Raw genomic sequence first — 57671 nt, 5'->3', positions numbered from 1 at the left:
GGAACAACGAACCTGCTGTGCGACAAGCTCATTTCCGGATCAGCGACAGCGCAGCGGTTCGATTTCCGCGATTATCCGGCGTTCTGTTGCCGGCAGGGCACAATGTAGTGATGTACCTACATGGGAACGTTATCAATTCGCTTATCAAGATCCCCGTTAGCATGTCTCTTTACGGCGGAAAACATCCCGCACTTGTCAGGTGATTCGCGAATTTCCTGATTCGATCAGATGTCATCCGACGCTGGCTTTTCATGTCGGCAACTGGGAAATTCGGTACATTGGCGGCTTAGCTATCCATTTCATGGATAGCAGAACGCGATTCCTATAAATGCCGTTTATACCAGGAATCGCTGTGCTGCGCGCTAACCCATTGCTGTATCATGATAATCATGAGATTTGGCACAATTGACAGCGTGCCTCGCCCGCCCCGCGCCGGAATGTGGCACAATAGGGTGTCCCATATCTCTCGTCGCCTCTCCCCGCGGCCCGCATCGCCTTCCCCTTAAGCGCATCAGACCTTGAGATATCTACTCGCCTCGCCGTCCCGCCTGATACGCCCGACGCACATGCGCGGGCATGCGCCGAGCCAGCATGAGGCTCGCCACGCCGGGACAATTGCCGGCATTGGCGAGCCCCAGCGCGAAAATCCGCTCATAATCCTGCGGCTCATAGGTCCGGCAAAAGGACGCGGCCGACCGAGCGACACGGACCGCCAGGACAGCGCGGCCGGCTGCCGTCTCAAGCGGCAGATCGCGATAGCCAAGCGCCAGATCCGGCACCTGCCGATCGACTTTCCCGTGACCCACGCACGCCGTCAGAAGCAATAGCGAGGAAAGAGTAAGATATTTCATCGTCCGTCCTTTGTTTTGGGCAAGCCGGGGGCGTCGCGCGAAACGCGCCAAAATGAGTGCGAAACGGGTGAGTGAGCCGCTATCGGCCGGGGCGGGCTATCGCTTCCTATTCATAGCGCAGGGCATCGATCGGTCGTGCGCGTGCCGCCGCGAGCACATTCGCCAGCACAGCGGAAATCGCGAAGACCGCCGTTGCCAGGACAACCGCGCCGAGCAGCCATAGCGGCACATCGACCCGCGACGCGAACTGCTCGAGCCAATGGCGCATGAAGACGGTGCTCAGCACGATCCCGATCGCGCAGGCCACCAGGAACGGCTTGAGGAACTGCCACAGGAGCAACTGGACGATTGCGCCAGTCGACGCACCCATTGCGCGGCGGACGCCAATCTCCTTGGTGCGGCGATCCGCGGTGAACGCCGACAGCGCGAACAGCCCCATCGCGGCGATGACCAGCGCGACGAGCGCACAGGCGCCGGTCACCCAGCCCTGCACGATCGCGGTCCGGTAGCGGTGATGCTCAAGCTGCGCGAGCAGTTGCGCGTCGAGCGGAGCGCCGTCGCCAACCTCGCGCCAGAGCCGGTCGAGGCGGCGGCGGACATCGGGAAGCGCTTCGGGGCGGGTTTCGACGGCCAGGATGCCCGCCTCGGGCGACCCCACATTATAGATTAGCTCGCCGGCCGGGCTCAGCACGCTTGCCGCGATATCGGGCACGACGCCGATGACCGTGTGGGGAACGGGTCGCGGATTGGCGCCGACCTCCAGCGCGATCCCGATCGGCTGACCGATCACGGCGCGCGGCGACGCGAAACCGAAATTCCGGGCAGCGGCTTGGTTGAGAACGACTTCCCGCTTCGCGTCTCCGCTTCCATGGTCAGGCGAAAAGACGCGCCCGGCGAGCGGCTTTACGCCGAACGCGCCGAAGAAATGCGCATCGACATCGACGAATCCCGGCGTGAAGCGCTGTCCGTTGCGGTTGATCGCAGTAACCGCGCCTTGCGGCCCCATGTTGAGCGCGCCCACCGATGCGCAGGTGGCGTCGCGAACCCCGGGCAGCTCGCGCGCCGCTTGCGGGAAGCCGGAGCGGCAATTGGCCGCAACCGTGAGAATGGGTCCGCGATCGGCGCCGAGCGCGCTGGCGATGGCCAGCTGCGTCTGGCGATAGAGGGTGATCGTCGCCACCAGCAGGCCGGTCAGGATTGCGAACTGGACGACCACCATCACCCGCCCGATCCACGCCGTGCCCCCGAATCCCGAGGAACCACCACGCAGCGCCACCGACGGCGCGAACGACGACAGGACGAGCGCCGGATACAGGCCGGACGCCAGCCCTACGGCCAGCCAGACGACCAGCACCGGCAGGAGGAACCACGGTTCGCGCGTCAAATCGAACGACAGCGACAGGCCGAGCACACCGTTGACCGCGGGCAGCACCAGCTCGACCACGCCCATCGCCGCGATGAGCGCGACCAGGGTCAGGATCAGGCTCTCGGCCAGAAACTGCACAAGCAGCTGGCCGCGACTGGCGCCGCACGCCTTGCGGACCGCGACCTCGACCGCACGCCGGCCGGCGCGCGCGGTCATCAGCGCGACATAGCTGGTCGATGCCATGGCGAGGATGAGAATGCCGACCGCGCCGATCGCGACCACGACGGCCGGATCGACGCTCGGCTTGCCGTGCGGGCTGTCGTCAGCCGGGCCGAAATGCACGTCGGCGATCGGCATTGCATAGCCGCCCACCTTGGTGCCGCTCGCCGCGGCCATCGCCTGAAACGGGCGGATGATCTCGTCGAGCACGGGTTGCAGCACCGCGCGCGTCACGCCCGGTCGTGCGCGTACATAGGTGACGATCGGCGCCTGAATCGTCGGCACCGGGCTCGCATCTGCCCGCCCGAGCGGCGAGGTCGCGCCGCGCCCCGAGGCGATGAATTGCAGGTCGAGATGCGTTTCGGGTGGCAGATCTTCGATCACGGCAGTGATTTTGAGGCGTCGCACTACGCCCTTGGCCTCGACGATATCGAGCGCCGCGCCGATTGGCGTATCGCGCCCGAACAGACGCCGCGCAGTGCTGCGGGTGACCACGATCGTTTCGGGCTCGGCCAGCGCCGTGTCGAGCGCGCCGGCGATCACAGGCAGCGGCAATATCTTGAAGATGGAAGGATCGGCCCAGACAAATCCGCGCGCGCGCGCCGATGCCCGATCGCCGCTGGCGCGAAGGACCGGCGCGTCCTGGTAGAGCCGCGCCACCGCCTCGATCCGATCGGTCCGTAGCGCCAGCGCGCCGGCAAGGACTGAGGGCGTCACCGCCGCAACCCGTTCCGGCTGGCCTGGCTGCGCGACGGTCGCTGTCATCCGGAACACGCGCTCATATCCCGGAATGAAATGCTCATAGGCATATTGCTGCCGGACGAAGAGCCCGATCAGGATCGCCGCGGCGAACGCCAGTGCAAGGCCGATCAGCGTCACCACCGCGTAAAGGCGGTTCAAGGCGAGCGCGCCGAAGGTCGAGGCAAGGAGATTGCGCAGCATGGCTCAGGCTCCGAGTTGAGTCTGGCTGACGATCCGGCCATCGAGCAGCTGAATCCGGCGGTCCGCCTGGTCGGCCTGCGTCAGCGAATGGGTGACCATGACGACCGTAGTGCCGCGTCCGACCGCATCCTTGAGCAATTGCATCACCGCGGCGCCATTGGCGCTGTCGAGATTGCCGGTCGGTTCGTCGGCGAGGATCAGGCGGGGGTCGGAGACGATGGCGCGTGCGACCGCCACACGCTGCTGCTGGCCGCCCGATAATTGCTTGGGGATATGGCGCGCGCGGTGGCGCATGCCGACCTGGTCTAGTGCTGCCTCGACCCGCTCGCGCCGCTCGCGCGCGCTGAAGCCGCGATAGAGCAATCCCAGTTCGATATTCTGGACCACCGTCAGCTCGTCGACAAGGTTGAAGCTCTGGAACACAAAGCCGATCGCCGAGCGCCTGATCCGGGTAAGGTAGCGGTCGCTCGCCTGGCTAAGGTCTTCGCCGAGAAGTTCGGTGCGCCCCATATCGGCGCGGTCGAGCAGGCCGAGAATGTTGAGCAAGGTCGATTTGCCGCACCCCGATGGCCCCATGATCGCGACGAACTCGCCTTCATCGATCTCGAGCGACACATCGCTGATCGCATGAGTGCGAACGTCGCTCGTCTCATAGGCTTTTGAGATCGCCGTCACTTTCAGCATGTCCCGTTCCTATCGAAGATTGATGCGTTGATATTGCTGCCAGCCGTCATAGCTGGAGCTGATCACAGGGTCGCCAGGGGCGAGCCCGGCCAGGATCTCGACCTGGTCGGCATTGCGTCGCCCGATCCGGATGCGCCGCCGCTCGGCGGAGCGGCCGCCTCTCGCCATGACGAACACCCATTGCCCGCCCGAAGCATCGAGAAACGCGCCGGCGGGAAGCAGGATCGCCGCGCGGTCTGCGCCGAGCGACAATCGGCCGCGCACCGCCTCCCCGGCGACCAGTCCCGCCGGCTGCCCGCGATCGAATTCAAGGTCGGCAACAAAGGCGCCGTCCTTCACCTGCGGATAAAGGCGCGTCACGACCAAAGCGGTCGGGCGTCCTTTGACATCTGCCTCGGCGCGCTGCCCGGTCTGGACCCGGCCGAGATAATATTCGTCGATGCTGGCGGTAACGCGAAACCCCGTGTCGAGCGCGATCTCGCCAAGCCGGTCGCCGCGGTTGCGGTTCTCGCCGAGCTCGAGGTCGAACGCCGACAGGCGCCCGCCCACCGGCGCACGGACGGTGAGGTCACCAAGCTTTGCCTGGGTCACCGCGAGACTCTTGTGCAAGGTGGCGAGTTGCGCCTCGATTTGCGGCTGCTGAAGCACGCGCAGCCCTTCCTGACGCCGGCTGCGGGATATCTGGATCATCTGCCGGTCATCGACCGACCGCAGCTCGTCCTTGAGCCGGTCCATCGTCTCGCCAGTGACGAAACCGCGCGCGGCGAGCGGCACGCGTCGGCTCAGGGCGCGATCGACGCGGGTGCGATCGTAACGGATCAGCGCAAGCGCCTGTGCATTGTCGCTGCGATTCTGTTCGAGTTGCTGCTGATAGGCCTGAAGCTGGGTGATCGACTCGATCAGACGCCCCTCCTGCGCCAGGATGTCGAGTTCGAGCGTGGTGTTGGTGAATTCGACCAGCGGCTGCCCGGCCACGACACGGTCGCCCGACCGCACGAGCACCCGCCGCACGCGGCCGCCCTCCACCGCGTCGAGATAGATCGTGTCGCGCGGCACGACACGACCCTGCAGGCTGGTGGTGTCGCGGAATATGCCCAGCACCACTTGGTCGATCGCGACCTGCCCGGCGGGCACGGTCAGCGCGGGCGTGGCGAAGTGCCAGATGCTCGTCGCGGCAACGCTCATCAGCACGACCAGCGTCACGACCACCGCCACCACGCGGCGGTGCCGGTGCAGCCAAGGTTGCCGAAGCGGCTGGTCCATTGCGTCATGATCTCCTCATGGCGTCAGTATCGCTCGGGCTTGGTCGAATCTGAAATCCTGTGAATATAATAACTTAAGCGGAATCTTCCGCTGGACAGCTGCTGCAGGTGTCCGGCTTCGGACAGTCTGTTCCGGCGATTCGCCGCCGATCAAGGCGTAAGGAGCTGCTTTTGCTGCGGTTTCGTATCGTCTCCGCATCCGATACACTCCGTAGATGGAGCCTTTGGGACGCATTCTGCTGATTGAGGACGATGCCGCGATCGCGCAGGCGATCCGTCTCGCCCTGCGCGGCGTTGCCGAGGTGGAGTGGGTCGCCGCACCGGCGGATCTGCCCGCCCCCCTTCGGCTCGACGGTTACGATGCGGCGCTGCTCGACATGAATTTCGCGCCGGGCGAGCGTGATGGCGAGGCCGGGCTGAACGTGATCGAGATCATCCGCCGCGCCGACCCCACGCTGGCGATCGTCATGCTGACCGTGTTCGGCGGCGTCACGCTCGCGGTCGAAGCACTGAAACGGGGTGCATCGGACTTCCTGCTCAAGCCGTGGCGCAACGACCGGCTGGCCGCCGCGATCGGGACCGCTGCCGCGCTGACCGCCACGCAACGGGCGGGCGCCGCGATGAGCCTCGAGGCGATCGAGCGGCACGCGATCGCCCAGGCGCTCGTGCGCAGTGACGGCAATATCAGCAAGGCGGCGGCGGCATTGGGCCTGACCCGGCCCGCGCTCTATCGGCGAATGGAAAAACATGGCCTTTGAGCCGACGCGCCGCTGGACCTTCGCGGCGCGGCTCGCCTTACGGGGGCTGATCGCTGGATGTCTTGGCGCCGCCGGCCTGATGCTGATCGCTGGCGGCCGGCCGGTGCTCGGTTTTATCGCCTGGGTGCTCGCCATCTTGGCCGTGATCGACCTGATACGCGTTGCCGGTATCGCCGAGCGCGCCACCCGTGACCTGATCGATCAGCTCTCCAGCGGAGCTGACGATCTTCCCGCCAGGCTACCGCCCAGCTTTGCCGGTCTGGAAGCATCAATCGTCCGTGCGATAGAGGCGCGGCACGTTCGCGAGACGCGCCTGCTCACACGGATCGACGCTGATCGGGCATTGCTCGACACAGTCTCCGCGGCGATCTTCGTGACGGATGCCGATGGCCTGATCGTGCAGGGCAATCGCGCTGCCCGCGCACTCGCCCCGTCATTACCAGGCCGGTTTGCCGACCATCCGTCCCTGCGGCCGGAGGACGTGGCGACGCTGCTGACCAGCCGGCCTGAAACGGGGCGGGTCATTCGCCTGGCCGACGGGCGCGCGGCTCATGCCTCGGTCGCGCTGTTTGATCTGGCCGATGGCACGCGCCGGCGCCTCATCGCCCTGCACATCATATCGGAATCGCTGGGCGCCGTGGAGATCAATGCCTGGCATCGCCTCAGCCGGGTGCTGGCCCATGAAATGATGAATTCGCTCAGTCCGGTCATCTCGCTTGCCGACAGCCTTGTGTCATTGGCTCAAGATCCGGACGCCGACCCCGATCGCAGCCAAAGCGCGGCGGCGGCAGCGACAATTGCGCGCCGCGCCCAGCATCTGATGGGATTCGTCGAACGCTATCGCCAATTGCTCGCCATTCCCGAACCCGAACTGGCGCACGTGCCGCTTGAGGAATTTGCCCGGGACCTGGCCGCGCTCGCCCGGGCACTTGACCCGCGCGTGGACGTCCGGGCGATCGTCGTGCCGTCCGATCTGACGGCGCCGATCGACCGCGAGCTGATCGAGCAAGCGCTGCTTAATCTGCTCAAAAATGCGGTCGAGGCGTGCCGGGAAGCCGAGCAACCCATCGTCATTCTCCGCTGCAGCGCCGACGCCAGCGGCATCGAAATGACGGTCGAGGACAATGGTGTTGGCCTTCCCGACACGGCTGACGACCTTTTCCTGCCCTTCTTCACAACCAAGGCGGACGGCGCCGGCATCGGCCTTGCCATCGCCCGTCAGATCGCCATCGCGCATAATGGCAGCCTGCTGGCAAAGCCTCGGGCGAAAGGCTGCACCTTCGCGCTACGCATTCCAACGGACGCCGCCCGTCGGGACTTCTGTTGACAATCCAGCGACATCATGGCGGACGATTAGATAGGGCCGCGACCACCGCAACAATCGAGGCACTTGCCCGGCGACACCCAAGATCGTCACATCTCATATTAAGTAACTAATATATAATGATATTATATAGGGCGCCCGCCAAAGCGGTCGCCTGAGATATGGAACGACCGGTGTCCCATATCTCCCGCCACCAATCCTCTCAGCCCCGCCGCCGGTGGCGATTCAACCTTCACACAGGACCCGGCATATATCCTGTGCCGGACCGATATCGGCACGCTCTTTCTCAGTGTCGAAAACAGGATTGCCATGGCGGGGCGGACGCAGTGGTCCCGCGCAGGGCCGTGCCTTATGCACCAGTGATAACGGGTCGCACGCTAACGACTCTCGGGTCGCGCCTTGCGCGGAGCGCCATCGGTTTCATAATCGCGGCTCGCGTCGAACCGGCGCCAATCGCCCAAGGTCGCCTTGATCAGCGGAAGGCCGCACCGGCGGCACGGCGCGCGGTAATTGTGGCCGTCGTCCCACACCCGTGCGGCGTCGCGACGATGGTTCAGGATCGAGCATAGCAGATTCATCGCCGCGTTCCCGTCCGGCACCAATCGATCGTGTGAGGAAAGCTGGGCCCTACATCGGCTCGCGTGCGCATAATGCCCATTCCCCCGCTTCTCAATCTATTTTGGTCAATCTATTTTGGACTGAGCGCAGCCAGCGTCTCGAACGCGGCATCGTCGAGTGGGTAATGGAACTGGCAGCCGGCCTCGAAGTCATCAGCCCACATCACTGTGGCGGCAACCTGTCCACGCAGCGGCAGAGTCAGCCAGATGACCGCGCCCCTGCGCAATCCCGAATAGCTGTGGATACGGGCGCCATGCACCGACAGGTCGTTCACCTTGCACAAGGTGCGATCGAGTCCGCCCCGCCCGATCCGCGCGTCGAGCGACACCGGCGCGCGCGGGGCTCGCCGGAATCCGTTGCTGATGACGGCTGGTTCGTATTCGGCGGCGAACATGGCTCCCCTTTCATGCGGGCGACGGATCGCCGACACCCAGGGGGAGCCTATGCTCGCTTGGCTAACGCGCCGTTAACGACGGCGCGAGGCCTTACTTCTTGAGGGTGAGCCCGCCGAAACGCTTGTTGAAGCGTGCGACCTGGCCGCCGGTGTCGAGCATCGTGCCGCGACCGCCGGTCCATGCCGGATGCGCCAGCGGATCGATTTCGAGCGTCATCGTGTCGCCTTCCTTGCCCCAGGTGGAGCGGGTTTCGTACACGGTGCCATCGGTCATCTGCACCTTGATGGTGTGATAATCGGGATGGATGTCTTTCTTCACGTCAAATCTCCGAGAGTGGCTGGTTCCGACCAGCCTGAAGGAAGGCGCGCCTTACAGAAGACGCTGCTGAAACACAAGCACGGCGCCCCTTCGCCCGGGCCGGCATCCCTGGCCCGAATCTGCGATACGCCGCGCGCGTATCCTCAGGCCTTTGGGGGATCCGCGATCATCGCGGTGAAATTCGCTTCGGCGGCAAGCTGCCCGTCGATCGTGGCACGGCCCGCGAATTTGCAGACGCTCGAACGCTTCTGCACGAATTCGACGTCGAGCCGCAGCAGAACGCCGGGTTCCACCGGCTTCCTGAACTTGGCGCCCTCGATCGCCATGAAATAGACGAGCTTGCCCGACCCGGCGAGGCCAAGTGATTCGACCGCAAGGATTCCTGCCGCCTGCGCCAACGCCTCGACGATCAGTACGCCGGGCATGATCGGCCGCCCCGGGAAATGTCCCTGGAAAAAGCCTTCATTGATCGTCACCGCCTTGATCGCCGCGATCGACCGGTCGAGGATCAGTTCCTCGACGCGGTCGACCAGCAGCATCGGATAGCGGTGCGGCAGCGCGGCCATAACCCGCCCGATATCGAGCGGGCCAAGCGCTGTCGTAGTCACCGTTTCCGTCACCGGCTTTCGGGCTGCTTCTTGGGCTTCGTGCCAGTTGCCGGCGCTGCGGGCGCCGCAGCAGCGGCACCGGCCTGCTGACCCTGCTGACCGGGCTGCCAGCCGGCCGGCGGTGTGATGCTCGCCTTGGGGAAGAGGCGATCGATCTCGGCCGTGATCGCCGGCGTGATATCGGCGGTCGGGCTGGCGAAGAACGCCGCGTTCGGGCGGATCAGCACCGAGATGTTGCGCGTCTTGACGACGTTGGTGACGGCTTCATTCACCTTGCCGGTGATCTGCTCGATCGCATAGGCGCGCGCGCGCGACGGCTGTACGGTCATACGGCCCAGTTCTTCCTGCGCCGCCTTTTCCTTGGCTTCGATCTGCGCCAGTTCCGACGCACGCGTGCTCCGCGCGGTGGCGATTTCGGCCTGGCTCAGCTGATTGTCGCCATTGGTGTCGAACTTCTTGTAAAGCGGGGCCAGCTCGGCGGCGATCGCATCGCCGCGCGTCTTGGCCTGGTCGAGCTGCGTCTTGTACGTCGTGCCGATCTCCGCCTGCGCTGCAGCCCAGACCTTGGAATTCTCGACTGCCGCTTCCGGGTCGGCAACCGCAACGGTTTGCGCCTGGGCCTGCGTGGTGGCGATGATTGCGCCGGGGGCTACCAGCACCGCGGCCAACAGAAGCTTCTTGTGCATATTCATTAGAAGGATGTCCCTACGTTGAAAGTAATGAGTTTGGTGTCGTCGCCCTTATCCTTGAGCAGGGCATATGCAAGGTCGATACGCAACGGGCCGAAAGGTGAAGTCCAGTTGACGCCGGCACCGATCGAGAGACGCGGCTTGGCCGAATTGCCGACGAACTGCTCCTTGAACGGTAGCTGCGTGTTGTTCAGGGCCGTATTCAGATTAAGACCGTTACACGTGCCTGACGCGTCGGGGATACCCATTCTGCAGGTGGTGACGACCTGGTTGCCGTCCGCCTGAGCGAAAGTAAAAAGCGGATTGCCCGCCGCATCCACGACAGGCGTGACCTTGGGCTGGACCACGCCGTCCACCGTGTCGAACGTGATGGTCGGCTCTGGCTTGGTGATACCAAACAGCGCACCTGTCTGGAGATAGATGGACGGACGCAGGCCAAGCTCGCGCGCGCCGGCGCTGAGCGGGATTTCCAGTTCGAGCCGTCCGGAATAATAAGCCCGGCCACCCAGCGCATCGTCGATGATGTTGTCCTTGTTAGTATCCAGGACCTGCTTGCCGTCGACCGTCGTATATTGGATGCGCTGGACGCGTGGGCCGACGCCGCGAATGTCGAAACCGCGGAACTCCGGCTCGCCGAGATAGAAGCGATCGGTGATGCGCACCTTGTCAATGCCCTTACCGCGACTACCTTCCAGTGAATGGATGTAGCCGCCCTCAACGCTTGCCGACAGGATGAAGCCGCCACCAAGGCCCCAATATTTGTCGGCATCGAAGCGGGTGCGGACATAGCGTACATCACCGCCGAGGCCGGCGAAATCCTGGCTCAGCACCAGTCGCTGGCCGCGGCTTGGCCGCAACCGGCTGTTGAGGCTGTCGAAGATCAACGAATAACCGACCGACGAGGTGGCGCGGTTGCCGATCGCTTCGCAGAGATATCTGCCCGCCTTGACGACGTCGCACGCGCCGTTGGTGAAATATTGGTTGTCGAGGCTCACATCGTCGAAGGTCAGGCCGTAACGGGCCGACGCCGACCAATATTCAGTGAGCGGAATGCCCGCACGAATCTGGAAGCCGGTCGAGACCTGGCTATAGGTGGTCTGGCGATCGTCGCCGACATAATTGAACGAGTTGTAATCGCGGCGGAAGATGTCGCCGCCGATCGCGATATTCTTGTCGAACAGATACGGCTCGGTAAAGCCCAGTTCCACCGACTTGGAATAGCTGGAATAATTGACGCTCGCGCGCAACTCCTGCCCCTTGCCGCGGAAATTGCGCTGGCGGATCGAGGCCTGGACGATAAAGCTTTCGAGACTGGAGAAGCCGGCCGAAAGCTGGAGTTCACCGGTCGACTTTTCCTCGACATCGGCGGTCAGGACCACGCGATCAGGCGCAGATCCGGGCGTCTGCTTGATCTCGAACTTTTCCTGGAAAAAGCCGAGCGAGTTGATCCGGTCCTGCGAACGCTTGACCTGGAAGCTGTTGAACGCGTCGCCTTCCGAAAGCCGGATTTCGCGACGGATCACCTTGTCCTGCGTGTTGGTGTTGCCGTTGATGTCGATGCGCTCGACATAGGAACGCTTCGCCTCGGCAATGTTGAAGTTCAGCGACATGGTGAGCGTTTCGCGGTCGCGCTGGAATTCCGGATTCACTTCGGTAAAGGCATAGCCGAACAGGCCCGCCGTTTCGCTCAGGCTGTCGACCGAGCTCTCGACCAGCTTGGCATTGTACCAATCGCCCTTCTTGATCGCCAGCCCCTTGGCCAGCGCCTCGTTGTTGAAGTCGCGGATCGAGCTGTCGACGGTGACATCGCCGAATTTGTAGCGCGGCCCCTCTTCGACGACATAGGTGATGATGAAATCGGACTTGTCGGGGCTGAGCTCGGCAACGGCGGAGGTCACCTTGAAGTCGGCATAGCCTTCCGTCAGGTAGAATTGGCGCATCTTCTGCTGGTCATACGCCATGCGGTCCTGGTCGTAGCTCGTGTTCGAGCTGAGCAGCCGGAACAGTCGCGCCTGCTTGGTCGCCATCTGCTCACGCAGCTTGTCATCGTCGAACACCTCGTTGCCGATGATGTTGATCTGACGAACCTTGGATTTCGGCCCTTCGCTGATTTCGAACACGACATCGACGCGATTCTGGTCGAGCGCGACCATCTTCGGCTCGATCGACGCACCGAAACGCCCCTGGCGGCGATACAGTTCGACGATTCTCGCGACATCCTGACGCACCGCGGTGCGTGTGAAGATCTGACGCGGGGCGAGCTTGATTTCCTTGGTGATCTTATCGGACTTGAGGCGCTTGTTGCCCTCCAGCACGATGCGGTTGATCACCGGGTTTTCCCGGATGCGGATGACGATGTCGCCGCTCTCGACGCCGGCGATCGACACGTCAGCGAAAAAGTCGCTCGCCAGCAGGTCCCGCAGGCCCTGATCGAGCGTTTCATTGGTGTAGGGCTGGCCGACGCGCAGCTTGGTATAGGAGAGCACGGTATCGGGCTCGATGCGCTGCGATCCCTCGACGCGGAGCGACTTGATCGTGCGCGTCACTGGGGCCGCGACGGGTGCCGGCGTCTCCGGCGCTGCAGCCTGAGGAGCCCCGGCCTGGGGCGCCGCAGTTTGGGGCGCGGGAGTCCGGGGCGCGGGGACCGGTGCGGTCTGCGCGCTGGCGATGCCCGACAGCATCGTGCCCGCAAGCAACGCCGCCGTGGCGCTCGCGCCGAATTTCGAAACCTTGATCGCTGTCACTGTCCACCCCAACCGGAGAAAATTACGCGGGCCGCCTAATTCGCCTGCCCTGCCTCAACCGCGTCAGCCGATCAACCCGGCCAAATTCTTCCACAGCCCAAAAGCGCCCAGATCATTGAACGTTACGAGCATCATTAACGCAAGCAGTGCCGCCAATCCCCCGCGAAACGCCCATTCCTGAACCTCCGGCTTGACTGGCCGCCGCCGGACCGCCTCGATCGCATAGAAAAACAAATGGCCACCATCCAGCATGGGGACTGGCAATAAATTGATGAACCCCAAGTTAATCGACACCAGCGCGATCAGGAAAACAAACGCATCGGGGCCCAGCGCCAGCTGTTCGCCCGAGGCTTTGGCGATGCTGAGCGGCCCGCCAAGTTCCTTCACCGAGCGTTTCCCGGTGATGATCTGACCGAGCGTTTCAACCATCATGGTGACGATGTCGCGTACGCCGCGAACGGCCACGCCGGGCGCTTCCAGCAGCCCGACCGAAACGCGAACCGCCTGAGCCGGCGCGACACCGAGGAGGCCAAGGCGATATTCATTGTCGAAGCGGTCACGCTGAACCTGCGTTCCGATCGTCACCGTGCGGCTGATTGACGTCCCGCCGCGATCAAAGGTGATCTCGGCCTGTTCGCCGGCACGAATTCGGACATAGCGGCGAATATCTTCAAACCATTCGACCGAGCGTCCACCGACCGAGGTGATACGATCACCGGGCTGCAGCGCGATCGCCGCGGCGGCACTGCCCTTTTCAACCGCTCCCACAACGGTGGTGGTGCGGCTGTCGCCGTACGCCAGGGCAAATCCCATCAGGATCAGGATCGCCAGAAGGAAATTCACCACAGGTCCCGCCGCAACGATGATCGCGCGCTGCCACACCGACTTTGCCTGGAATGTTTTTGCACGCTCATCGGCGGGCAGCGCCAGCCATGCCGCGTCGGGCTGGCCCGCCGCATTCATGTCGCCGGCGAACTTCACATAGCCGCCAAGTGGCAGCCAGCCGAACTTCCACCGCGTCCCACGCTTGTCGGTCACCCCGAAAATCTCGCGGCCGAAGCCGATCGAGAACGCATCGGCCTTCACGCCGAACAAGCGGCCGGCGAGATAATGGCCCATCTCATGAACGAACACGAGCGGTCCGATCACCAACATGAATGCCAGGATGGTAAGCCAGAGGCCGGGGGTCTGGATCAAGTCACGCAGTCCTTCACACGTTCGCCCGCGATCCTCCGCGCTTCGGCGTCGATTTCCAATACCGCATCGAGCGTCTCCGGGGCGGACGGGTCGTAACGATCCAGCGTATCGGCGACGATTGCGGCAATTTCGAGGAAGCCGATCCGGCGGTCAAGAAACGCCGCAACCGCAATCTCGTTGGCGGCGTTGAGGATTGCCGGGCGCGCGCCCCCCGCTTCCAGAGCCTCGCGTGCCAGGCGTAGCGCGGGAAAGCGCTCCGTATCCGGCGCCTCGAAGTCAAGCCGCCCAATTGCGATCAGGTCGAGCGGCGCCATCGGCGTCGCCATGCGGGCGGGCCAGGCAAGGCAATGGGCGATCGGCGTGCGCATGTCAGGGGGGCCAAGCTGCGCAAGCACCGAGCCGTCGACATAGTCGACCAGCGAATGGATCACCGATTGCCGATGCAGGATGATCTCGATCCGGTCATGCGCAATGGGGAATAATCGCGCCGCCTCGATCAGCTCGAGCCCCTTGTTCATCAGGGTCGCCGAATCGATCGAAATCTTCGCCCCCATCGACCAGTTGGGATGCGCGACCGCCTGTTCCGGGCTCACGCCGCGCATCTGCTCGATCGACCAGTCGCGGAATGGGCCGCCGCTCGCGGTCAGAATGATACGACGAACGCCTTCAGGGCGATCGAAATCGAAGCATTGGAAGATGGCATTGTGTTCGGAATCGGCCGGCAACAGAGTCGCGCCGCAGCGCTTGGCCGCGGCGAGGACGACCTCCCCCGCCGAAACCAGCGGCTCCTTGTTGGCAAGGACCACCGTGCCACCCGCCTCGACCGCCGCCATCACCGGTTCGAGCCCGGCGCAGCCGACGATTGCCGCCATCGTCCAATCCGCACCCATGGCCGCGGCCTCGAGCAAAGCCTGCGCACCGCCCGCCGTCTCGATGCCGGTCCCTGCCAGAATGTCGCGCAGCGCCGGCAAGCATCGTTCGTCCGCCACCACCGCGCGACGCGCATTGGTGCGAACCGCTGCCGCGGCGAGCTTTTCGACATCGCAATTGGCGGTCAGCGCCATGACCTCGAAGCGCTCGGGTTCGCGCTCGATCAGATCGAGCGTCGAACTGCCGACCGATCCGGTCGCGCCAAGGATGGAGACCGTTTTCAAGAATAAAATCGCGGCAGGATGACCAGGAATGCGGCGACCGGTGCTACCGGCACCAGCCCGTCGAGCCGATCGAGCACCCCGCCATGGCCAGGCAGGATATTGCCGCTGTCCTTGACCCCTGCCCTGCGCTTCAGCCAGCTTTCGAACAGATCGCCGCCCTGTGCGAGAATTGCCAGCACCGGCGTTGCCAGGGTCATGCGCCAGGGCAAGCCGTAAAAGACGTGCATAACCACCCCGAACAGGCTTGCCAGTGCGACACCGCCGATCAGGCCGGCCCAGGTCTTGTTCGGGCTGATGGCGGGCCATAGCTTCGCCCCGCCGATCGCACGGCCGGCGAAATAGGCACCGATATCGCACGCCCAGACCAACGCCAGCGCCCATAGGGTGTAGACGATGCCCTCGTCCTGGCGGCGCATGAAGACCAGGGCCAGGACCGGCAGCCCGCAATAGATCACGCCTGCCGCCAGCGTCGGCCGCCGGGTCACGATCGCGATGAAAAAGGCCGCACCCGCGAGCAGGCCGAGCGTGAAGAAATTATGTACCTCGATGATCAGCGAAGCCGGTGCCATCAGCGCGAGTGGCACCGACAGGGCGAACTGCGCCATGCGCCGGGTTTTCCGATCGGCGCCGTCGAGATCGGCCCATTCCGCCATCATCACCAGCGACAGGACGACACAGACCAGCCAGAAGCCGATCCCGCCGCACCATAAAGCCAGTGCCGCGACCACAACGAGCAATATGGCGACGGCGGACCGCAGCCCAAGGTCGGAGCTTTTCATGGTCAAAGGCCGCCGAAGCGCCGCTGACGCCGGCCAAATTCGGCAACCGCCCTTTCAAGCGCCGCAGCGTCGAAATCGGGCCATAATGTGTCGATGAAAAGCAGTTCGGCATACGCCGCCTGCCACAGCAGGAAATTGGACAGGCGCACTTCGCCCGAGGTGCGGATCAACAGATCGAGCGGGGGCAAGTCACTGGTGTCGAGTTCAGCTTCGATCGCCGCCTCGTCGATATGGGCGATGTCCAGCGCGCCGTCCGCAGCCTTGGCGGCAAGTCGCCGGGCCGCCGCCGCGATCTCGGCCTGCGCTCCATAATTGAGCGCGATGACCAGGATCGGCCCGCTATTGCCCGCGGTCCGTTCGATCGCATCCTCGACCTGAGCGACGAGATCGGCCGAAAAGCGCCGATAATCGCCGATCACGCGCAACCGCACATTTTCGCGCACCAGTTCGTCGATGTCAGTGCGGATGAACAGGCGGAGCAACCCCATCAGGTCGCTCACTTCCTCTTCCGGGCGCCGCCAATTCTCCGACGAAAAGGCATAGAGCGTCAGCGCCTCGATCCCCATCGCGCGCGCGGCGCGGGTGACGGCGCGAACCGCCTCAACCCCGGCCTTGTGCCCGGCAAAGCGCGGCAGGAAGCGCTTCTTCGCCCAGCGACCATTGCCGTCCATGATGATCGCAACATGGCGTGGCAAATGCGTCGTCCCGGCAGCGGGAGGCGCGGCCGTGGCGGGCACGGGCATCACTTGCCGAGGATTTCCTTTTCCTTGGCCGATGCGGTGGCGTCGATTTCACCGATCGTCTTGTCGGTCAGCTTCTGGACTTCGGTTTCGTGACGCTTGCGGTCGTCCTCGCCGAACAGGCCCTTCTTTTCATCGGCCTTCAGGCTGTCCATACCGTCGCGGCGCACATTGCGCGCGGCGATGCGCGCATCCTCGGCATATTTGCCCGCAAGCTTGGCGAGTTCCTTGCGGCGTTCCTCGGTCAGGTCGGGGATCGGCAGGCGCAGCGTGGTGCCGTCGACAATCGGGTTGAGGCCAAGGCCGGCCGAGCGAATCGCCTTGTCGGCCGGGCCAACATTGGATTTGTCCCACACCTGCACCGACAACATGCGCGGCTCAGGCGCCGAGACCGTCGCGATCTGGTTGAGCGGCATGTGCGCGCCATAGACTTCGACCGTCACCGGATCGAGCAGCGAGGTCGAGGCGCGCCCGGTGCGCAGACCTTGCAGATCATGCTTCAGCGCTTCGACACTGCCGGCCATGCGGCGTTCGAGATCTGCCTTGTCATAGGCGGCCATCAGACTTGCTCCTCTTCATTCTGTACGATCGTCGATGTCCCCTTCCCGCTCAGGACGGCGGCAAGATTGCCCTCCCCGCGAATGTTGAACACGATGATCGGGATGTTGTTGTCACGGCACAAGGCGACCGCGGCGGCATCCATTACCTTCAGATTATCGGCCAGAACGCGCCCAAAACTCAAGCTTTCATAGCGCGTCGCCGACGGGACTATTTTGGGGTCGGCATTATACACACCATCGACGCTGGTGCCCTTGAACAAGGCCTCGCAATTCATCTCGGCGGCGCGCAACGCCGCCGTGGTGTCGGTGGTGAAGAATGGCAGGCCGGTGCCGGCGGCAAAGATCACCACCCGGCCTTTCTCCATGTGCCGCTCGGCGCGGCGGCGGATATAGGGCTCGCACACCGATGCCATCGGGATCGCGGACTGGACGCGGGTATCGACGCCGATCTTCTCGAGCGCATTCTGCATCGCCAGCGCATTCATTACGGTGGCGAGCATGCCCATATAATCGGCGCTGGCACGGTCGATGCCCTGGGCAGCGCCGGCCAGGCCGCGGAAGATATTGCCGCCACCGACCACCAGGCAGATTTCATGGCCGGCCTCTCTGGCGGCCTTGATCTCGCCGGCGATGCGATCGCAGGTTTCGGGATCAATGCCGAACTGGCCCTGGCCCATCAGGACCTCGCCCGACAATTTCAGCAGAATTCGTTTGAAGCGGGGTGCTGTCACAGGGTTCCAACATGCTGGCGGACGGGGCGGCGCGGACCTTAGTCGGCGGGGCGAGTGATTGGAAGCGGGAAGGCGTGCCCCGAACAAGCGCCCGAAGAAGCGGTTGCACGGCCATCGCCGACCCGACCGCACCATGCCGGTCCAGTTACAATTTGGGCCGGCTCAACAAGCCGGCCCAAACCTGTTCGACATCCTGCCCAAAGGCAGGAAGATTTGGATTATGCGGGCTGCTTGACGCCCGATGCCGCGGCGACTTCGGCGGCGAAGTCGCTGGCTTCCTTCTCGATGCCTTCGCCGAGCTGGAAACGGACATAATCCTTGAGCACGATCGTCTTGCCCGCTGCCTTGGCGGCATTGGCGACCACGTCGGAGATCTTGGTCTTGCCGTCCATCACCAGCAACTGGCTGACCAGCGCGTTTTCCTTGCGATACTTGGCGATCGCACCATCGACCATCTTGGCGACGATGTCGGCCGGCTTGCCGCTCTCGGCTGCCTTTTCGGTGGCAATCGCACGCTCGCGCTCGACGATCTCGGCATCGAGATCCTCCTCGTTAAGAGCAAGTGGGAAGGCCGCTGCGATATGCATCGCGATCTGCTTGCCGAGCGGCTCGAGCACATCGGCGCCCGCATCGCTTTCCAGCGCGACGAGCACGCCGATCTTGCCCAGGCCGGGAGCCGCCGCATTGTGCACATAAGGCACAACCGCGCCCGAGGTGACTTCGAGGCGCTTGGCGCGACGGATCGCCTGATTCTCGCCGATCGTGGCGATATTGTTGGTCAGCACTTCCTCAACGGTCTTGCCGCCGAGCGAGGCCGCCTTGATCGTGTCGATCGAATCGCCGAGTTCGAGCGCGACCGAGGTCACGTCGCGGACGAAGGTCTGGAACTGGACGTTCTTGGCGACGAAATCGGTTTCGGAATTGACCTCGACTGCCGCACCCTTGGTGCCGGACACTTCGATGCCGACCAGGCCTTCCGCTGCAGTGCGGCTGGACTTCTTCGCGGCGGACGCAAGGCCCTTGGCGCGCAGCCAGTCGATCGCCGCCGTCATGTCGCCATTGGCTTCAGTCAGCGCCTTCTTGCAATCCATCATGCCTGCGCCGCTCTTCTCGCGCAGGTCCTTCACCGCTGCTGCCGTGATCTCGGCCATGTCAAATTCCTCTTGTGCTTCGAATATGGGTACGGACGGGGAAAGGCTGCGCCCTACCCCGTCCGCATGTCAGTTCCGCGACGCTCAGGCGTCGATCTGGCGCTCGCCCTCGGCAGCCGTTTCCGGCTCGGTCGAGGCCGCGGGAGCCTCGGGCTCTGCCGGTGCTTCTACTGCTGCCGGCGCCTCGACTGCTGCCGGCGCTTCGGCGGCGGGTGCCTCAGGTGCGGCAAAGTCTTCAGCCGTGACGACCGTATCGGCAATCGGCGCTTCCTCAGCGACCGGTGCGACGCTCAGGGCTTCCTCGACCGGCGGACGCTCCAGCGCGCCGACATCGACGCCGCGGCGCTGCTGCTGCTCCTGGCCACCGCGGGTCGCGGCGATCGCGATCGCTTCGCAATACAGGCGGATGGCGCGGCTCGCGTCGTCATTCGCCGGCACCGGGAAAGCGATACCGTCGGGCGAAACGTTCGAATCGAGGATCGCAACGACCGGGATACCCAGCGTATTGGCTTCCTTGATCGCCAGCTCTTCCTTGTTCGCGTCGATCACGAACATCACGTCGGGAATGCCGCCCATGTCGCGGATGCCACCGAGCGACAGCTCGAGCTTGTCCTTCTCACGGGTAAGCTGCAGCACTTCCTTCTTGGTCAGGCCGTGCGTGTCGCCGGTCAGCTGCTCTTCGAGCGTCTTGAGGCGCTTGATCGAGCCCGAAATGGTCTTCCAGTTGGTGAGCATGCCGCCCAGCCAGCGATGGTTGACGAAATGCTGGCCCGACCGGCGCGCGGCCTCGGCGACCGGCTCCTGTGCCTGGCGCTTGGTGCCGACGAACAGCACCTTGCCACCCGCAGCGGTCGAGGCAGCGACGAATTCGAGAGCGCGCGCGAACAGCGGTACGGTCTGCGACAGATCGAGAATGTGGACGCCGTTGCGGTCGCCAAAGATGTAAGGCTTCATCTTCGGGTTCCAGCGATGCGTCTGGTGGCCGAAATGCGCGCCCGTTTCGAGCAATTGCTGCATGGAGACGACAGGTGCCGCCATAAGGTAGTTCCTTTCCGGTTGAGCCTCTGGGAAGCGAGTAATCCGTCGAGCGAACTCGAATGGACACCGGCGATGTGTGCTTCCCATGCGGTGTGAAGGCGCGCCCTCTATCCGAAGCATTCCTGCAAATCAAGTGTTGACATGCAGAACATGAGCGGAACATATAGTGTCCGTAAGGCGGACATGGAACGGAACGACGCTACTCTTGTTGGCGTACCCTGACCCTGGCCCGAAATTCAGGGAGTTGGGCAATGATGACGATCGTCGCACTATTGGTTTTCGCCGGCGCCTTCGCCGCCGCGGTCGCGGTGTTCTCCTATACATTGCTCCCCGCGATGCCGCGGATCGCCGCGATCCTGTCGGGGCGCGAAGATCCGGTGCTGTCGGCAACCCACCGCCTGGTGGTCAGGGATCGACGCTTTTCGACTCCGCGGCGAGCGGTTGTGGAGCCGGTTGCGCTCCGCGCAGCCGCTTGACCCGCGCATAGGATGAGACGCTGAACGGCAGCGACGCGATATAGGCGAGGCACAGCAGCGACAATGTGTGCCACGGCGCCGAGATGATGGCCGCCCCGAGCAGAACGAACACGGCCAGCGCTTCAAACCGGATGTTGCGCCGCAGCTTGAGCGAGCTCCAGGAATAGGTCGCGACGCTCGACACCATTAAGAGTGCAACCGCCGCAACCCAGGGCGCGACAAGATAGGGCGAGCGGAACAGTGGTTCACCGGTCCAGAACCACAGGAACAGCGGCAGCAAGGCCATCGCCGCGGCGGCGGGTGCGGGAACACCGGTCAGAAACCCGGCCGATTTATGCGGTTGTTCGGTAAGATCGATATTGGCGTTGAAGCGCGCCAGGCGCAGCGCGCAGAACACCGCCAGAACCAGCGAACAGAGCCAGCCGATCCGCGGCAGCGTGGACAGTGACCAGAGATAGAGGATCAGCGCAGGCGAGACACCGAACGAGATCGCGTCCGCCAGCGAATCGAGCTCGGCACCGAATCTGCTTTCGCCGTGCAGCATTCGGGCAATTCTGCCGTCCAGGCCGTCAAGTACCCCGGCAATCAGGATCAGTGCGACGGCAATCTCCCAGTCGTGAGAGATGGCAAACCGGATTCCGGTCAAGCCGCAGCACAGCGCCAGTGCAGTCACCGCGTTCGGCGCGACCGCACGCAATGGCAGGCCGCGCGTGAATTGCCGGGGACGGCGACTCACGGGCGGCCAGTCATGGATAATCTCACTGCGATATGCCGGTCGGCACAACGCCGCCGAGCCGGCCCAGAACCGTTTCCCCGGCGACGCTGCGCTGTCCAAGCGCAACCTGGCACGCGATATCGTCGGGCAGATAGACGTCCACCCGGCTGCCGAAGCGAATCAGCCCGACGCGCTGGCCGGTGGCGACCATGTCGCCCGGCTTCACGAAACCGAGAATCCGCCGCGCCACCAGGCCGGCGATCTGTGTCATGCCGACGCGGCGGCCATCGCGCCCCTCGACGACGATATGCTGGCGCTCATTTTCCTCGCTCGCCTTGTCGAGATCGGCATTGAGGAATTTGCCCGAGATATAGACCACCTGGCGGATCGTGCCCGCGATCGGCGTGCGGTTGATGTGCACATCGAACACCGACATGAAGATCGACACGCGGATCAGCGGCGCATCGCCCAGGCCATTCTCTCCAGCCAGTTCACGCGGCACCGGCACACGCTCGATCATCGTGATCAGGCCGTCGGCCGGGGCAATGATCAGCCCCTCACCCGCCGGCGTCACGCGAACCGGGTCGCGGAAGAAGGCCGCGACCCACAGGGTGAGCCCAATCAGCGGCCATGCCCAGAAATCCCAGAAGATGATCGACAGCATGACGAGCACGCCTGCGATCAGAACATATTTGCGCCCTTCGGGGTGCATGTCGGGGAACCGCCATTTGATGGTCGGGTTCGCCACTGGCGGTTTATCGAGTGATGACATGAGGCGGGGTGTAGCCATGCAGCCGGTGCAAGACAACGTGCGTCGTCAAAGGCGCGCCTGTGATGACATCGTTCCCGGTACCCGCGCCCACGCTTTCCACTGGCCGAACCCGCAACAATGGAGTAGTTTTTGCGACGGCCCGCAACGTCCCTGAGCAGGAACGAACTGCCGAGACATTGCCGGCTTCGCGCGGCAGCGAAAAAAGGTCGCATTCGCAAGCCGCCTTCACCTTTACGGGAGGGCGCAATGGGCATCACCATTACTGTTACGAGTTCGGATATCCTGAACGACGATGGCACGATCCAGCCATTATTCGTCGACTGGATGAAGGTCTGCTACACAATCCACAATCCCGATGGTTTCAATCAGGGAGACAGGCTCGCGATCGACCTGCCAGCCGATACGGAGATCATGTCGCCGGAACGGGCGGGCAAGATCGGCGGCAAGACCAGGTTTCGCTATGATCTCGACGATAAGGGGCCCGGCCCCGCGGGCAGAGTTGCCCAACCAAACCAGCAGGACGTCACGATCTGCTTTGTCGCCAGGAAGGGCGCAGGACGCGAGGGCGACCTGAGCCTGGAGATACAGCATTATCTCGGCGGCGCGGGCGGTATGGTGGAGCGATGGCAGAGGCTGCCTTATGACGGCGGACCACAGGGTATCGGCCCGCACTGGATTCCTCCGGCAATGGCGCAATTGATCCCGCAGGATCATGAACAGGGTGCATTGCTGGCCGCCAGTATCGGTAAAGCACTGGCATCCAGGCGCGTCCTGGTCAGTTTATCCGGCGAGCAAGCTGAGGGGCCCCAATCCCGCAAACCCCAATCTCGCAAACTCGAGTCTCGCAAAAAGGCCTGATCCACCCCTGATGTGAGCATGGGTGCCGGAAAGGCGCGAGGGCCGGTCACGCGCCAACCGAATGCCCATGCTCGCTTCGCTGTCCGCGACGGTTGACCATCCGCCCGCCTTGCTCCTAGACGCTTGGCGAAACCTCCCTTTACGGAAAGATTATCGATGGCGAAGATCAAGGTGAAGACGCCTGTCGTGGAGATCGACGGCGACGAGATGACGCGGATCATCTGGCAGTGGATTCGTGAGCGCCTGATCCTTCCCTATCTCGATATCGACCTCGATTATTACGACCTCGGCATCCAGAAGCGCGACGAGACGGATGACAAGATCACCGTCGAATCCGCCCGCGCGATCCAGAAATATGGCGTTGGCGTGAAGTGCGCGACGATCACCCCGGACGAAGCGCGGGTCGAGGAATTCGGCCTGAAGAAGATGTGGAAATCGCCCAACGGCACGATTCGCAATATTCTGGGCGGCGTCGTGTTCCGCGAGCCGATCGTGATGAAGAACGTCCCCCGCCTGATTCCGGGCTGGACTCACCCGATCGTCGTCGGCCGTCACGCTTTTGGCGACCAGTATCGCGCGACCGATTACCGCGTTCCCGGCCCGGGCAAGCTGCGCATGGTGTTCGAGGGCGACGACGGCACCGTGATCGACGAGGAAGTGTTCCAGTTCCCCTCGGCCGGCGTCGCGATGGCGATGTACAATCTCGACGATTCGATCCGCGATTTCGCGCGCGCCTCGATGCATTACGGCCTCAACCTCGGCTGGCCGGTCTATCTGTCGACCAAGAACACCATCCTCAAGGCCTATGACGGCCGCTTCAAGGATATCTTCGCTGACGTTTTCGAGAGCGAATTCAAGGACAAGTTCAAGGAAGCGAATATCGTCTATGAGCATCGCCTGATCGATGACATGGTCGCGTCGGCGCTGAAATGGCATGGCGAATTCGTCTGGGCCTGCAAGAATTACGACGGCGACGTGCAGTCGGATCAGGTGGCGCAGGGCTTCGGCTCGCTCGGCCTGATGACCTCGGTGCTGTTGACCCCGGACGGCAAGACAGTCGAGGCGGAAGCCGCGCACGGTACCGTCACGCGCCATTTCCGCATGCACGAACAGGGCAAGGCGACCTCGACCAACCCGATCGCGTCGATCTTCGCCTGGACTGGCGGCCTGAAATATCGCGGGAAGTTCGACGGCACACCCGAAGTGACCGAGTTCGCCGAACTGCTCGAAAAGGTCTGCATCGACACGGTCGAAAGCGGCAAGATGACCAAGGATCTCGCAATCCTGATCGGTCCGGATCAGCCCTGGATGACCACCGAGCAGTTCTTCGAAGCGGTTCGCATCAATCTCGAAACCGCGATGGGCGCCCAATAAAATCTAACGCGGCAAGATCTAACGCGGCGGCTCGGCTTCCGGCGATCGGACATGTTCCGGCCGGAGGCCGAGCCCCAATATCCGCGCCGGCAACCGACGCATCAGCGGCACTGAATTGAGCAGACGGGCGACAAATGGCGGTCGCTTCATTGGCCTGGCACCGGCCAGCAGTGGCTGAATGACGTTGTCTTGAATTGCCTGCTGCGCCCCCTGGGTGAGGCGTGTTGGCAACATACGGCGCCGTTCGACCTGTTCCAGCAGCGCATCGACATCATCACCCTGCGCCATCGGTCCCGCCAGCACATTGGCCGCGGCGACCGCATCCTGGATCGCAAGGTTGATCCCTACGCCGCCGATCGGCGACATGGCATGCGCTGCGTCACCAATCACGAGCAAGCCGGGACGATGCCAGCGGCCCAGGCGGTCGACCGTCACCGTCAGCAACTTCACGTCATCCCAGCGCTTCACGCTCTCGCGGACGGCTGCCGTTTCCGGCCCGACAGCGCGAACACGGGCCAGGAAGGCATCAAGGCCCTCGGCCCTGATTTTCTCCGCTCCGCCCTTGGCGAAGACGAAGGCGCACTGCCAGTAATTACCCCGGTCGATCAGGACGAACAGCCGTCCGGTGTCGAACACGCCCATGCTGTCATTCTGCGGCTGCGCGATTTTCGGGATGTGAAACCAGAATACGTCCATCGGCGCGCCGATCGTGACAAGCGGAAAGCCGCTACGAAAATGCGAATCGCGTCCGTCGCAGGCGAGGACGAGGCGGCTGCGGATCTCCATGCCGTTGCTGGTTCGAACCCCAACGACACGACCGCTTTCCTCGATCAGGCCGATCGCCGCGCAGCTCTGTTTCAGGGTAAATGCGGCATAGCGTCGCGCCTGATCCGCAACGAAATCGAGAAACTCCCATTGCGGCATCAGCGCGATATACGGCGCGGGGACGCGGAGATGGCGGAAATCCACCAGCGTCAAATCCCGGCCCGCGATGCGACCGCCCAATTGTTCGACCCGATTATGCGGGCGCTGCAAAAGCGCATCGAGCAAGCCGAGCTCGTGAAAAACCCGCAAGGTCGAGGGATGAACGGTGTCGCCGCGAAAATCGCGCAGGAAATCACCATGCTTCTCAAGCACCAGCGTCTTGACGCCCGCCCGAGCGAACAGCAGGCCGGCGACCATGCCCGCTGGCCCGCCGCCGATAATGACCAGATCGGAATTTAGCTCAGTCACCGGCTGACAAACCGCGAGCGTTACGATTAGATGCAGGAATGGCATCACCGCTCAGTAACGCAGGCTTCAGCGACGCACTCGTCATTCTCGGCGCGGCCGGCATCGTCATCCCAGCATTCGCGCGTTTCAAGATCAGCCCGGTCATCGGCTTCATCCTGGTCGGGTTGCTGGTCGGCCCATCAGGCCTCGGCTCGCTGGTCCGGGATTATCCCTGGCTCTACTATGTTACAATCTCGGACGCGCATTCGATCGAGCCATTCGCTGAATTCGGTATCATCCTGCTGCTGTTCTCGATCGGCCTGGAGCTCTCGCTCAAACGATTATGGGCGATGCGACAATTGGTGTTCGGGACCGGCGCCGCCCAGTTGCTGGGATCCGCACTGTTCATCGGTTTCGCGCTTCATTTGCTCGGGCAAAGCTGGGCCGGCTCGACCGCGCTCGGTCTGGCGCTCGCTTTGTCGTCGACCGCCCTGGTGCTGCCGATCGCGGGGACCGCAAGTCCGGTGGGAAAGACCTCGTTCGCGATGCTGCTATTCGAGGATCTTGCGCTGGTTCCGATCATCTTTGCGCTGGCGGCGCTCGCACCGAGCGCGGCGGGCGATGGATTCAGCGGGATATTGGGAGTCGCGATCCGCGGCCTGTTCACCATCGCGGTGATCTTCGTTGCCGGCCGGGTCTTTCTGCCGCGCCTTTTTGCGCAGGCGGCACGCACCAAAAGCCCGGAACTCTTCCTCGCCGCGTCGCTGCTGGTGGTCATCGTCGCCAGCCTTGCGACCACGGCCGCCGGCCTGTCGCCGATCGTCGGCGCACTGCTTGCTGGCCTGCTGATCGCTGAAACCGAATATCACAGCGAGGTCGAGGTTATCACCGCGCCGTTCAAGGGACTGGCGCTCGGCGTGTTCCTGATCACCGTCGGCATGAGCCTCGATATCAGGCTCATCCTCGAAAATTGGGTCAGCCTGTTGCTGGCAATCACTGCCGTGGTCGCGATCAAGACAGCAATGACCTTCGGCCTGCTCAAGCTCTCCGGCATCCGCAACGGCGTCGCAGCCGAGGCCGGTGTATTGATGGCAAGCCCGTCGGAAACCACCCTGATCGTGCTCGGCGCCGCAGGGCAGGCGCAGCTGATCCAGCCATCGACCGCAAATTTCTGGCAGACCGTTACCGCAATCGGGCTCACCCTGACCCCGTTGCTCGCCGAATTGGGCAAGAAGGTCGCGCGCGGCATCGAGCAGCGCGACAAGAGCGACGAGGAAGCGGAAATTCCCCCCGAGGGCCCCGGCACGGTGGTCATCGGATTTGGCCGGGTCGGGCGGATGGTCGCCGACATGCTCAAGGTTCATGGCCAGCCCTTCATCGCAGTGGAGGCCGATATCGATGCCGTATCGGCCGCGCGCGCCGAAGGCTATCCGGTGATCTTCGGCGATGTCGCCCGGGCCGAGCTGGTCGACCGCCTCAATCTCGGGCGCGCCAAAGCGTTGATCCTGACCATGGACGATCCGGTCCTGTCGGTCCGCCTCACCCGCCGCGTGCGTGGCTGGGTTCCCGGGCTGACCATCGTTGCCCGCGCCCGCGATACGAAACACGCCGCCGAACTCTACCGCGCCGGCGCGACTGATGCCGTGCCGGAAACGCTGGAAAGCTCGCTGCAATTGTCGGAGGCCGTGCTGGTCGATCTCGGCGTCGCGGTCGGACCGGTGATCGCGTCGATCCATGAAAAGCGCGACGAACTGCGCAAGGAGATCATGGCCGCGGCAAGCCTGGAGCGCGAGCCGCGCATCCGGCGATTGCAGCGGAAATCATCCGGGCCAAGTACCTTGGGCGAGAATAACACTCCCTAGCGGGACCGGATCCGCCAGTCGCTGCGGTTGCGACCTGACTGGCGAGGCGGCTGGGCTCATTGGCTCCGTTCGCGTCAGACATCATGTTAAGTATTTGATATATAATTAATTATGCCAAAACGACAGCGGGAGATATGGCACACGACTGGTGTCCCATATCTCCCGCCACCCGTCTGTTTAGCCCTATCCTCACAACCTTCTCGGCAGCGATTCAACCGCCATGGGAAATCGGGCATACCATCGCTTGCCGCACTCGCACCGGCGCGCTCTTTCTTATGGTCGGAAAAAAACGGCCCTGCCGCTGCGCCATGGCCTCGCGCATGACCAGATCTCTGCCTATGCGTCGGAGACCCCCAAAGTAACCTCGGCTTGGGTGGAATCACCCTCCTCCGTTCGGGCTGAGCTTGTCGAAGCCCCGTTCTTTCTTGTGACAGCGGCGGCAGAAGAAAGAACAGCCCTTCGACAAGCTCAGGGTGAACGGAAGGGGGTAAACCAACTTGGTTTGAAACCGCCCTAGGCCGCCGCTTTCGCTTCTTCCAGCGCAGCCCGAATCGCCGCGACGGCTTCATCGGCCTTGTCGCCTTCAGGCCCGCCGCCTTGCGCCATATCAGGGCGACCACCGCCGCCCTGCCCGCCCAACACGGATACCGCACGACGCAAAAGGTCGACGGCATTGTTGGTCGCGACCAGATCATCGGAAACGCCGACCGCAATCGACGCCCGGCCTTCATTGACCGCCACGATCGCGACGACGCCCGAACCGATGCGCTGCTTGGCTTCATCAACCGCGCCGCGCAGGCCCTTGGCATCGAAATCGGCAATCACCTGACCAACGAAATTAACCCCGCCGACCTGCTCCGGCCCGGCCGGAGCGGCCCCGGCTCCACCGCCGAGCGCCAATGCCTTCTTCGCTTCGGCCAGTTCCCGCTCCAGGCGGCGGCGATCTTCGACCAAAGCCGCGACGCGCGCGGGGACTTCATCGGGTGTCGCCTTCAACGTCGCCGCCGTCTCGCGCAGTTTCTCGTCGCGGCCGGTGAAATATTGCCGCGCCGCCTCGCCGGTGAGCGCCTCGATGCGGCGAATACCCGACGAAACAGCGCTTTCGCCGACAATTTTGAACAGGCCGATATCGCCCAATGCCGTGACATGGGTGCCGCCGCACAGTTCGAGCGAATAGGTCTTGCCGTCTTCGCTGCCCATCGACACGACGCGCACCTCGTCGCCATATTTCTCGCCGAACAGCGCCATCGCGCCTTCCTCGATCGCCTCGTCCGGCGTCATCAGGCGCGTGGAAACGGGGCCGTTGGCGCGGATGTGGTGGTTCACATCGGCTTCGACCTCGCCGATCCGCGCCGGATCGATCGCGCTTGGCTGCGAGAAATCGAACCGCAGGCGATCGGGCGCGACCAAGCTGCCCTTTTGCGCGACATGCAGGCCAAGCCGCTGGCGCAGTGCCTCGTGCAGCAAATGGGTCGCGCTGTGATTGGCGCGGATCTGGTCGCGGCGCGTGACATCGATCTGCAGCTTCACCGTATCGCCGACCTTGACCCCGCCGGCATCGACGATCGCATGATGGACGAAGACGCGACCGAGCTGCTTCGACGTTTCGGTGACGCTGGCACGCAGGCCTTCGTCATTCGAAATGGTGCCCGTGTCGCCAACCTGCCCGCCGCTTTCGCCGTAGAAGGGCGTCTGGTTGACCACGATCGACACCGTGTCACCGGCAGTCGCGTGCTCGACGCGTACGCCGTCCTTGACCAGCGCCACGACCTGCCCCTCGCCCGTCGTGGCTGTATAGCCGAGGAACTCGGTGCCGCCCGATGCTTCGGCGATGTCGAACCAGACATCGTCCGACGCCTTCGCGCCCGATCCTTTCCAGGCGGCGCGTGCGGCCTCCTTCTGCTTGGCCATCGCGGCGTCAAAGCCTTCGCGATCGATCCCGAACCCCTGCGAACGCAGCGCGTCCTCCGTCAGATCATAGGGAAAACCGAACGTGTCATAGAGCTTGAACGCGGTTTCACCGGGCAGCGTCGCACCCGGCGTCAGGCTCGCCGTCGCTTCATCGAGCAGGCGCAAACCGTTGGTCAGCGTGCGCCGGAACTGCTTTTCTTCCTGCAGCAGCGTCGATTCGATCGATGCCTGGGCGCGCAGCAACTCGGGATAGGCGGCCCCCATCTCGGCGATTAGCGCGGGCACCAGCCGATGCATCAGCGGCTCCTTTGCCCCGAGCAGGTGCGCATGGCGCATCGCACGGCGCATGATACGGCGGAGCACATAGCCGCGTCCCTCATTGGCCGGCAGCACGCCGTCCGCGACGAGAAAGCCGCTGGTGCGCAGATGATCGGCGATGATGCGGTGGCTGGCCTGATTGTCGCCGGTGGTGGACGTCCCGGTCAGCGCGCCCGATTCCGCGATCAGCGCCTTGAACGTGTCGGTATCGTAATTGTCGTGCACGCCCTGCAGCACCGCGGCGACGCGCTCCAGCCCCATACCGGTGTCGATCGACGGCCTGGGCAAGTCGGCGACGATCTGATTGTCGGCCTGCTCATATTGCATGAACACCAGGTTCCAGATCTCGACGAAGCGGTCGCCATCCTCATCCGGGCTGCCCGGAGGACCGCCCGGGATATGGTCGCCATGATCGTAGAAAATTTCCGAGCACGGCCCGCACGGGCCATTATCGCCCATCGTCCAGAAATTGTCCGAGGTCGCGATGCGGATGATGCGCTCTTCGGGCAGGCCGGCGATCTTGCGCCACAGATCGAACGCCTCGTCATCGGTATGATAGACGGTGACGGTCAGCTTTTCGGCCGGAATGCCCCAGACCTTGGTCAGCAAAGTCCAGGCATGGGTGATCGCCTGGTCCTTGAAATAATCGCCGAACGAGAAATTCCCGAGCATTTCAAAGAACGTATGGTGCCGCGCAGTATAGCCGACATTGTCGAGATCATTGTGCTTGCCGCCGGCACGCACGCACTTCTGGCTCGACACTGCCCTGACATAGGGCCGCGTTTCGAGGCCGGTGAAGACATTCTTGAACGGCACCATCCCCGCGTTGACGAACATCAGGGTCGGATCGTTCTGCGGCACGAGCGGCGCGGACTGGACGCGGGCGTGACCGGTGGACTCGAAATAATCGAGGAAGCTGCGGCGGATGTCGTTGGTCGATGTCATGCCGGTCGATCTAGGCGAGGACCGCGCCCTACTCAAGCCACCGACGATGCCGGGGCGATGACGGTCAACGCCAACGCGTCGATCCGCAACTTGAGCGGCAGCGCCAGTTCCATCACCTCGCCATCCAGCGCGATCTCGACCGATCGGGATGGCCCCCCAATCTCCAGTTCGGGGACGTCGCCGATCGCGACGAAATCCCGCTCGCGGTGAACGCGCCGCAACAATGCTCTTATGGCGAAACCGATCAGGGCGAAGCGATGGCTTGGGCCGATCGCGAAGACGGACAACAGCCCGTCGTCGAGTGCCGAGCGCTTGCCGGGATGCCCTTCCTCGATTTCGTAATGATTGTTGCCGACGAACAGCATCGGCGTAACGATCTCACGATCATGCCCGGCGCTCGTCAGCCGCAGGCGATGATGGCGAGCGCGACGCAATGTCGTGGCGCTGGCAGCAAGGGCGGCGAGCCATTTCGCCACCTTGTGCCGGCGTTGCGTATCGTCGCGCGCGCGCACCATTTCCGGGTAAAGACCGACCGATGCGTTGTTGAGGAATATCTGCTTCCCCGCCCGGGCGACATCGATCTGCCGCCTGACTCCCGACGCGATGACCGCCGCCGCACCGGCGAGATCGAGCGGGATGCCCAGCTCGCGCGCGAGGTGATTGCGCGTGCCGAGCGGCAGAATACCCAGCGCGACATCTTCGCGGCGCTCAATCAGCACGCGCGCCGCGCAACCCAGGGTGCCATCGCCGCCGCCAATCACGATCAGGGATATGCCGGTGCGACGTTCGACCGCGTTGCCCAAATCATCCGCATCGAGCAATTCGAGATCGACCTCCATACCGGCCTCGGCAAATGCCGCGCGTACCTCGTCGGCCAGCGCAGCCCCCCTCCCCGCTGCGGTACCACCTTGCCTGTTGATCAGAACCGGTATGCGCTGCGTCACCTGAACGGCTTGTCGATCGAGGTCGGCGGCAGCGAAAACCATTTCGGCCCGGTCGCCGTCATATGGAAGCAATCCTCCAGCCGGACACCGAACTTGCCCGGCAAATAGAGTCCGGGCTCGTTCGAAAAACACATGCCCGGCGCGAGCGGCGTCTTTTCACCGCGCACCAGGTTGACCGGCTCATGACCGTCCATGCCGATCCCATGGCCGGTGCGATGCGACAGGCCGGGCAGCTGATAATCGGGCCCATAGCCGTTGGCGGTGTAGTAACGGCGCACGGCATCATCGACTTGACCGGCCGGTGTCCCGACCTGCGCGGCAGCGAAGGCGGTCGCCTGCCCGGCGCGAACCTGGTCCCACACCTTGCGCTGCTCCGCGCTCGCCGTTCCGAACACGAAAGTGCGCGACACGTCGGATTGATAGCCCTGCACGGTGCAGCCGCAGTCCATCAGCACGACCTCGCCATCCCTCACCAGCTGCGGCTTGCCGCTGCCATGCGGATAGGCGGCAGCTTCCCCGAGCAGGATCAAGGCGAATTCCGGACTGCCGCCGAGTTTGCGTGTCGCTGCATTCATCAGCGCACCGATTTGCTGCGGCGTCATGCCCCTTTCGATGCGTGGATAGGTCCAGCGATAGGCGGCAATGGTCACATCGGTCGCCGCCTGCATCAACGCGATCTCCGCCGCCGTCTTGATCATGCGGCATCCCCGCACGACCGGATTGGCGGACACGATCGTCGCGCCGGGCAGCGCATGGGCCAGGCCGTCGACCGCGAAATAGCGCGTCGTTTCCTCGATACCGATCGGGCGGCCGGCAAGTTTTCGGTCGCGGAGGAATCCGGCGACGACACCAAGCGGATTCTGGTCTTCCTGCCAGACCCGCACATCGGCCTCGATACCGAGCGATTCGCGAATCGACGGCTCCTCGAAAAAGGGCGTGACGATGCAGGGCAGACCTTCGACCGGGATCACCACAGCGGTCAGGCGCTCGCTCCGACTCCAGCGAACGCCGGTGAAGTAGATCAGGCTCGATCCCGATTCGATCAGCACGGCGCCAATGCCGTTGGCTTTCATCAGCGCCTGGGCTTGAGCGACGCGCGCCGCACGCTCTGCCGCGCCGATTGCCTGGGTCGCAGACGTCATATCGCTCAGCGCGGAAAGGTCCGGATCCGCGGCGCGCGCGATGCCGGCAACGCCGAGCAGCGGAAGCGTTGCAGCCCCCGTCATCATCCGGCGTCGATCTATCAAAAATGGCCGCTGCATCGTCATTCTCTTTCCTAACCCGACGGACACAGCGATACGGTCCTTGACCGCGCCGTCGCAATCCCCTTCCCTACCGGCAATCGTTTCTCGGAGAGTTTCATGGCCAAGCGCCTTACATGGTTTATTCTGCTCGGGCTGGTGCTGGGCCTGGTGGTCGGATGGACGCTCAATGCCATAATCGATGACGGTACCCCCGCAGCGGCGGCGGAACTCAAGAACATCGCTTATTATCTCTCGATCGTGACGACATTGTTCCTGCGGCTGATCAAGATGATCATTGCCCCCTTGGTCTTTGCGACATTGGTCGGCGGCATCGCGCATATGGGTGATACCGGCGCACTCGGCCGGGTCGGACTGCGCTCGGTCGCATGGTTCCTGTGCGCAAGCCTCATGTCGCTGACACTCGGCCTCATCCTGGTCCATCTGTTCCAGCCGGGTGTCGGATTGAACCTGGCAATTCCGGCAGTGACCGCAGCGAGCGGCGTGGATCAAAGCGCGTTCGATCTCGCCAAGTTCGTTACCCATGTCGTTCCCGCATCGGGTGTCGCGGCAATGGCGGACAATGAAATCCTCCAGATCGTCATCTTCGCACTGTTCATCGGTGTCGCCATCACCGCAGTCGGCGAAAAGGCAGCGCCGCTCGTGCGCGGGATCGAGGGGCTGGCGGCGGTAATGCTGCAGGTGACCAATTACGTCATGCGGTTCGCGCCTTTCGCGGTGTTCGCGGCGGTCGCCAGCACGCTGACGGAGCGCGGCCCCGGCGTGATCGGCGATCTCGCTTACTTCATGGGCACATTCTATATCGGGCTGTTCACCTTGTGGGCGCTGCTGATCGGGATCGGCTTCCTGTTCATCGGCAAGCGCACCGGGCTGCTGGTCCGCTATATTCGTGAACCATTGCTCCTCGCCTTTTCGACCGCCTCCTCGGAAGCAGCCTATCCGCGCACGCTCGAAGCACTCGATCGTTTCGGCGTGCCGCCCAAGATCTCCAGCTTCGTCCTGCCGCTCGGCTATTCGTTCAACCTCGACGGCTCGATGATCTACATGACCTTCGCGTCATTGTTCATCGCGCAAGCCTATGGGATCGAGTTGAGCCTGGGGCAGCAGATCACCATGCTGCTGGTCCTGATGGTCACATCGAAAGGCATTGCCGGGGTCCCGCGCGCCAGCCTGGTGGTGATCGCGGCGACCTTGCCATTATTCAAGATTCCGGAAGCCGGGCTGTTGCTGGTTCTGGCGGTGGACCACTTCCTCGACATGGGCCGCTCGGCGACCAACGTCATCGGCAATGCCGTCGCCGCAACGGTTGTGGCGAAATGGGAGGGCGATCTCGATCCACTCGAGCCGGCGGAGATCGAGCCGCCTCATGCGCCGTCCAAGGGGCTGACGGGCTAGGCGCCGGGAGTTTGATCCAATCACTGGCTGAATGAAGATCGTCGTCCGGTGACGACCGGCCGATGATTTCATTTTAAGTATTTGATTTATGGTGGATTATCCACCCACCAATCGGAGTGGTGACAGAAAGAGATACGGCACAACCGGTGTCCCATATCTCCGAACGCTCATCCCAAGCCACATGGCCAGCGGCGATTCAACCATAACACAGGATCGAGCATGTCATCCCTGCCCGGCTGATACCGGCATGCTCTTTCTCAGTGTCGAAAACGGGATTGCCGCAAGGCTGTAAGTGCAAAGCCTTTGCATGACCTGGGCCGCCTGTTGTTGCGCTCGACGCTCTTGTGACGACAAAGCGAACCGACCCGTTCCAGTCGCTGCTTTCTGCTGGACCAGTTGTTTCGTACATGAAACAACGACACCGAACTGGGGATGGGCGATGGGGCGATCGGTGATGATCTGGCAGCGGCTGCAATTGGTTCTGACCGGGCTGATCGCGGTCGCGTTGCTCAACGGCTGCGCACCGATCATGCTGGTCCCGCCTTATGACGAGCAGATCGATAACGGCCTGACGACGCTTTACAGCGATACGACGGCGTTTGTTGATCGGATGATCTCGCTGCGCGGCACGCCCGAGGGCAGCTATGCGAAAAACAGCGATTTCTACGAGGCCGCCACGGCGAAAGTCGGCGCGCTGGTCGTCCGCGCCGAGGCACACCGCGTGCTCAACGACTGCCCCTCCAGCGCACTGGTGTCGCGCGCCTTCGCGTTGGCGCGCATTCCTGAGGATGTGCGCGGTACGATCGGCACCTTGCCCAGGGACGATTGCCAGGTCGTGCTGCTGCGACTGATCCAGGACGGCTATGGCAACATGGCCAAGGTGCACCAGATTCAAGGCGATGCAGGCCTGCCGCCAATGGCGCATGGCCAGTTCATCGATGGCGGCGTCGGCGCGCAGCTCCGCGCGGCGATCACCGTCGAAATTGCCAAGCGGGCGCGATAATCCAGAGGAACGGGTGATGGGGATCGATGTCGGAACGCTGACGGACAAGATGGTCGATGCCGGAAAAGGCCTTGCCGGGGTATCTGGGCTCAAATGCAGACCTATGCGATCCCCGAACTCAAGAAAATCGCGATCCAGATCGAAGCCCTGGCCGAGCCCGATAACGGCTTCAAGCCCGAGGCGATCAAGCTCCTGTTCCAGATGCAGGTCAACGCGGCCGTCAGTGTGATCGTCGCGATGACCGCGTTGACCATGCAGCTTGTGCAGGAGGCGATCAACGCGATCCTGTGCGCCGTGCGGGACCTGGTCAACGGCGCAGTCGGCATCCCGCTGATCTGACGTCCGGACCGTTATCGGTCAGGCATAAGCGTAGGGACCGCCCTTCTCCAGCGCGGTCTGGTACGCCGGGCGAGTATGGATTTTGTCGAGCCAGGCGATGGTTGCCGGGCGCGAGGCATCGAGGCCGCCACGGCTGCGTGCGGCTTCAAGCGGGAAGCTCATCATGATATCGGCCGCGGTCATCTCGTCGCCGGCAAACCAGGGACGGCCGGCAAGTTCGGCTTCGACATAGTCGAGATGCACATCGATCATCGGCTGGATCCGCTTCATCGCCTTCTTGCCGAACAGGGGAATGCGCGCGAGGACCAGTTTCAGCAGCAGCGGCGGCATCATCGAGCCCTCGGCATAATGCAGGAACTGGCGATAGCGCAGCACCGAATCGCGGTGCGCCAGCGGGCCAAGTTTGCCGTCGGCCTTCTCGACGAGATATTCGGCGATCGCGCCGGTTTCGGCGATCACGCGTCCGCCGTCTACATCCTTATCCTCGATCACCGGCGACTTGCCGAGCGGGTGAATGCGCTTGAGCTCGGGCGGCGCAAGCATCGTCGCCTTGTTCCGTTCATAGCGTTTGATCTCATAAGGCAGCCCAAGCTCTTCGAGCATCCACAGGATACGCTGCGAGCGCGAGTTTTCGAGATGATGGACGATGATGGTCATGGCAGTCCCTCTCCTGCTTTGCCCGCACGCTAGCGGCTCGGGAGATGATGTCGAGCGGGCAGCCACGTTCTTCGCGCGACAATCGTCACTCGAAAACGTCGGGAAACGCGAAAGGCCCGCCATGACAGGCGGGCCTTCCCATGTGTTTGCGACGCGCAAGACGCCGACTTGAAACTGGCGCGATCGTGACACCATCCCTCTCCCCGTCGGGAGAGGAAGATCTCACATCTCTTCGCCGTCATCCTCCGGCTCGGGGCCAGCCATCATTTCCTCGGCAACCTTGTCGGTGCGGGTGCGGATCGCCTTTTCGAGACGGTCGCACATTTCCGGGTTTTCCTTGAGGAAGGTCTTCGAATTCTCCCGGCCCTGACCAATGCGGACGCTGTCATAGGAGAACCAGGCCCCCGATTTTTCGACCAGCCCGGCCTTGACGCCGAGATCGAGAATCTCGCCGATCTTCGACACGCCCTGGCCGTACATGATATCGAATTCGACCTGCTTGAAGGGTGGCGCGACCTTGTTCTTGACCACCTTCACCCGCGTGGTGTTGCCGATGATCTCTTCGCGATCCTTGATCTGGCCGGTGCGGCGAATGTCGAGCCGGACACTGGCATAGAATTTCAGCGCATTGCCGCCCGTCGTCGTCTCCGGGTTGCCGTACATCACGCCGATCTTCATGCGCAGCTGGTTGATGAAGATCACCATGCAGCGCGAGCGGCTGATCGATCCGGTCAGCTTGCGCAGCGATTGCGACATCAGGCGCGCTTGCAGGCCGACATGGCTATCGCCCATCTCCCCCTCGATTTCGGCGCGCGGCACGAGTGCTGCGACCGAATCGATCACCAGCACGTCGATCGCGTTGGAGCGGACCAGTGTATCGACGATCTCGAGTGCCTGCTCGCCGGTATCCGGCTGCGACACGATCAGCTCGTCGATATTGACGCCGAGCTTCTTGGCATAAACCGGGTCGAGTGCGTGTTCGGCATCGACGAATGCCGCGGTACCGCCGCCTTTTTGCGCTTCGGCGATGACATGCAGCGCGAGCGTGGTTTTACCCGAGCTTTCCGGACCGTAAATCTCGATCACGCGGCCGCGCGGCAAGCCCCCGACGCCGAGCGCGATGTCGAGCCCGAGCGAGCCGGTCGAGATGACTTCGACCTGCATCGTCTCCTTGGAGCCGAGCTTCATCGCCGATCCCTTGCCGAAGGCACGATCGATCTGTGCGAGTGCGGCGTCGAGCGCCTTTTGGCGCTCAGTGGCCGCCTTATCGTTGGAAACTGCCATTTTGCTGTCGATGACCTTCAAATTCGCCGCCATTGGGAGCCTCCGCCGCTAGACCTATACCGCCACGCATTCAATGCGTGTTGGATTCATGTATCGCGTTTGTTCTCATAGAACAAGAGCGGAACATGAACTTTTTTCACAGAAACCATGGCGCCCCTTCCCCGACATGGACGTTAAACCGGCAATCCACCCGGTCAGCAGGGGAATAGTCATGTCCGACGCCTTCTCCACAATGGAGGTCGATACTGGCGAAACTCACATCTTTGCCCGCGTGAGCGGCTCGGGACCACCGCTGCTGTTGCTGCATGGTTTTCCCCAAACGCATCTCATGTGGCGCGACGTCGCGCCAACGCTCGCACGTCACTTCACGGTGATTTGCGCTGACCTGCGCGGATATGGGCAAAGCGGCTGTCCGGCATCGAGCGACGATCATGCGCCTTATGCGAAGCGCGCGATGGCGCAGGACATGATGCGACTGATGGCGTCGCTGGGTCATGATCGTTTCGCGGTGGCTGGCCATGATCGCGGTGGCCGGGTGGCCTATCGCCTTGCGCTCGACCACCCCGATCGCATCACCCGTCTCGCGGTCCTCGATGTGGTGCCCACAGCAATGGCCTGGGATCGCGCCGATGCACGCCTTGCCCTGGCCTTCTGGCCATGGTCGCTGCTCGCCCAACCCGAGCCGTTGCCCGAACGGCTGATTGCCGGTGCTCCCGATGCGGTGATCGCCGATGCAGTCAGCCAATGGGGTTCGGACAGCGCAGCCTTCCCCCCTGAAATTATCGCAGCCTATACGGACGCGCTACGCGATCCCGCCCATATCCATGCGATCTGTGAAGAATATCGCGCCGCAGCGACAATCGATCGCGAGCATGACGCCGCCGACCAGGAAGCCGGGCGCCGCATCGCATGTCCGACATTGGTTCTGTGGAGCGCGCGCGGCGGCCTGGCGCACTGGTATGCCGATGACGGCGGCCCGCTCGACCTATGGCGCGGCTGGAGCCAGGACGTCTGTGGCAAACCGATATCGGCCGGGCATTTCTTTGCGGAGGAAGCGCCCGATGAGACCGCAACGGCCCTGCGAAATTTCTTTCGCGACTGATCCTCCCGGATCAATCCCCCGGATCAGCCTAACGCATCCAGTGCTTTGGCCACGCCGTCCATCGTGAAGGGTTTGGCCAGCGTGGCGCGATCACGGTGCTGCTCGCTGATGCTTTCGGCGAGCCCACCGCTTGCGAACACGAAGGGAATATTGTTGCGGGCCAGCGCATCCGCGATCGGAAAGCTCTTTTCACCACCGCGCAGATTTACATCGAGGATCGCGGCATCGATTCCGCCTGCATCGATAAGTTTCAGCGCGTCGGCGATATTATCCGCGCTGCCGGCCAACTTCTTGCCGAGCACATCGAGAAAATCCTCGAGCATCAGCGCAATCAGGGGTTCATCCTCCACAATGAGGATATTCTGTGGCGAACTCATCCCGCGGCCTTAGCCAAACACCGTTCGCGCCGCCAAGTCATTTCGGCATCAAAACGCTACGAGCTGCCTCGGCAAGCTGCTGAACCGAAAAGGGTTTCGCGAGAAATTGAACATTGTCGAGGTCGATCGACTTGCGCAACGTCTCCTCGGCATAGCCCGACATGAACAGGATCGGCAGATCGGGATAGCGCTGACGAACCTGGCGAACCATGGTCGGACCGTCCATCAATGGCATCATCACGTCGGAGATGAGCAGATCGGGCTTCTCGCTGCGCGCGAGCACCTCAAGTGCGGCTTCACCATGTTCGGCGGTGAGAACGGTATAGCCCTGACGACTGAGCGCGCGTTCGGCGACGGCGCGGACCATGTCCTCATCCTCGACCAGCAGGATTGTCCCCGTGCCCCAGAGGTCGGCTGGCTTCTCCTTCGGCGCGGCACGGACCGTAGCCGGTGCGGGAGCCTCGATGACGCCACTTGCGGTATGCACGGGCAAATAGATGGTGAAGATCGCCCCGGGACCGGCCTTGTTGTTATCGGCGAAAATATAGCCACCCGACTGTTTGACGATGCCATAGACGGTCGACAGGCCGAGTCCGGTCCCCTTCCCCACTTCCTTGGTGGTGAAGAAAGGTTCGAAAATCTTGGGCAGGATATCGGCGGGGATACCGCTGCCGGTATCGGCGATCTCAAGCGCGATGTAATCGGCGATCGGCAGGATATCGGATCCCATCTTGCGTACATCGGCGATGGAAACCGATTTTGTCTGGATCGACAGCGTGCCGCCACCGCGCGGATCGCGTGCGAGCATCGCGTCGCGCGCATTGACCGCGAGATTGACGACCACCTGTTCGAGTTGGCCAGGATCGGCGCGCACCGGGCCGAGATTGCGGCCATGCTTGACGGTAAGCGCCACCGTTTCCCCCAGCAGCCGCTTGAGCAGGTTCGACACCTCGGAAATGACGTCGGGCAATTGCAGTACTTGCGGCCGCAAGGTCTGCTGGCGTGAAAAGGCGAGAAGCTGCCGGGTCAGACTGGCGGCGCGGTTCGAATTCGCGCGAATCTGCTGGATATCGTCATAATCGCTGTCGCCCGGCGTGTGGCGCATCAGCATCAGGTCACAATGCCCGATGATCGCGGTCAGGATATTGTTGAAATCATGCGCGACGCCCCCGGCGAGCTGACCGACTGCCTGCATCTTGGTTGCCTGTGCGACCTCGCGCTTGAGGCGGGTCTCCTCGCCATTGTCCTTCAGGCTAAGCAATACGGCAGCATCGCCCAGCCCGCGGGCGCCGGCGATCGACAGCGCAACCGGCTCATCGGGATGATCCTTCAGCCGAACCGCAAGATCGGTCGAATGAGTCGCACCATTGGCGAAGCGGCGGATCGCGTCTGCGACCACGCCCTTGTCCTCGCGCACCAGCAAGTCGCCGGGATAGAGCGGTGGAGCGGCGGCATCGACCAGAGCGGCACGCGCAAAGGCATCGTTCATCTGGATGAAACGGCCATCACGATCGACCAGCGCCATGCCGAACGGCATCAGGCTGACCAGGCTGCGCACATGCGCCGAGGCACTGGCACCGATCGCCGGGGTTTCACCACCACCTTCATCATCGAGCAAGGCGATCAGCATCGGTGCGTCCTCGCCCTCGAGGAAGGGGATCTGCAGGACGCGCAAGGGGGTGCCGGTCAGTCCCTCACGTTCGAACCGCACCAGCCCGTGGCTGTCGGTGATCAAGAAGCGCGCGAAGTCGCGCCCCGTGATCGCGCCCTCCTCATGCCCCATGGCGCGAGCGCGAAACACGCGGTTAGCGGCGCGGATACGACCATCGGGACCGATCAACGCAGTCATGATACCGGCCGCTGCGAGGCGGTCGCCGGTGCCGCCACCGATCATTCCCTCAACCGAAGAGGCGAGATCGAGTCCCTCGGCGCCACGGAAGCGCCACACCAGCAAATCCTCGTCGCGCCCCGCCCGCTCGACATGCGCCATGAGCGGCGTGCCCCGGGCGAGCAAACGGTCGACTCCTGCTTCGCCATCACGCCACGCAGCGCGCCCAGCCGCGCTGAGGCGGTCGATGCCCGCATCGTCGACCGGCAGGCCGGGCGGAGTCGGAAATCCGGCGAACAATGTTTCATAGCGGTCATTGGCGCAGACCAGGCGACCGGCGCGGTCGGTGATCGCAATGGCATCGGCACTGCTAGCGGCAAGCGTACGCGCGACGGTCCAATCGGCCTCGACCTCACCGGGCCGGGCCGGGGGGAACAAGCGCCGTGCGGCGACAAGGCCACCTGCGATAACCAGGCCGGTAGCAAGGAAGGCACTCGCGATCGCAAGGCTGCCGACCAGCCCGAGAATAATCAGGGCGGATGCCGCGCCGCACCCGCCCGCAATCAGCGCCGCGGTGCGTGCGGGACCGAATGAAGCAGCGGGAGAGGTGGGAAGACTGGCCATCGTCCGCCCCTCTTTGGCCGCGCTCGGAGTCGCGTCAAGCCGATTACCAGATCCGCACGCGCTGTTCCGGCGTCAGATACAGCTTTTCGCCCGCCTTGGGCACGAATGCGCCGTACCAGGGATCAAGATTACGCACGATCCAGGCCCGCTGTTGCGACGGGGCGTGTGGATCGGTCTTGAGCCGCTGGATCAAGTCCGCCTCGCGGTAGCTGCGCCGCCAGACCTGCGCCCAGCCGAGATAGAAACGCTGGTCGCCGGTAAAGCCGTCGATCACCGGCGCGGGCTTGCCGCCGAGCGACGCATGATAGGCATCGAACGCCGCGCTCAGACCGGCTAGGTCAGCGGTGTTCTCGCCCAGGGTGAGCGTGCCGTTGACCTTGCGGCCGGGCAGCGGCTCATAAGCCTCATACTGCGCGACGAGATTGCCGGTCAGCTTCTTGAAGCTTTCGACGTCCTTGGGTGTCCACCAGTCGGTAAGCTGACCCTTCAGGTCGTACTTGGATCCCTGATCGTCGAAATGATGGCTCATCTCATGACCGATGACTGCGCCGATGCCGCCATAGTTGATCGCGGGGTCGGCATTGGGATCGAAAAAGGGCGGCTGCAGAATCGCCGCCGGGAAAGTGATGGCGACCAAAGTCGGGTTGGCCTGGGCGTTGACCGTCATCGGTGCCAGTCCCCATTCCCAACGATAGATCGGCTTGCCGAGCTTCTCGACATTATACTGATGCGCCCATTGATTGGCGCGCAGCGTGTTGCCGAACGCGTCGCCGGCAACGATGCGCAACGCGGCATAATCGCGCCATTTGTCGGGATAACCGATGCGCGGCGTGAAAGCGGCCAGCTTGGCGTGCGCCTTCACCTTGGTTTCCGGCGCCATCCAGTCGAGCTTGTCGATCCGCACATTCATCGCTGCGATGATGTTCTTGACCAGTGCATCGGCAGCCGCCTTGGTTTCCGGCGGGAAATACCGCGCGACATAAAGCTTGCTGACATCGTCGGTCAGTATGCCGCTGGTGTAATCGACTCCGCGCTTCCATCGCGCCGGCTGTTCGGGCGTGCCCGACAGCACGGTGCTGTACATCGCAAAGGATTCCTTGTCGAAGGCCGCCGGAAGCACGCTCGCGAAACCGTCGAGCGAGCGGATCAGCAATTGGTCCTTGAGCACGCTCACCGGTGTCTCGCCAATCAGCTTCGCCGTACCGGTGATGGCACTTGGCTGGCCGACGACCACTGTCGCGGCAGGAATACCGATACCCTTGAAATAGGTCACGAAATCGAAGCCCGGCGCAGCCTTGGCGAGATCCGCGACTGTCATCTTGTTATAGGTCTTGTTGGCGTCGCGGCTTTCGGCACGAGTCCAGCTGATCCGGGCGATGCCGGTTTCGAAATTGACGATCGCCTTGGCGCGCGCATCCGCATTGGATTCGCCGGCCAGCGTGAACATCCTGGCGATATGCGTCTGATAGGCCGCCTTCGCCGCAACCAGTTTCGCGTCGTTGGCGTCGATATAGAAATCGCGATCCGGCAGACCCAGGCCGCCCTGACGCATCTGCAGCACATAATGCTCCGGATCCTTCTGATCCTGCGAGACCCCGGCGCTGAACGGCACACCGACGCCGTTGCGATCGGCCTCGGCCACCAGCGCGGCATAGCCCGTACTGAATTTCAACGCCTTGATCCGGTCGAGCCAGGGCTTGATCGGGGCCAGCCCTTTCGCCTCGATCGCGGCTTGGTCGAGATAGGCGGCATAAGCAGCGCCGATCTTCGATCCCGGCTTGGCCGCCTCGGCTTCGAGAATGCCCTTGGTGCGATCGCGCGACAGATCCTGCAATAGGTCGAACGCGCCATAATTGGCCTTGTCCGCCGGGATCGGAGTGTTCGCCGCCCATCTGCCGTTGGCAAAGCCGTAGAAATCGTCGCCCGGCCTAACGCTGCGGTCCATGCCGGTTTCATCGAAGCCAAAGCTGCCGAGCGCCGGTTTTGCCGCCGTTGGTGTTGGCGCCGCTTCCGCCGTCGTGCCGGGCCCGGCCACCGGCGCGCTGGCGGTGCAGGTGGCAAAAATGGAGACAGACAAAAACAAGGCTGTGAGCGGCGATCTGGACATGCTGGCATCCCTGGGGACAGGAGGAGGATGCCGTGTTCTAGTCAAACAATACGCCGCGTCAATTTGCCGGTTCGAGGAGGTTGGACCGGCGGCGATTGCGCCATTTGCGGGCTATCCACAGCCGCCAGCCGAGTGCGCTGCCAAAATAGCCGACAACGGCAAAAACAATCGTGATCACGAACAACCCGACGATCGTCGCTGGCGCGGCTTCGGACATAATCCAGCTCAGCCAACTCGCATTGGCCGCAACCGTGTCGGCGATCGGGCTTCCCGGCACGTGCGAGTCCAGCCGCAACACCCAGCGCCCGATCCAATAGGCGGCAACCCAAAGTGGCGGCGTGGTGAATGGATTGGTGATGAAAGTGGTCAGTGCCGCCGCCGGAATATTGGCGCGGAACGGCAGCGCAAGGACGGCCGACAATGGCACCTGTGCGACTGGCGCAAGGATGCCGGTTACCATGCCGAGCGCGACGCCGCGCGGTACCGACCGGCGGGTGAAGCGCCATAGCTCGGGCCGCAGCACGCGGTGCGCGACGGGCTTGAGAAAGCGGTTGCTCTCCATGCTTTCGCGCGTCGGCATGTTGCGGCGGCACCATGCGACGAACTTGGCGAACACCCCCTGCTCAGCCACGATCACGCATCAATCTTCCCTGCTCGCGCTTCCAGTCGCGCTCCTTGATCGTCTCGCGCTTGTCATGCGCCTTTTTACCCTTCGCCAACGCCAGCTCCACCTTCGCCTTGCCCGACGAATTGAAATAGATCGACAGCGGCACGAGCGTCATGCCCTCGCGCGCCACCGCCCCGTGCATCTTGTTTATCTCGCGCTCATGAAGGAGCAATTTACGGGGGCGTTTCGGCTCATGGTTGAAACGATTGCCGTGGGAAAATTCCGGCACATTGGAATTGATCAGCCAGACCTGGCCGTCATCGACCTCGGCATAGCTCTCCGCGATCGACCCCTGGCCGGTCCGCAGGCTCTTCACCTCAGTGCCGGTCAGCGCGATACCTGCTTCGTAGACCGTCTCGATCGCATAATCGAACTTGGCGCGCCGGTTCTCGGCGACGATCTTGGTCTTTTCGAAGGTAGCGGGTTTGGGACGTGCCATGGGAGGTGGGCATGTAGGCGCGAGCGCCGCAGATTGGAAGCGCAGCGAATAACTTCACGCCCAATACAAACGGCAACTATTCAGAGCGCCGCGCTCAGCGCCGCATCCACCGCCCGCTGACTCGCTTCATTCGGCCAGGTCATCGGCAGACGTAACGCCACCGGCCATTCCGGCCGCAGCTTGCCCAGCGCGTATTTCACCGGCCCCGGTGACGCATCGGTAAACATCGAGACGTGCAGCGCATATAGCCGGTCGTGCAATGCCAGCGCGCCGGCAACATCACCGGCCGCCCATGCCGCCTGGAAATCGGCGCAGAGCCGTGGCGCGATATTCGCGGTGACCGAGATGCAGCCGACTCCGCCCATCGCATTGAAGGCCAAAGCGGTCTCATCATTGCCGGACAATTGGACAAACGACGCTCCGCAGCCGGCGCGCTGTTCGGTGACGCGGCCGAGTGAACCGGTCGCGTCCTTCACGCCGATGAAGATATCCGGAAATGCCTGAACGATCCGCGCCATCGTCGCCGGCTGAATATCGGTCACGGTACGGCCCGGGACATTGTACAGGACGATCGGCAGCGGCGTTTCCTTCGCCACGGCTTCGAAATGCCGGAATATCCCTTCCTGGCTCGGGCGATTATAATAGGGCGGCACCATCAGCGCTGCATCGGCACCCGCTTCCTTCGCTGCCTTCACATTGGCGATTGCCACGCGCGTGTCATTGGATCCCGCCCCCGCCAGGATCGGCACCCTGCCCTTCGCCTGATCGACGCAAATGCGCACGACATGGAAATGCTCTTCCGCGCTCAGCGTCGCGGCCTCGCCGGTCGTGCCGCACGGCACCAGCCCGGCAGAGCCCTCCGCGATCTGCCACTCGACGAAATTGCGATAGGCTTTTTCCGCAAAGGAGCCGTCCGCCTCGAACAGCGTGACGAGCGCCGGGATCGATCCCGAAAACATGGTTGATTTGCTCCCGCGGGGCGACGAATCCCCACTTTTTCGTGATTTGTGGGGGACAAATAGGGACCGATCGCCTATTCTGTCCACATGATAGCATCGGTCTTCAAATCGGCAGTGTTTTTTGCCGGCGTATCCGGACTTGCCGTCGCGTCAGGCGTACCGCAGGAACAGCTCGGCTGGGGCCGCGCGCAGCAATTGCTTCAGGGGCAGACGCCCCAGAGCAACGCAATGGCCGCGGCGATCAGTGAATGGAATTCGCTGCGTCAATCGAGCAGTTACCCGTTCGATAGTTATGCCCGCTTTCTGATCGCGCATCCCGGCTGGCCCGGGGAAAATGCACTTCGCCGTACCGCCGAACGCTCGATGGAAACCGGCAACTGGTCGCCCGCGACCGCGGTCGCCTTTTTCCGCCGCCATCCACCGCTGACCGGAACCGGCAAGACGCGGTTCGCCGAAGCGCTCGCGCTGACCGGTGCGCGCGACGAAGCCCTGTTCGCGGCGCGCAAGGCATGGGTGTCGGGCCCGCTGTCCGTCACTGACGAAGCGAAGCTGATCTCGGGCTTCTCCGGAGCGCTCCGCCCCGAGGATCATGATGCCCGCATGGACGAGTTGTTGTGGCAGAGTGCGACGCAATCGGCGCAGCGCCAGATGGCATTGGTCAGCCCGGGCAAGCGTGGGCTGTACGAGGCGCGCCTCGCGTTCCGCACCAATGCCGCCAATGCGTCGGACCTCTCCGCTGCGACCCAGTCGGCGGGCGCCAATGATCCCGGCTATATCGCCGACCGCGCGATCTGGTTGCGCAACAATAATGCCGGGCCAAGCGCACGATCCTGGCTGGCACGGCCGCGCTCGCTGACCAGCCGGCCCGGCGATGTCGAGAAATGGTTCGAGGTGCTGCTGACCAATGCGCGCGGCGCGGCGAACGACAGCCAGTATCAGACTGCCTATGACATCGCGAGCAAGGTCGATGACGCCTATCCGGCCGGCACCGATGTCAGCCGCACACCGCTCGGCGAGCGTGACGATTACACCAGCCTGGTATGGCTGGCGGGGCAGACTGCGCTCAAGAAGCTCTACAAGCCGGCCGATGCAATCGGCATGTACGAACGCTATGCCCTGGGATCGCTGACGCCGCAGTCGCAGTCCAAGGGCTATTACTGGGCTGGCCGCGCCGCCGAGGCGGCCGGGCGCACGGCGGACGCCAATGCCTTCTTCACCCGGGCCGCTGGCTATCGCGACCTGTTTTATGGCCAGCTGGCGATTGAACGCCTTGGCTGGCCGATGACGCCGCCGGCCAGTACCGCGCCACGCCAGGTGACTGATGCGGTGAGCAACGCTTTCTATGCGCGGGAGACGGTGCGTGCCGCGCAATATCTCGGCACGGTCGGGCGCTGGGAGGATCAGACCGCGTTCGTGCGCCAGATCGCGATCGACGCGAAGACCGACAGCGATCACATCCTGGCGACCGAATTGTCGCGCACGCTCGGCCGGCCCGATCTCGGCGTGATGGTCGGTCGCAGCGCGCTGCAAAACGGCTTCACCGATTACACTACGGTCGCCTTCCCCAATGTGCGCGTGCCGGAGACTCAGGCCAGCAACTGGACGATGATCCACGCGATCGCCCGGCAAGAAAGCCAGTTCGACCGTGCTGCGATCAGTCATGCCGGCGCCCGCGGGCTGATGCAGTTGATGCCCGGCACGGCGCGCGAGACGGCGGGGAAGATGGGCCTGTCCTATGACGCCGGCGCGCTGACCACCGACACCGATTACAATATCCAGCTTGGATCGACCTATTTCCAGCGCATCTACAATAACTACGGCAGCTATCCGCTGGCCGTCGCGGCGTACAACGCCGGGCCGGGTAATGTTAACAAATGGCTCCGCGCCAATGGCGATCCCCGTGGCGGCGGGGTCGACATGGTCGATTGGATCGAAGCGATACCGATCCAGGAAACGCGCAATTATGTGCAGCGCGTGCTGGAAAATGCGGTCGTCTATGACCTGATGAACCCGGCGCGGTCACGCTCGTCCGGCGCGAACCGGATCAGCTGGTATCTGGGCAAGCAGCGCCCGGGCTGACGCCCATGGACCAGCCCAACTACATCACGCCCGCCGGCTATGCCGCGCTCAGCGCCGAATATCGCCAGCTGCTCGGTGAGGAACGGCCCAAGCTGGTCGATGTCATTTCCTGGGCCGCCGGCAATGGCGACCGGTCGGAAAATGGCGACTATATCTATGGCCGCAAAAGGCTGCGCGAAATCGACCGGCGGCTCGGCTGGCTCGCCCGGCGGATGAAAGCGGCCAAGGTGATCGACCCGGCAGCACAACCCGATCGCAACCGGGTCTTTTTCGGCGCAACCGTCACCATCGCCGATGAGGACGATGCCGAACGCGTCCTGACCATCGTCGGCGATGACGAGACCGAAACCGGATCGGGCAGGATCGGGTGGGGGGCTCCGCTTGCCCGTGCGCTCCGCGGTGCGGCGGTCGGCGATGTGCGTCGCGTGATTCTGCCTAGCGGCGAGAAGGAGTATGAGGTCATCGCGATCGCCTATCCGGCAACCGAGCGTTTCAGCGCGATCGATTGACCCGCCGACGGGTGCGTGAAACGATGCGGTATCGAAACAAGAGGATATCCGTCATGCCGATCCCAGCCACCTGGTCGCCCAGATTGCTCGCCTTGCTCCGCATCGTTGCCGGCATCACCTTCCTGCACCACGGCGTGTCGAAATTCTTCAACATCCCGCCCTTCCCGATGCCGCTCAATCCGGTGCTGTATGCCGCGGGCACGCTGGAGCTTGTCGGTGGCGCGCTGATCATCATCGGCCTGTTCACCCGCCCGGTCGCATTCATCCTGTCGGGCATGATGGCGGTAGCCTATTTCATTGCCCACGCACCGAAGGGCTTTTATCCATCAGCCAATGGCGGTGAAGCAGCGATCCTCTATTGCTTCATCTTCCTGTATCTCGCGGCAGCCGGCGCCGGTGCCTGGAGCGTCGACGCGGCCCGCAACCGCGCCTGAGAACGTCGCAGCACGACCAAGGCTGCCGAGAATACGACGGATTCCCGGCGGCTTGTGCTCCAACGCGTTTACGCTGTGCTAGCCTGTCGCAGCGGCGATCCTCACGGTTGCTCGCTGTCAGATGGGGGGTGCAATGGCGTCGACGCAGCGTGTCTTCATCAGCGGCAAGGTTCAGCATATCGGCTTTCGCGACTGGATCGTGCGCAAGGCGCATGACAACGGCGTGACCGGCTGGGTCCGTAACCTGCGCGACGGTCGGGTCGAGATGCTGGTGATCGGCGAAGCGGATGACGTCACGGCGTTCCTCGATGCCTGTCGCCAGGGCCCGGAGCTTGCACGGATCGACAGCCTTGAGGCACGCCCCGACACGGAACGGGCGCCCAAGGGCTTCACCAAGCGATTTACTGCCTGAAACAACAAACGCAGGGTGACGCCATCGCTTACCCAGTGCAGGATGGCGCGATGACCGATACTCTTCCCACCGGCAATGTTGCGCTGCTGATCGACGCGGACAATGCCTCACCCGCAGCGATCGACCCGGTGCTGACCGCACTCGCTGATCTCGGCACCGTTAATGTCCGGCGCATCTACGGCAATTGGAACAAGCCTGCCCTGAAAGGCTGGGAGGCGGTCGCGCTGCGTTACGCACTCGAGCCGCAACAGCAATTCGACCTGACCAAGGGCAAGAACGCGACCGACATGAAAATGACGATCGACGCGATGGATCTGCTCGCCAGCGGCCGCGTGACCGGGTTCGGTATCATGTCGTCGGACAGCGATTTCATGCCGCTGGTGACGCGTATTCGTCAGGACGGGCTGAAGGTTTACGGCTTTGGCCGCGCGACCACACCCGAGGGCTTTCGCGCGGCCTGCAACCGTTTCATCGACGTGGCGGAGTTGATCGCCCGCAAGGAGCCAGCCCCCCCTCTCCCGGTCACTGCAGCATCGGGCAAGGTGCGCGACGGGATCGAGCCTGACGTGGTGAGCATGCTGATTGACGCCTATAACGCATCGAAACGCGACACAGATGGGTTCGCCTCATTGAGCGAAGTGGGCCTGCGCGCCAGCAACCGGTCGAGTTTCGACGTCCGCAACTACGGCTATGGCCGGCTGTCGGACATGTTCGAGGCAGTACCCGGCTTCATCGTCGATCGCCGTGATGGCGGGGCGTTCGTCAAACTGAAGAAATAAGGAGGTCGCCTTGCGCGGACTGATTATCGCCACCGGAGCCCTTTTGCTTGCGGCCCCGGCATTGGCCCGGGATGCAGCACCACCGCGTGCCACGGTCGATCCCGCGCGGCTGTCGGACATCGTCAAGACACTCGCATCGGATGAATATGACGGGCGTGCTCCGGGGACGGCCGGAGAGCGCAAGACGATTGATTTCCTGATCGCGCGTTTCAAGGCGATGGGGCTTGAGCCGGGCGGCGACAGAGGCGGCTGGACCCAGGCTGTTCCCTTGATCCACACCCGGATCGGCACCGGCGGATCGGTCTCGCTGACGGTCGCCAGTGGCCAACCCATCTCGCTTACCCAGTCTACTCAGATCAACCTGACCACAGTGCGCGATGCGCCGCACATCGACATCGCCACGGCGCCGCTGGTGTTCGTCGGTTATGGAGTCAGCGCGCCGGAAGCCGGCTGGGACGACTTCAAGGGTCTGGACCTGAAGGGGAAAGTCGCGATTTTCCTGGTCAACGATCCCGATTTCGAGGCGGTCGCCGGCGAAGATGCAGTCGGCCGGTTTGGCGGGCGACGCATGACCTATTACGGCCGCTGGACCTACAAGTTCGAGGAGGCGGCGCGGCGTGGCGCCGTCGCCGCACTAATCGTCCATGATACCGGGGGCGCCGGGTATGGCTGGAGCACCGTAGCGGCGTCGAACGGCGAGAATTTCGATATCGTACGCTCTGCCGACGATCCACGCGTTCCGCTGCAAGGTTGGATCGAACATGATACTGCGACTCGCATCTTCACGGCCGCCGGGCTCGATCTTGCCGCGTTGCGCATCCAGGCGCGTTCGGCCGGCTTTCGGCCAGTAGAATTCAAGGGGCTGAGCTTCAACGCCGCCCTGCCAGTCAATGTCGAGCGGATCGAAAGCGCGAATGTTCTCGCCGCTCTACCTGGCCGGACGCGCCCAGACGAAAGCATCATGTTTGCAGCGCACTGGGACGCTTATGGCGCAGGGCCGGCCGATGCGCAGGGCAAGACGATCCGCCCCGGCGCGAACGATGATGGGCTCGGCGTGGCCGGCGTGCTCGAACTGGCGCGCGTGTTCAAGGCAGCACCGCGTGCCGACCGGACCATGGTCTTCGCACTGTGGACGGGTGAAGAACGCGGCCTGCTCGGTTCGGAATATTACGCCACCCATCCGCTTCGTCCACTCAGCAAGACGGCAGCGAACCTGACCCTGGATATCCTGCAAACCGCTGGTCCAGCGAGCGATGTGATTCTGGTCGGCGCAGGCAATTCTTCGCTCGACACCGACCTCACGGCCGCCGCGAAAGCGCAGGATCGCGTCATCACGCCGGAGACCTTTTCGGAACGTGGCCTATTCTACCGCGCCGATCATTTCTCAGTCGTTCGCCGGGGCGTGCCGTCGCTCCTGCTGATGGCGCTGGGCGGTGCTTCAGACCTGAAAGCGGGTGGTCGTGCGGCCGGTCAGAAATGGCTCGACGACTATATGACCTGTTACCACAAGACCTGCGACGCTTGGTCCTCCGGCTGGGATCTGCGCGGCGCGGTGGCGGATGTGGCGCTGTTCCAGACAATCGGCGGTTTGCTCGCCAATTCACGCAGTTGGCCGGCGTGGAGCAAGGGCTCCGAATTCGAAGCGATCCGGGCGAAAACGGCTACCGAGCGCCGCTAAGCGCCTCTGGCCATGGCCCCGACCGACTGATCATCGGCCGGGGCCCTTCACGCCATCAGCGCGTGAGCTTCTTGTAAGCGAGGCGCGTCGGGCGGTCGGCCGCATCGCCCAGGCGGCGGCGCTTGTCCTCCTCATAGCTCTCGAAATTGCCCTCGAACCATTCGACATGGCTGTCACCCTCGAACGCGAGGATGTGAGTGGCAAGGCGATCGAGGAAGAAGCGGTCATGGCTGATGACCACGGCGCAGCCGGCGAAACTCTCCAGCGCCTCTTCGAGCGCACGCAGCGTTTCGACGTCGAGATCGTTAGTCGGTTCGTCGAGCAGCAGGACGTTGCCGCCCTCCTTCAGCATCTTGGCGAGATGGACGCGGTTGCGCTCACCGCCTGACAGCTGGCCGACCTTCTTCTGCTGATCCTGGCCTTTGAAGTTGAACGCGCCGACATAAGCCCGCGTGCCGATCTCCTGCTTGCCGAAGCGGAACACGTCCGAACCGCCGGAAACTTCTTCCCATACGGTCTTGGTCGGGGTCAGGTCATCGCGGCTCTGATCGACATAGCCGAGCTTGACCGTCTGGCCGACCTCGATCTCGCCGCCATCGGGCTGTTCCTGGCCGGTGATCAGCTTGAACAGGGTCGACTTGCCCGCGCCGTTCGGACCAATCACGCCTACAATGCCGCCAGGCGGCAGATTAAAGTCGAGATTCTCGAACAGCAGCTTGTCGCCATAGGCCTTGGTCAGGCCCTTGGCCTCGATCACCCGGCCGCCGAGGCGCTCGGGCATCTGGATCAAGATCGCGGCCTTGCCGACGGTGCGATTCTCCTGCGCGGCGACCAGTTCGTCGAACGCGCGGATACGCGCCTTGGACTTGGTCTGGCGCGCCTTGGGCGTCTGGCGGATCCAGGCCAGTTCGTCCTGGATCGCCTTCTGCTTGCCCTGCTCCTCGCGCTCCTCCTGTTCGAGCCGCTTGGCCTTCTTTTCGAGATAGCCGGAATAGTTGGACTCGTAGGTGTAGTAGCGTCCGCGATCGAGCTCGAGCACCCAGTTAACGACGTTATCGAGGAAGTAGCGGTCATGGGTCACGAGGATGACGTTGCCGACATATTCCTTGAGGAAATTCTCCAGCCAGGCGACGCTTTCGGCATCGAGATGGTTGGTCGGTTCGTCGAGCAGCAGGATATCGGGCTTTTCGAGCAGCAGCTTGCACAGCGCGACGCGGCGCTTCTCACCGCCAGACAAGTTGGTCACCGGCGAATCGCTCGGCGGGCAGCGCAGTGCTTCCATCGCTTGTTCGAGCTGGCTGTCGAGCGCCCAACCATCCACCGCGTCGATCTTTTCCTGCAGCTCGCCCATTTCGTTCATCAGCGCGTCGAAATCGGTCGTATCGGTCGGATCGCCCATCTCGGCGGTGATCGCATTGAAGCGCTCGACCATCTGCGCGACGGGACCAGCGCCCATTTTCACATTTTCGATCACCGTCTTGGTCGGGTCGAGTTGCGGCTCCTGCGGCAAGTAGCCGACCTTGATCCCTTCGGCGGCCCAGGCCTCGCCGGTGAAATCGGGGTCGATGCCGCCCATGATCTTCATCAGGGTCGACTTGCCCGATCCGTTCGGCCCGATGATCGCGATCTTCGCGGTCGGGAGGAACTGCAGGTGGATATTGTTGAGCACCGGCTTGGCGGCACCGGGGAAGGTCTTGGTCAGACCCTTCATCACATAGCTATACTGGACGGCCATCGGGGGTCGTGCTCCGCGAGATTGAATGTTCGAAATGGATGTTCGAAAAGGTCGGGGCGCATGTAGTGGGCGTTGACGCGGTTGGCAAACGTCGCCCGCCGCAAATTCAGTGCGTCCTGCGCTTGTGGAACCCCCGCCCTTGGCTCTAAGCCGCTGGCCATCACGAAAAGGCCGTTGAGCGACGCTCGTCTTGCGAGCCGACAGGCTCGAGGCAAATGGAGATCCTATGTCGCGCACCACAGCCCTGATCGCCGCACTCGCCGCCACCACCCTGACCACCCCGGTTCTGTCCCAGACCCGCCCGACCACCGCGGCCGCTGCATCGGTCGCCGCCGATGTGGCAAAGCTGCGCGATACTGCGCTGAAGGATGAAGTGGCGTACAATATCATCGAAGGGATCACGACCGAGGTCGGGCCGCGTCTCGCCGGCACCGAGGCCGAAGCGCGGGCGCGGACCTGGAGCCTGGCGAAGCTGAAGGCGCTGGGCTTCAAGAATGTCCGGATCGAACCCTATCAGATGCCGGTCTGGGTGCGCGGCGAAGAAACTGCCGAAGTGATCTCGCCCTTCCCGCAGAAACTGCGCCTCACGGCGCTCGGCAATTCCAGCGCGACTCCACCGGAAGGGCTGACCGCGGAGATCGTCTATTTCCCCAGCGTCCAGGATCTCCAGGCCGCGCCGGAAGGCAGTCTGAAGGGCAAGATCGCCTTTGTTTCGAACGCGATGGTCGCGACTCAGGACGGATCGTCCTACGGCACGTTCGGTCTCGCACGCTTTGCCGGGCCGAACATCGCCGCGACCAAGGGCGCGGCAGCGATCGTCATCCGCTCGATCGGCTCCGATCATGGCCGCGGCCCGCATGCAGGCCTCACCAATTTCGCCGCCGGCGTCACGCCGATTCCATCGGCGGCACTATCGACCGCGGATGCCGACAATCTCTCGCGCATGGTCGCGCGCGGCAAGCCGATCATGCTTAAGCTCGTGCTGACGCCACGCCAGATCGGCACGCAGGAATCGGGCAATGTCGTCGCGGAAGTGCCGGGTTCAGACCCGGCGGCCGGCGTGGTGCTGATCGGCGGCCATCTCGACAGCTGGGATCTGGGCACCGGCGCGATCGATGATGGCGCGGGGATCGCGATCACCGCGGCTGCCGCGAAATATTTTCTCACCGGCCCCAAGCCGCGCCGGACGATTCGCGTGGTGTGGTTCGGGTCGGAAGAAGTCGGCGGTTTTGGCGGACGCGCCTATGCCGAGGCGCATGGCAAAGAACGCCATGCCGCCGCCGCCGAATCGGATTTCGGCGCCGATCGAGTCTGGCGAGTCGAAACCAATTTGCCGGACAGTGCGAAGGCGGCAGGCGACCGGCTCGCCGCGGCGCTTGCGCCGCTCGGCATCGTGCGCGGCAAGGAACTAGCCGGAGACGGCGCCGATGTAGGACCGATGATGAAGGCCGGAGTCGCCGCAATCGACCTGAATCAGTCGGGGCAGCGCTATTTCGATTATCATCACACGCCCGAGGATACGCTGGATCGGATCGACCCGGCGCAGCTCAGCCAGAATGTGGCAGCCTGGACCACGATGCTCGCCGTGATCGCCAACGCACCTGAGGAAATTGGGGCGGTAACCCCGAAATAAGCGACGAACCGAGTGACCAGAACCTTGCGGCAAGCTGAATTAAGGCAGGATCGTGATCAAATTGCGATTGACGGTGCGATATTCGCCGCTATTTGCTCAAGCTTCGTGACAGCATTCGGGCTGGCCGCGAATATTGCTATGCTTGGGAGCAACCGCATGAAGAAAATCGCCTTTGTTCTCGCCGCCGCCGGCCTGATGTCCGTGGCAGCCTGCACCAAGTCGCCGGAAGCCGCAGCCGTTGAAAACAACGCTGAGATGGTTGCCGACAACCTCGAAATGGGCGCTGACAACCTCGAAGCAGCTGCTTCGAACACTGCCGACGCGATCACCGAGAACGCCGGCAACGTTGCTGACAACCTGAACGCAGCAGCCGACAACGTTCGCGAAGCCGCGGACGCCAAGGTCGACAACATGTAATCAGCTCGGTCGGGCTTCGGCCCGATCGGTTTGAGCAGACAGGGCGTCCCCTCGGGGGCGCCCTTTTTGTTGCGCCTGGCAAAACGATAGAAAGCTATCGCGCGGCTTCAGGCACAACCAGTTGCTCCTATCCCTCGATATAATCCAGATAGCTCACGACATCATCGCTGGTTTGCAGGAACAGCCCGTCCTGCACGTCGTCAGGCTGCGCCGCGGCAAGCGCCAAGGCTTCGCTCAGCGCCCCGTACAGCAGCGTCACAGCGGCGCCGTCGTCGCCCAGATGATAGAGCCTGACCGCGACATCGTCGGAAATGGTGCGCATGATGAGTCTCGCCTGCAGGTTTACCGGACGGCGAAGACAATATTCACGATCGCAGCGCAATCATCATCGCATCAGGCACATCGAATATAGATCGGATTCCCGATCAACTTCGGATGACTGCCCGTCAACACGGTTGCGCTGATCCAGCCACAGGCCGAGGCTCGATCCAGCGTGAACGAACTCCATTGATCGGCCATCGTCACCGGCGCCTGTAACGGCTCCAAGGGGCTCCCGTTGGAGATTACCTGGATGTTGCCCCCGGACATGCCGACAACATGCACCTTGAGCTCGAGCGCCCCGCTCAGCGGCAAGGTCTGACCCATCACGGCATTGATAGTGCCGGAAACGGCCTGCAGTTCGAGGAGCCGGTCATGACTCCCCTCGACGTCGATAAACACGTTCCCGGCACGAATACCCGCCAGGATCGCGGGCGTAGATAACGCCTCGGCATGCACGACGGTGGTCGGCCGGCCGATCGGCGCCTTGCCGGGTGGCGCATCGGGATCGTGATTGTCACTGCCGCCAATGCCGGTCAGGCGATGCCCTTCGTTGAGCCGGGCATACCAGAAGCCGACCCCTGCCAAAGGGCCTTCCGCCATGGCGCCGTTGACTGCTTCGATCGCGGTGACACCGGCATAGTCGGTCGCCGGCCATGTCCAGCCGCATCCCATGCACAGCTCGCCCGAGGGCAGCGCGGGATGATTGATCGACATGATCGCGCCAGCCTCGGCGACCTTGCGCTCCAGCGCCCCAACATTCGGCACATCCTTGCCGCCAACCCGGAAGTCCACGAAATGTGATGGCGCGAAAATATTGGCGTGACCGCTAAAGGTGGTGACCTCCACGCCGGGGATCAACAACAGCCGGTCGAACCAGGGCTGGAGCTCGCGCAAGCCCCCGAAATGGGCGACCGTATTGTGATCAGTGACAGCGACGAAATCGAGTCCCGCCTTCGCCGCCGCCTCGACGGTACGGAACAAGGGACAAGGTACCCGCTTGCCCGACTGGCTGAGGCAGCTGCCATCGCTATTGGCGTCATGCATGTGCAGGTCGCCGCGGTACCAACCGGGCGCGTCCTTCAATGGCGGGTCGGCAATCGCAGCACTTGCCCTGCGCGCCTTGCCGCGGTCGAAGAAGACGCTGACGGTATAGGTGCTGCGGCTCCCCCCCCGGGCATTGGGTACGCCAAGGATAACACGCCAACGGCCGGCGGGAATGACCCCCGCAAGATAACCGGGAGATGCGTCGCTCGGGCTGATCGTAAAGCGGTCGCGCGTTCCTCCACTCCATCCACGGAAGACTGCAGGGTCCCGCACGCCCATATCGATGACCGTCTTGTTGGTTTTGTCATAAGACAGGATCACGGTGACCCGTTCGACGCCCGTCGGTACGTCGAACGGCACGTCCCTATAATGCTGGTGATCCGCCTCGGTCACGACTCCCTCAACGCGAAAATCGGCGGCTGGCGCCGATTCGGCAGCCGCGGGAGAAGCGACCGCCATAAGGCACAGGAACAAAGGCAGGAACCGAACAGGCATCATCAGAACTTGAAATCCACCGCGAACCGGACGTTGCGCCCGACGATCGGCCGCCCGATGAACAACTGATCGTTCGCCTGACCGCTGGTCAGTTCGCCGGCGCGAGGGTTGCCCTCGGTCAGGCCAAGCTGGTTGGTCAGATTGTCGCCGTAAGCCCAGAGCGTGATCTGGTCGGTCAAGCCGAACCGGACGCTGGCGTTGATCACGGTATAGGCCGGCAGCTTCGAAAGGTTTGCGGCATCGGCATACCGATCCGAATAATGTTCGACATCCATTTGCGCGCGGAAGCGCTTGTCGAACAGATTGACGCCCGGCGTCGCCCGAAGCGCGAGCTTCGGCACGCGAAGCAGCTGATTGCCCGAATAATCGCGTGGGGTCAGCGTCGTGCCGGACAGTTCGTTAAAACGCAGGTTGCGGAAGGTCGCTTCCTGCACCGTCGCATTGATCGTGAAGTCGAACCAGTCGATCGGCCGGATCGTGCCCTCCAGTTCAACGCCATAAGCGCGCGTGTCGGTATAGACGGTTTGCGAGGTATAGCCGCCGGAGACGCTGTCGAACTGGAAGTTCGAGATCGAGA

54 protein-coding genes (1 of these 54 only partly in view) are annotated in these 57671 nt (G+C 63.2%); 18 read left to right on the top strand and 36 right to left on the bottom strand.

The genetic code is table 11. The annotated features are described in order from the left end of the window. Positions 1-527 precede the first annotated feature (527 nt). The 4 genes from ACRECS_RS08120 to ACRECS_RS08105 form a co-directional block, all read right to left on the bottom strand. The gene (locus tag ACRECS_RS08120; RefSeq protein WP_431582454.1) at positions 528-851 is read right to left on the bottom strand and encodes a UrcA family protein; all 324 of its coding nucleotides are present in this window, start codon (positions 849-851) and stop codon (positions 528-530) included. A 106-nt stretch (positions 852-957) separates the two neighbouring features. Continuing rightward, complete coding sequence (locus tag ACRECS_RS08115) at positions 958-3378, bottom strand: ABC transporter permease (RefSeq protein WP_431582453.1); 2421 nt, start codon at positions 3376-3378, stop codon at positions 958-960. A gap of 3 nt (positions 3379-3381) precedes the next feature. Beyond that, complete coding sequence (locus tag ACRECS_RS08110; RefSeq protein ID WP_431582452.1) at positions 3382-4062, bottom strand: ABC transporter ATP-binding protein; 681 nt, start codon at positions 4060-4062, stop codon at positions 3382-3384. A gap of 9 nt (positions 4063-4071) precedes the next feature. Then, a complete protein-coding gene (locus ACRECS_RS08105; RefSeq protein ID WP_431582451.1) occupies positions 4072-5325 on the bottom strand; it encodes an efflux RND transporter periplasmic adaptor subunit in 1254 nt (417 codons plus the stop codon). Between the two features lie 223 nt (positions 5326-5548). Here ACRECS_RS08105 and ACRECS_RS08100 point away from each other — a divergent pair, with 223 nt between their 5' ends. Then, positions 5549-6082, top strand: coding sequence for a response regulator transcription factor (locus tag ACRECS_RS08100; protein ID WP_431582450.1), 534 nt, complete (start codon positions 5549-5551; stop codon positions 6080-6082). Further along, on the top strand, positions 6072-7409 hold the full coding sequence (locus ACRECS_RS08095; RefSeq protein WP_431582449.1) for a sensor histidine kinase: 1338 nt from the start codon (positions 6072-6074) through the stop codon (positions 7407-7409). The genes ACRECS_RS08100 and ACRECS_RS08095 overlap by 11 nt, the downstream gene beginning before the upstream one ends. 374 nt (positions 7410-7783) lie before the next feature. Here ACRECS_RS08095 and ACRECS_RS08090 read toward each other — a convergent pair whose 3' ends face one another. The 14 genes from ACRECS_RS08090 to rpsB all read right to left on the bottom strand — a co-directional run bounded on the left by ACRECS_RS08090 (position 7784) and on the right by rpsB (position 20128). Then, positions 7784-7984: a hypothetical protein gene (locus ACRECS_RS08090; protein ID WP_431582448.1), complete on the bottom strand. Its 201-nt coding sequence runs from the start codon at positions 7982-7984 to the stop codon at positions 7784-7786. A 110-nt stretch (positions 7985-8094) separates the two neighbouring features. Then, the gene (locus ACRECS_RS08085) at positions 8095-8418 is read right to left on the bottom strand and encodes a PilZ domain-containing protein (RefSeq protein ID WP_431582447.1); all 324 of its coding nucleotides are present in this window, start codon (positions 8416-8418) and stop codon (positions 8095-8097) included. A gap of 91 nt (positions 8419-8509) precedes the next feature. Then, a complete protein-coding gene (gene rpmE / locus ACRECS_RS08080) occupies positions 8510-8737 on the bottom strand; it encodes a 50S ribosomal protein L31 (protein WP_034159539.1) in 228 nt (75 codons plus the stop codon). A 143-nt stretch (positions 8738-8880) separates the two neighbouring features. Continuing rightward, positions 8881-9345, bottom strand: coding sequence for a 3-hydroxyacyl-ACP dehydratase FabZ (gene fabZ, locus ACRECS_RS08075; RefSeq protein ID WP_431582446.1), 465 nt, complete (start codon positions 9343-9345; stop codon positions 8881-8883). Between the two features lie 8 nt (positions 9346-9353). Beyond that, a complete protein-coding gene (locus ACRECS_RS08070) occupies positions 9354-10037 on the bottom strand; it encodes an OmpH family outer membrane protein (RefSeq protein ID WP_431582445.1) in 684 nt (227 codons plus the stop codon). Then, the gene (gene bamA / locus ACRECS_RS08065) at positions 10037-12769 is read right to left on the bottom strand and encodes an outer membrane protein assembly factor BamA (protein WP_431582486.1); all 2733 of its coding nucleotides are present in this window, start codon (positions 12767-12769) and stop codon (positions 10037-10039) included. The genes ACRECS_RS08070 and bamA overlap by 1 nt, the downstream gene beginning before the upstream one ends. Before the next feature lie 72 nt (positions 12770-12841). Then, on the bottom strand, positions 12842-13975 hold the full coding sequence (gene rseP / locus ACRECS_RS08060; RefSeq protein ID WP_431582444.1) for an RIP metalloprotease RseP: 1134 nt from the start codon (positions 13973-13975) through the stop codon (positions 12842-12844). After that, positions 13972-15129, bottom strand: coding sequence for a 1-deoxy-D-xylulose-5-phosphate reductoisomerase (locus ACRECS_RS08055; RefSeq protein ID WP_431582443.1), 1158 nt, complete (start codon positions 15127-15129; stop codon positions 13972-13974). The genes rseP and ACRECS_RS08055 overlap by 4 nt, the downstream gene beginning before the upstream one ends. Continuing rightward, positions 15126-15908, bottom strand: a complete 783-nt coding sequence (locus ACRECS_RS08050) for a phosphatidate cytidylyltransferase (protein WP_431582442.1) — start codon at positions 15906-15908, stop codon at positions 15126-15128. The genes ACRECS_RS08055 and ACRECS_RS08050 overlap by 4 nt, the downstream gene beginning before the upstream one ends. Positions 15909-15910: 2 nt before the next feature. Then, positions 15911-16651: an isoprenyl transferase gene (locus ACRECS_RS08045; protein ID WP_431582441.1), complete on the bottom strand. Its 741-nt coding sequence runs from the start codon at positions 16649-16651 to the stop codon at positions 15911-15913. Continuing rightward, positions 16651-17208: a ribosome recycling factor gene (gene frr, locus ACRECS_RS08040; protein ID WP_187763585.1), complete on the bottom strand. Its 558-nt coding sequence runs from the start codon at positions 17206-17208 to the stop codon at positions 16651-16653. Before frr ends, ACRECS_RS08045 begins: the two co-directional genes overlap by 1 nt. Further along, a complete protein-coding gene (gene pyrH / locus ACRECS_RS08035; protein WP_431582440.1) occupies positions 17208-17939 on the bottom strand; it encodes a UMP kinase in 732 nt (243 codons plus the stop codon). The genes frr and pyrH overlap by 1 nt, the downstream gene beginning before the upstream one ends. A 218-nt stretch (positions 17940-18157) precedes the next feature. Then, on the bottom strand, positions 18158-19090 hold the full coding sequence (tsf, locus tag ACRECS_RS08030) for a translation elongation factor Ts (RefSeq protein WP_431582439.1): 933 nt from the start codon (positions 19088-19090) through the stop codon (positions 18158-18160). Positions 19091-19174: 84 nt separating this feature from the next. After that, positions 19175-20128, bottom strand: coding sequence for a 30S ribosomal protein S2 (gene rpsB, locus ACRECS_RS08025; RefSeq protein ID WP_431582438.1), 954 nt, complete (start codon positions 20126-20128; stop codon positions 19175-19177). Positions 20129-20379: 251 nt separating this feature from the next. On the opposite strand from rpsB, the gene ACRECS_RS08020 reads away from it, so the two are divergent. Then, positions 20380-20604 carry a hypothetical protein gene (locus tag ACRECS_RS08020; RefSeq protein ID WP_431582437.1) on the top strand — a complete coding sequence of 75 codons (225 nt, stop codon included), beginning with the start codon at positions 20380-20382 and terminating at the stop codon, positions 20602-20604. On the opposite strand, the gene pssA is transcribed toward ACRECS_RS08020, so the two are convergent. Both pssA and ACRECS_RS08010 read right to left on the bottom strand, forming a co-directional pair. After that, entirely contained in the window at positions 20534-21340 is an 807-nt protein-coding gene (gene pssA / locus ACRECS_RS08015) for a CDP-diacylglycerol--serine O-phosphatidyltransferase (RefSeq protein WP_431582436.1), read from the bottom strand. The two genes, ACRECS_RS08020 and pssA, sit on opposite strands and share 71 nt — an antisense overlap. Before the next feature lie 22 nt (positions 21341-21362). Continuing rightward, on the bottom strand, positions 21363-22091 hold the full coding sequence (locus ACRECS_RS08010; protein ID WP_431582435.1) for a phosphatidylserine decarboxylase: 729 nt from the start codon (positions 22089-22091) through the stop codon (positions 21363-21365). A gap of 246 nt (positions 22092-22337) precedes the next feature. On the opposite strand from ACRECS_RS08010, the gene ACRECS_RS08005 reads away from it, so the two are divergent. Beyond that, the gene (locus ACRECS_RS08005; protein WP_431582434.1) at positions 22338-22949 is read left to right on the top strand and encodes a hypothetical protein; all 612 of its coding nucleotides are present in this window, start codon (positions 22338-22340) and stop codon (positions 22947-22949) included. A gap of 156 nt (positions 22950-23105) precedes the next feature. Then, positions 23106-24323, top strand: coding sequence for an NADP-dependent isocitrate dehydrogenase (locus ACRECS_RS08000; RefSeq protein WP_431582433.1), 1218 nt, complete (start codon positions 23106-23108; stop codon positions 24321-24323). Between the two features lie 18 nt (positions 24324-24341). Here ACRECS_RS08000 and ACRECS_RS07995 read toward each other — a convergent pair whose 3' ends face one another. Continuing rightward, entirely contained in the window at positions 24342-25505 is a 1164-nt protein-coding gene (locus ACRECS_RS07995) for an FAD-dependent oxidoreductase (RefSeq protein ID WP_431582485.1), read from the bottom strand. An 89-nt stretch (positions 25506-25594) separates the two neighbouring features. On the opposite strand from ACRECS_RS07995, the gene ACRECS_RS07990 reads away from it, so the two are divergent. Next, positions 25595-27397, top strand: a complete 1803-nt coding sequence (locus tag ACRECS_RS07990; RefSeq protein WP_431582432.1) for a cation:proton antiporter — start codon at positions 25595-25597, stop codon at positions 27395-27397. A gap of 513 nt (positions 27398-27910) precedes the next feature. Here ACRECS_RS07990 and alaS read toward each other — a convergent pair. Genes alaS through ACRECS_RS07975 form a run of 3 tightly spaced genes read right to left on the bottom strand, consistent with a single transcriptional unit; the run spans position 27911 to position 32744 of the window. Further along, positions 27911-30571: an alanine--tRNA ligase gene (gene alaS, locus ACRECS_RS07985; protein ID WP_431582431.1), complete on the bottom strand. Its 2661-nt coding sequence runs from the start codon at positions 30569-30571 to the stop codon at positions 27911-27913. Between the two features lie 32 nt (positions 30572-30603). Continuing rightward, entirely contained in the window at positions 30604-31515 is a 912-nt protein-coding gene (locus ACRECS_RS07980; RefSeq protein ID WP_431582430.1) for a diacylglycerol/lipid kinase family protein, read from the bottom strand. Beyond that, positions 31512-32744 (bottom strand): M24 family metallopeptidase, encoded by a 1233-nt coding sequence (locus tag ACRECS_RS07975; RefSeq protein WP_431582429.1) that lies wholly within the window; start codon positions 32742-32744, stop codon positions 31512-31514. The genes ACRECS_RS07980 and ACRECS_RS07975 overlap by 4 nt, the downstream gene beginning before the upstream one ends. A gap of 132 nt (positions 32745-32876) precedes the next feature. On the opposite strand from ACRECS_RS07975, the gene ACRECS_RS07970 reads away from it, so the two are divergent. The 3 genes from ACRECS_RS07970 (at position 32877) to ACRECS_RS07960 (ending at position 35514) form a co-directional block, all read left to right on the top strand. Continuing rightward, a complete protein-coding gene (locus ACRECS_RS07970) occupies positions 32877-34172 on the top strand; it encodes a dicarboxylate/amino acid:cation symporter (protein ID WP_431582428.1) in 1296 nt (431 codons plus the stop codon). Positions 34173-34623: 451 nt separating this feature from the next. Continuing rightward, entirely contained in the window at positions 34624-35175 is a 552-nt protein-coding gene (locus ACRECS_RS07965) for a hypothetical protein (RefSeq protein WP_431582427.1), read from the top strand. Positions 35176-35268: 93 nt separating this feature from the next. Beyond that, positions 35269-35514 carry a hypothetical protein gene (locus ACRECS_RS07960; RefSeq protein WP_431582426.1) on the top strand — a complete coding sequence of 82 codons (246 nt, stop codon included), beginning with the start codon at positions 35269-35271 and terminating at the stop codon, positions 35512-35514. Positions 35515-35532: 18 nt separating this feature from the next. Here ACRECS_RS07960 and ACRECS_RS07955 read toward each other — a convergent pair whose 3' ends face one another. Both ACRECS_RS07955 and recA read right to left on the bottom strand, forming a co-directional pair. Continuing rightward, entirely contained in the window at positions 35533-36171 is a 639-nt protein-coding gene (locus tag ACRECS_RS07955) for a glutathione S-transferase family protein (RefSeq protein ID WP_431582425.1), read from the bottom strand. 222 nt (positions 36172-36393) lie between these two features. Further along, positions 36394-37488 (bottom strand): recombinase RecA, encoded by a 1095-nt coding sequence (gene recA / locus ACRECS_RS07950; protein ID WP_034159557.1) that lies wholly within the window; start codon positions 37486-37488, stop codon positions 36394-36396. 178 nt (positions 37489-37666) lie between these two features. On the opposite strand from recA, the gene ACRECS_RS07945 reads away from it, so the two are divergent. Further along, positions 37667-38557 (top strand): alpha/beta fold hydrolase, encoded by an 891-nt coding sequence (locus ACRECS_RS07945; protein ID WP_431582424.1) that lies wholly within the window; start codon positions 37667-37669, stop codon positions 38555-38557. A gap of 23 nt (positions 38558-38580) precedes the next feature. Here ACRECS_RS07945 and ACRECS_RS07940 read toward each other — a convergent pair whose 3' ends face one another. The 6 genes from ACRECS_RS07940 to dapA all read right to left on the bottom strand — a co-directional run bounded on the left by ACRECS_RS07940 (position 38581) and on the right by dapA (position 45558). Beyond that, positions 38581-38934: a response regulator gene (locus tag ACRECS_RS07940; protein WP_431582423.1), complete on the bottom strand. Its 354-nt coding sequence runs from the start codon at positions 38932-38934 to the stop codon at positions 38581-38583. Positions 38935-38971: 37 nt separating this feature from the next. Continuing rightward, a complete protein-coding gene (locus ACRECS_RS07935; protein ID WP_431582422.1) occupies positions 38972-41386 on the bottom strand; it encodes a response regulator in 2415 nt (804 codons plus the stop codon). Between the two features lie 43 nt (positions 41387-41429). Continuing rightward, positions 41430-43493, bottom strand: a complete 2064-nt coding sequence (locus tag ACRECS_RS07930; protein WP_431582421.1) for a M13 family metallopeptidase — start codon at positions 43491-43493, stop codon at positions 41430-41432. Between the two features lie 58 nt (positions 43494-43551). After that, entirely contained in the window at positions 43552-44073 is a 522-nt protein-coding gene (locus ACRECS_RS07925) for a DUF2062 domain-containing protein (protein WP_431582484.1), read from the bottom strand. Between the two features lie 43 nt (positions 44074-44116). Continuing rightward, positions 44117-44599 carry an SsrA-binding protein SmpB gene (gene smpB / locus ACRECS_RS07920; RefSeq protein WP_431582420.1) on the bottom strand — a complete coding sequence of 161 codons (483 nt, stop codon included), beginning with the start codon at positions 44597-44599 and terminating at the stop codon, positions 44117-44119. Positions 44600-44679: 80 nt separating this feature from the next. Then, positions 44680-45558: a 4-hydroxy-tetrahydrodipicolinate synthase gene (gene dapA, locus ACRECS_RS07915; RefSeq protein ID WP_431582419.1), complete on the bottom strand. Its 879-nt coding sequence runs from the start codon at positions 45556-45558 to the stop codon at positions 44680-44682. A gap of 87 nt (positions 45559-45645) precedes the next feature. Between dapA and ACRECS_RS07910 the strand changes: the two genes are divergently transcribed. The 6 genes from ACRECS_RS07910 (at position 45646) to ACRECS_RS07885 (ending at position 51449) form a co-directional block, all read left to right on the top strand. Further along, on the top strand, positions 45646-47637 hold the full coding sequence (locus tag ACRECS_RS07910) for a lytic transglycosylase domain-containing protein (RefSeq protein WP_431582418.1): 1992 nt from the start codon (positions 45646-45648) through the stop codon (positions 47635-47637). 5 nt (positions 47638-47642) lie between these two features. Continuing rightward, the gene (greB, locus tag ACRECS_RS07905; RefSeq protein WP_431582417.1) at positions 47643-48146 is read left to right on the top strand and encodes a transcription elongation factor GreB; all 504 of its coding nucleotides are present in this window, start codon (positions 47643-47645) and stop codon (positions 48144-48146) included. Between the two features lie 53 nt (positions 48147-48199). Next, positions 48200-48580 (top strand): DoxX family protein, encoded by a 381-nt coding sequence (locus ACRECS_RS07900; protein WP_431582416.1) that lies wholly within the window; start codon positions 48200-48202, stop codon positions 48578-48580. 133 nt (positions 48581-48713) lie between these two features. After that, complete coding sequence (locus tag ACRECS_RS07895; RefSeq protein WP_431582415.1) at positions 48714-48992, top strand: acylphosphatase; 279 nt, start codon at positions 48714-48716, stop codon at positions 48990-48992. A gap of 50 nt (positions 48993-49042) precedes the next feature. Continuing rightward, entirely contained in the window at positions 49043-49771 is a 729-nt protein-coding gene (locus tag ACRECS_RS07890; RefSeq protein WP_431582414.1) for an NYN domain-containing protein, read from the top strand. Between the two features lie 10 nt (positions 49772-49781). Beyond that, positions 49782-51449: a M28 family metallopeptidase gene (locus tag ACRECS_RS07885; RefSeq protein ID WP_431582413.1), complete on the top strand. Its 1668-nt coding sequence runs from the start codon at positions 49782-49784 to the stop codon at positions 51447-51449. Positions 51450-51504: 55 nt separating this feature from the next. Here ACRECS_RS07885 and ettA read toward each other — a convergent pair whose 3' ends face one another. After that, positions 51505-53184 (bottom strand): energy-dependent translational throttle protein EttA, encoded by a 1680-nt coding sequence (gene ettA, locus ACRECS_RS07880; RefSeq protein ID WP_431582412.1) that lies wholly within the window; start codon positions 53182-53184, stop codon positions 51505-51507. A 226-nt stretch (positions 53185-53410) separates the two neighbouring features. Here ettA and ACRECS_RS07875 point away from each other — a divergent pair, with 226 nt between their 5' ends. Next, positions 53411-54817 (top strand): M20/M25/M40 family metallo-hydrolase, encoded by a 1407-nt coding sequence (locus ACRECS_RS07875; RefSeq protein WP_431582411.1) that lies wholly within the window; start codon positions 53411-53413, stop codon positions 54815-54817. Positions 54818-54829: 12 nt separating this feature from the next. Continuing rightward, on the top strand, positions 54830-55234 hold the full coding sequence (locus tag ACRECS_RS07870) for a hypothetical protein (protein WP_431582410.1): 405 nt from the start codon (positions 54830-54832) through the stop codon (positions 55232-55234). A 127-nt stretch (positions 55235-55361) separates the two neighbouring features. On the opposite strand, the gene ACRECS_RS07865 is transcribed toward ACRECS_RS07870, so the two are convergent. The 3 genes from ACRECS_RS07865 to ACRECS_RS07855 all read right to left on the bottom strand — a co-directional run. Next, positions 55362-55556 carry a hypothetical protein gene (locus tag ACRECS_RS07865; protein WP_431582409.1) on the bottom strand — a complete coding sequence of 65 codons (195 nt, stop codon included), beginning with the start codon at positions 55554-55556 and terminating at the stop codon, positions 55362-55364. A gap of 71 nt (positions 55557-55627) precedes the next feature. Continuing rightward, complete coding sequence (locus tag ACRECS_RS07860; RefSeq protein WP_431582408.1) at positions 55628-56992, bottom strand: CehA/McbA family metallohydrolase; 1365 nt, start codon at positions 56990-56992, stop codon at positions 55628-55630. 104 nt (positions 56993-57096) lie between these two features. Then, on the bottom strand, positions 57097-57671 hold the end of the coding sequence (locus ACRECS_RS07855; protein WP_431582407.1) for a TonB-dependent receptor. It continues 1927 nt past the right edge of the window; 575 of the gene's 2502 nt are visible here — the last part of the coding sequence; the start codon falls outside the window, past its right edge — the gene reads right to left on this strand; its stop codon occupies positions 57097-57099.

It is taken from the genome of Sphingomonas sp., from assembly GCF_050725575.1.
Lineage (GTDB): Bacteria > Pseudomonadota > Alphaproteobacteria > Sphingomonadales > Sphingomonadaceae > Sphingomonas.
This window is presented reverse-complemented; position numbering and strand designations above follow the sequence as displayed.

What these genes read in the sequence shown, in the direction of transcription:
- ACRECS_RS07900 (WP_431582416.1), top strand. Translation starts at nt 48,200, where the DNA reads ATGCCGATCCCAGCCACCTGGTCGCCCAGATTGCTCGCCTTGCTCCGC.
- ACRECS_RS08120 (WP_431582454.1), bottom strand. Translation starts at nt 851, where the DNA reads ATGAAATATCTTACTCTTTCCTCGCTATTGCTTCTGACGGCGTGCGTG.
- ACRECS_RS08005 (WP_431582434.1), top strand. Translation starts at nt 22,338, where the DNA reads ATGGGCATCACCATTACTGTTACGAGTTCGGATATCCTGAACGACGAT.
- frr (WP_187763585.1), bottom strand. Translation starts at nt 17,208, where the DNA reads ATGGCCGCCTATGACAAGGCAGATCTCGAACGCCGCATGGCCGGCAGT.
- ACRECS_RS07875 (WP_431582411.1), top strand. Translation starts at nt 53,411, where the DNA reads ATGTCGCGCACCACAGCCCTGATCGCCGCACTCGCCGCCACCACCCTG.
- alaS (WP_431582431.1), bottom strand. Translation starts at nt 30,571, where the DNA reads ATGACATCGACCAACGACATCCGCCGCAGCTTCCTCGATTATTTCGAG.
- ettA (WP_431582412.1), bottom strand. Translation starts at nt 53,184, where the DNA reads ATGGCCGTCCAGTATAGCTATGTGATGAAGGGTCTGACCAAGACCTTC.
- tsf (WP_431582439.1), bottom strand. Translation starts at nt 19,090, where the DNA reads ATGGCCGAGATCACGGCAGCAGCGGTGAAGGACCTGCGCGAGAAGAGC.
- ACRECS_RS08020 (WP_431582437.1), top strand. Translation starts at nt 20,380, where the DNA reads ATGATGACGATCGTCGCACTATTGGTTTTCGCCGGCGCCTTCGCCGCC.
- ACRECS_RS08045 (WP_431582441.1), bottom strand. Translation starts at nt 16,651, where the DNA reads ATGCCCGTGCCCGCCACGGCCGCGCCTCCCGCTGCCGGGACGACGCAT.
- ACRECS_RS07865 (WP_431582409.1), bottom strand. Translation starts at nt 55,556, where the DNA reads ATGCGCACCATTTCCGACGATGTCGCGGTCAGGCTCTATCATCTGGGC.
- ACRECS_RS07975 (WP_431582429.1), bottom strand. Translation starts at nt 32,744, where the DNA reads ATGATGACGGGGGCTGCAACGCTTCCGCTGCTCGGCGTTGCCGGCATC.
- ACRECS_RS07940 (WP_431582423.1), bottom strand. Translation starts at nt 38,934, where the DNA reads ATGAGTTCGCCACAGAATATCCTCATTGTGGAGGATGAACCCCTGATT.
- ACRECS_RS08110 (WP_431582452.1), bottom strand. Translation starts at nt 4,062, where the DNA reads ATGCTGAAAGTGACGGCGATCTCAAAAGCCTATGAGACGAGCGACGTT.
- ACRECS_RS08010 (WP_431582435.1), bottom strand. Translation starts at nt 22,091, where the DNA reads ATGTCATCACTCGATAAACCGCCAGTGGCGAACCCGACCATCAAATGG.
- ACRECS_RS08085 (WP_431582447.1), bottom strand. Translation starts at nt 8,418, where the DNA reads ATGTTCGCCGCCGAATACGAACCAGCCGTCATCAGCAACGGATTCCGG.
- greB (WP_431582417.1), top strand. Translation starts at nt 47,643, where the DNA reads ATGGACCAGCCCAACTACATCACGCCCGCCGGCTATGCCGCGCTCAGC.
- ACRECS_RS08105 (WP_431582451.1), bottom strand. Translation starts at nt 5,325, where the DNA reads ATGGACCAGCCGCTTCGGCAACCTTGGCTGCACCGGCACCGCCGCGTG.
- ACRECS_RS07970 (WP_431582428.1), top strand. Translation starts at nt 32,877, where the DNA reads ATGGCCAAGCGCCTTACATGGTTTATTCTGCTCGGGCTGGTGCTGGGC.
- ACRECS_RS07910 (WP_431582418.1), top strand. Translation starts at nt 45,646, where the DNA reads ATGATAGCATCGGTCTTCAAATCGGCAGTGTTTTTTGCCGGCGTATCC.
- ACRECS_RS07960 (WP_431582426.1), top strand. Translation starts at nt 35,269, where the DNA reads ATGCAGACCTATGCGATCCCCGAACTCAAGAAAATCGCGATCCAGATC.
- ACRECS_RS08090 (WP_431582448.1), bottom strand. Translation starts at nt 7,984, where the DNA reads ATGAATCTGCTATGCTCGATCCTGAACCATCGTCGCGACGCCGCACGG.
- ACRECS_RS07945 (WP_431582424.1), top strand. Translation starts at nt 37,667, where the DNA reads ATGTCCGACGCCTTCTCCACAATGGAGGTCGATACTGGCGAAACTCAC.
- ACRECS_RS07930 (WP_431582421.1), bottom strand. Translation starts at nt 43,493, where the DNA reads ATGTCCAGATCGCCGCTCACAGCCTTGTTTTTGTCTGTCTCCATTTTT.
- rpsB (WP_431582438.1), bottom strand. Translation starts at nt 20,128, where the DNA reads ATGGCGGCACCTGTCGTCTCCATGCAGCAATTGCTCGAAACGGGCGCG.
- ACRECS_RS07925 (WP_431582484.1), bottom strand. Translation starts at nt 44,073, where the DNA reads ATGCCGACGCGCGAAAGCATGGAGAGCAACCGCTTTCTCAAGCCCGTC.
- ACRECS_RS08000 (WP_431582433.1), top strand. Translation starts at nt 23,106, where the DNA reads ATGGCGAAGATCAAGGTGAAGACGCCTGTCGTGGAGATCGACGGCGAC.
- recA (WP_034159557.1), bottom strand. Translation starts at nt 37,488, where the DNA reads ATGGCGGCGAATTTGAAGGTCATCGACAGCAAAATGGCAGTTTCCAAC.
- ACRECS_RS07990 (WP_431582432.1), top strand. Translation starts at nt 25,595, where the DNA reads ATGGCATCACCGCTCAGTAACGCAGGCTTCAGCGACGCACTCGTCATT.
- ACRECS_RS07890 (WP_431582414.1), top strand. Translation starts at nt 49,043, where the DNA reads ATGACCGATACTCTTCCCACCGGCAATGTTGCGCTGCTGATCGACGCG.
- ACRECS_RS07895 (WP_431582415.1), top strand. Translation starts at nt 48,714, where the DNA reads ATGGCGTCGACGCAGCGTGTCTTCATCAGCGGCAAGGTTCAGCATATC.
- dapA (WP_431582419.1), bottom strand. Translation starts at nt 45,558, where the DNA reads ATGTTTTCGGGATCGATCCCGGCGCTCGTCACGCTGTTCGAGGCGGAC.
- ACRECS_RS07995 (WP_431582485.1), bottom strand. Translation starts at nt 25,505, where the DNA reads ATGGTCGCCGGCCTGCTGTTCGCTCGGGCGGGCGTCAAGACGCTGGTG.
- ACRECS_RS07935 (WP_431582422.1), bottom strand. Translation starts at nt 41,386, where the DNA reads ATGGCCAGTCTTCCCACCTCTCCCGCTGCTTCATTCGGTCCCGCACGC.
- ACRECS_RS07955 (WP_431582425.1), bottom strand. Translation starts at nt 36,171, where the DNA reads ATGACCATCATCGTCCATCATCTCGAAAACTCGCGCTCGCAGCGTATC.
- ACRECS_RS08070 (WP_431582445.1), bottom strand. Translation starts at nt 10,037, where the DNA reads ATGAATATGCACAAGAAGCTTCTGTTGGCCGCGGTGCTGGTAGCCCCC.
- smpB (WP_431582420.1), bottom strand. Translation starts at nt 44,599, where the DNA reads ATGGCACGTCCCAAACCCGCTACCTTCGAAAAGACCAAGATCGTCGCC.
- ACRECS_RS08095 (WP_431582449.1), top strand. Translation starts at nt 6,072, where the DNA reads ATGGCCTTTGAGCCGACGCGCCGCTGGACCTTCGCGGCGCGGCTCGCC.
- ACRECS_RS08115 (WP_431582453.1), bottom strand. Translation starts at nt 3,378, where the DNA reads ATGCTGCGCAATCTCCTTGCCTCGACCTTCGGCGCGCTCGCCTTGAAC.
- ACRECS_RS08050 (WP_431582442.1), bottom strand. Translation starts at nt 15,908, where the DNA reads ATGAAAAGCTCCGACCTTGGGCTGCGGTCCGCCGTCGCCATATTGCTC.